Annotated in this window: 52 protein-coding genes, 1 pseudogene and 1 riboswitch (1 of these 54 cut by a window edge); of the genes and pseudogenes, 30 read left to right on the top strand and 23 right to left on the bottom strand. The window is 73.3% G+C overall.

The window, feature by feature from the left end:
• Nucleotides 1-740, top strand: partial view of a flavin monoamine oxidase family protein gene (locus tag BZZ08_RS22070; protein WP_104633977.1) — the end only. It extends 958 nt beyond the left edge of the window; only the last 740 of its 1,698 coding nucleotides appear in the window; the start codon falls outside the window, past its left edge; it ends in the stop codon at nt 738-740.
• A 15-nt stretch (nt 741-755) separates the two neighbouring features.
• On the opposite strand, the gene BZZ08_RS22065 is transcribed toward BZZ08_RS22070, so the two are convergent.
• Both BZZ08_RS22065 and BZZ08_RS22060 read right to left on the bottom strand, forming a co-directional pair.
• A complete protein-coding gene (locus tag BZZ08_RS22065) occupies nt 756-1,688 on the bottom strand; it encodes an LLM class F420-dependent oxidoreductase (protein WP_104633976.1) in 933 nt (310 codons plus the stop codon).
• Between the two features lie 154 nt (nt 1,689-1,842).
• Nucleotides 1,843-2,538, bottom strand: a complete 696-nt coding sequence (locus BZZ08_RS22060; protein WP_104633975.1) for a DUF5995 family protein — start codon at nt 2,536-2,538, stop codon at nt 1,843-1,845.
• A gap of 173 nt (nt 2,539-2,711) precedes the next feature.
• Between BZZ08_RS22060 and BZZ08_RS22055 the strand changes: the two genes are divergently transcribed.
• Nucleotides 2,712-3,845, top strand: a complete 1,134-nt coding sequence (locus BZZ08_RS22055) for a glycoside hydrolase family 6 protein (protein ID WP_104633974.1) — start codon at nt 2,712-2,714, stop codon at nt 3,843-3,845.
• On the opposite strand, the gene BZZ08_RS22050 is transcribed toward BZZ08_RS22055, so the two are convergent.
• The gene (locus BZZ08_RS22050) at nt 3,827-5,263 is read right to left on the bottom strand and encodes a uracil-xanthine permease family protein (protein WP_104633973.1); all 1,437 of its coding nucleotides are present in this window, start codon (nt 5,261-5,263) and stop codon (nt 3,827-3,829) included. The genes BZZ08_RS22055 and BZZ08_RS22050 overlap by 19 nt on opposite strands.
• Nucleotides 5,264-5,430: 167 nt before the next feature.
• Between BZZ08_RS22050 and BZZ08_RS22045 the strand changes: the two genes are divergently transcribed.
• Nucleotides 5,431-5,889, top strand: a complete 459-nt coding sequence (locus BZZ08_RS22045; protein WP_104633972.1) for an acyl-CoA thioesterase — start codon at nt 5,431-5,433, stop codon at nt 5,887-5,889.
• Here the strand turns inward: BZZ08_RS22045 and BZZ08_RS22040 are convergent.
• Nucleotides 5,849-7,060 carry an MFS transporter gene (locus tag BZZ08_RS22040; RefSeq protein ID WP_104633971.1) on the bottom strand — a complete coding sequence of 404 codons (1,212 nt, stop codon included), beginning with the start codon at nt 7,058-7,060 and terminating at the stop codon, nt 5,849-5,851. The genes BZZ08_RS22045 and BZZ08_RS22040 overlap by 41 nt on opposite strands.
• A gap of 113 nt (nt 7,061-7,173) precedes the next feature.
• On the opposite strand from BZZ08_RS22040, the gene BZZ08_RS22035 reads away from it, so the two are divergent.
• Entirely contained in the window at nt 7,174-8,373 is a 1,200-nt protein-coding gene (locus tag BZZ08_RS22035) for an ROK family transcriptional regulator (RefSeq protein WP_104633970.1), read from the top strand.
• A gap of 152 nt (nt 8,374-8,525) precedes the next feature.
• Here BZZ08_RS22035 and BZZ08_RS22030 read toward each other — a convergent pair whose 3' ends face one another.
• From BZZ08_RS22030 to BZZ08_RS22020, 3 genes are all read right to left on the bottom strand, one after another.
• Nucleotides 8,526-8,960 carry a hypothetical protein gene (locus BZZ08_RS22030; protein ID WP_241965533.1) on the bottom strand — a complete coding sequence of 145 codons (435 nt, stop codon included), beginning with the start codon at nt 8,958-8,960 and terminating at the stop codon, nt 8,526-8,528.
• Nucleotides 8,957-9,721, bottom strand: a complete 765-nt coding sequence (locus BZZ08_RS22025) for an SDR family oxidoreductase (protein ID WP_104633969.1) — start codon at nt 9,719-9,721, stop codon at nt 8,957-8,959. The genes BZZ08_RS22030 and BZZ08_RS22025 overlap by 4 nt, the downstream gene beginning before the upstream one ends.
• A gap of 158 nt (nt 9,722-9,879) precedes the next feature.
• Nucleotides 9,880-12,261: a chitinase C-terminal domain-containing protein gene (locus BZZ08_RS22020; RefSeq protein WP_104633968.1), complete on the bottom strand. Its 2,382-nt coding sequence runs from the start codon at nt 12,259-12,261 to the stop codon at nt 9,880-9,882.
• Between the two features lie 216 nt (nt 12,262-12,477).
• Nucleotides 12,478-12,608, top strand: a riboswitch (FMN riboswitch).
• A 148-nt stretch (nt 12,609-12,756) separates the two neighbouring features.
• On the opposite strand from BZZ08_RS22020, the gene BZZ08_RS22015 reads away from it, so the two are divergent.
• The 9 genes from BZZ08_RS22015 (at nt 12,757) to BZZ08_RS21975 (ending at nt 20,093) form a co-directional block, all read left to right on the top strand.
• Nucleotides 12,757-13,368 (top strand): riboflavin synthase, encoded by a 612-nt coding sequence (locus tag BZZ08_RS22015; RefSeq protein ID WP_104633967.1) that lies wholly within the window; start codon nt 12,757-12,759, stop codon nt 13,366-13,368.
• Nucleotides 13,365-14,009, top strand: coding sequence for a nicotinamide mononucleotide transporter family protein (locus BZZ08_RS22010; RefSeq protein ID WP_104633966.1), 645 nt, complete (start codon nt 13,365-13,367; stop codon nt 14,007-14,009). Before BZZ08_RS22015 ends, BZZ08_RS22010 begins: the two co-directional genes overlap by 4 nt.
• On the top strand, nt 14,006-15,295 hold the full coding sequence (locus BZZ08_RS22005; RefSeq protein ID WP_104633965.1) for a bifunctional 3,4-dihydroxy-2-butanone-4-phosphate synthase/GTP cyclohydrolase II: 1,290 nt from the start codon (nt 14,006-14,008) through the stop codon (nt 15,293-15,295). The genes BZZ08_RS22010 and BZZ08_RS22005 overlap by 4 nt, the downstream gene beginning before the upstream one ends.
• Nucleotides 15,296-15,316: 21 nt before the next feature.
• The gene (gene ribH, locus BZZ08_RS22000) at nt 15,317-15,802 is read left to right on the top strand and encodes a 6,7-dimethyl-8-ribityllumazine synthase (RefSeq protein WP_003977385.1); all 486 of its coding nucleotides are present in this window, start codon (nt 15,317-15,319) and stop codon (nt 15,800-15,802) included.
• 34 nt (nt 15,803-15,836) lie between these two features.
• A complete protein-coding gene (locus BZZ08_RS21995) occupies nt 15,837-16,109 on the top strand; it encodes a phosphoribosyl-ATP diphosphatase (RefSeq protein ID WP_011027788.1) in 273 nt (90 codons plus the stop codon).
• Nucleotides 16,110-16,158: 49 nt separating this feature from the next.
• A complete protein-coding gene (hisG, locus tag BZZ08_RS21990) occupies nt 16,159-17,016 on the top strand; it encodes an ATP phosphoribosyltransferase (protein ID WP_052837925.1) in 858 nt (285 codons plus the stop codon).
• A 37-nt stretch (nt 17,017-17,053) separates the two neighbouring features.
• Entirely contained in the window at nt 17,054-17,524 is a 471-nt protein-coding gene (locus BZZ08_RS21985) for a PH domain-containing protein (protein WP_104633964.1), read from the top strand.
• A gap of 203 nt (nt 17,525-17,727) precedes the next feature.
• Complete coding sequence (locus BZZ08_RS21980) at nt 17,728-19,059, top strand: hemolysin family protein (protein WP_104633963.1); 1,332 nt, start codon at nt 17,728-17,730, stop codon at nt 19,057-19,059.
• Nucleotides 19,056-20,093: a hemolysin family protein gene (locus tag BZZ08_RS21975; protein ID WP_104633962.1), complete on the top strand. Its 1,038-nt coding sequence runs from the start codon at nt 19,056-19,058 to the stop codon at nt 20,091-20,093. Before BZZ08_RS21980 ends, BZZ08_RS21975 begins: the two co-directional genes overlap by 4 nt.
• A gap of 32 nt (nt 20,094-20,125) precedes the next feature.
• Here BZZ08_RS21975 and BZZ08_RS21970 read toward each other — a convergent pair whose 3' ends face one another.
• Both BZZ08_RS21970 and BZZ08_RS21965 read right to left on the bottom strand, forming a co-directional pair.
• Entirely contained in the window at nt 20,126-21,982 is a 1,857-nt protein-coding gene (locus BZZ08_RS21970) for an AAA family ATPase (protein WP_104633961.1), read from the bottom strand.
• 429 nt (nt 21,983-22,411) lie between these two features.
• Entirely contained in the window at nt 22,412-22,981 is a 570-nt protein-coding gene (locus tag BZZ08_RS21965; RefSeq protein WP_241965532.1) for a uridine kinase family protein, read from the bottom strand.
• Nucleotides 22,982-23,215: 234 nt separating this feature from the next.
• Between BZZ08_RS21965 and BZZ08_RS21960 the strand changes: the two genes are divergently transcribed.
• The 3 genes from BZZ08_RS21960 to BZZ08_RS21950 all read left to right on the top strand — a co-directional run bounded on the left by BZZ08_RS21960 (nt 23,216) and on the right by BZZ08_RS21950 (nt 25,617).
• Nucleotides 23,216-24,607 (top strand): peptidase C39 family protein, encoded by a 1,392-nt coding sequence (locus BZZ08_RS21960; RefSeq protein WP_198601621.1) that lies wholly within the window; start codon nt 23,216-23,218, stop codon nt 24,605-24,607.
• A 121-nt stretch (nt 24,608-24,728) separates the two neighbouring features.
• A complete protein-coding gene (locus BZZ08_RS21955; protein WP_104633959.1) occupies nt 24,729-24,872 on the top strand; it encodes an SCO1431 family membrane protein in 144 nt (47 codons plus the stop codon).
• A gap of 82 nt (nt 24,873-24,954) precedes the next feature.
• Nucleotides 24,955-25,617 (top strand): TetR/AcrR family transcriptional regulator, encoded by a 663-nt coding sequence (locus BZZ08_RS21950; protein ID WP_104633958.1) that lies wholly within the window; start codon nt 24,955-24,957, stop codon nt 25,615-25,617.
• Nucleotides 25,618-25,696: 79 nt separating this feature from the next.
• On the opposite strand, the gene BZZ08_RS21945 is transcribed toward BZZ08_RS21950, so the two are convergent.
• Nucleotides 25,697-26,950, bottom strand: a complete 1,254-nt coding sequence (locus tag BZZ08_RS21945; RefSeq protein WP_104633957.1) for a glycoside hydrolase family 18 protein — start codon at nt 26,948-26,950, stop codon at nt 25,697-25,699.
• Nucleotides 26,951-27,329: 379 nt separating this feature from the next.
• Between BZZ08_RS21945 and BZZ08_RS21940 the strand changes: the two genes are divergently transcribed.
• Entirely contained in the window at nt 27,330-28,505 is a 1,176-nt protein-coding gene (locus tag BZZ08_RS21940; protein WP_104633956.1) for an acyl-CoA dehydrogenase, read from the top strand.
• Here BZZ08_RS21940 and BZZ08_RS21935 read toward each other — a convergent pair.
• On the bottom strand, nt 28,468-28,785 hold the full coding sequence (locus BZZ08_RS21935) for a hypothetical protein (protein ID WP_104633955.1): 318 nt from the start codon (nt 28,783-28,785) through the stop codon (nt 28,468-28,470). The genes BZZ08_RS21940 and BZZ08_RS21935 overlap by 38 nt on opposite strands.
• 165 nt (nt 28,786-28,950) lie before the next feature.
• Entirely contained in the window at nt 28,951-29,388 is a 438-nt protein-coding gene (locus BZZ08_RS21930; protein WP_104633954.1) for a hypothetical protein, read from the bottom strand.
• A gap of 267 nt (nt 29,389-29,655) precedes the next feature.
• Here BZZ08_RS21930 and BZZ08_RS21925 point away from each other — a divergent pair, with 267 nt between their 5' ends.
• The 4 genes from BZZ08_RS21925 to fxsA all read left to right on the top strand — a co-directional run bounded on the left by BZZ08_RS21925 (nt 29,656) and on the right by fxsA (nt 33,872).
• Nucleotides 29,656-30,096: an Lrp/AsnC family transcriptional regulator gene (locus BZZ08_RS21925; protein WP_104633953.1), complete on the top strand. Its 441-nt coding sequence runs from the start codon at nt 29,656-29,658 to the stop codon at nt 30,094-30,096.
• Nucleotides 30,097-30,184: 88 nt separating this feature from the next.
• Nucleotides 30,185-31,789: an amidohydrolase gene (locus tag BZZ08_RS21920; RefSeq protein WP_104633952.1), complete on the top strand. Its 1,605-nt coding sequence runs from the start codon at nt 30,185-30,187 to the stop codon at nt 31,787-31,789.
• Between the two features lie 525 nt (nt 31,790-32,314).
• Nucleotides 32,315-33,238 carry a polyprenol monophosphomannose synthase gene (locus BZZ08_RS21915; RefSeq protein WP_241965530.1) on the top strand — a complete coding sequence of 308 codons (924 nt, stop codon included), beginning with the start codon at nt 32,315-32,317 and terminating at the stop codon, nt 33,236-33,238.
• Nucleotides 33,239-33,284: 46 nt separating this feature from the next.
• The gene (fxsA, locus tag BZZ08_RS21910; RefSeq protein ID WP_104633951.1) at nt 33,285-33,872 is read left to right on the top strand and encodes an FxsA family membrane protein; all 588 of its coding nucleotides are present in this window, start codon (nt 33,285-33,287) and stop codon (nt 33,870-33,872) included.
• A gap of 82 nt (nt 33,873-33,954) precedes the next feature.
• On the opposite strand, the gene BZZ08_RS21905 is transcribed toward fxsA, so the two are convergent.
• The 4 genes from BZZ08_RS21905 to yczE form a co-directional block, all read right to left on the bottom strand.
• Nucleotides 33,955-34,329 carry an RNA polymerase-binding protein RbpA gene (locus BZZ08_RS21905; protein WP_003977404.1) on the bottom strand — a complete coding sequence of 125 codons (375 nt, stop codon included), beginning with the start codon at nt 34,327-34,329 and terminating at the stop codon, nt 33,955-33,957.
• 277 nt (nt 34,330-34,606) lie between these two features.
• A complete protein-coding gene (locus BZZ08_RS21900) occupies nt 34,607-35,962 on the bottom strand; it encodes an MFS transporter (protein WP_104633950.1) in 1,356 nt (451 codons plus the stop codon).
• A 53-nt stretch (nt 35,963-36,015) separates the two neighbouring features.
• Nucleotides 36,016-36,783, bottom strand: a complete 768-nt coding sequence (locus BZZ08_RS21895; RefSeq protein ID WP_104633949.1) for a glycerophosphodiester phosphodiesterase — start codon at nt 36,781-36,783, stop codon at nt 36,016-36,018.
• On the bottom strand, nt 36,780-37,445 hold the full coding sequence (yczE, locus tag BZZ08_RS21890; protein ID WP_104633948.1) for a membrane protein YczE: 666 nt from the start codon (nt 37,443-37,445) through the stop codon (nt 36,780-36,782). The genes BZZ08_RS21895 and yczE overlap by 4 nt, the downstream gene beginning before the upstream one ends.
• A gap of 102 nt (nt 37,446-37,547) precedes the next feature.
• Between yczE and BZZ08_RS21885 the strand changes: the two genes are divergently transcribed.
• Nucleotides 37,548-39,047 carry an SCO1417 family MocR-like transcription factor gene (locus tag BZZ08_RS21885; RefSeq protein ID WP_104633947.1) on the top strand — a complete coding sequence of 500 codons (1,500 nt, stop codon included), beginning with the start codon at nt 37,548-37,550 and terminating at the stop codon, nt 39,045-39,047.
• Nucleotides 39,048-39,211: 164 nt separating this feature from the next.
• On the opposite strand, the gene BZZ08_RS21880 is transcribed toward BZZ08_RS21885, so the two are convergent.
• Together BZZ08_RS21880 and BZZ08_RS21875 are read right to left on the bottom strand one after the other, a co-directional pair.
• Nucleotides 39,212-40,990, bottom strand: a complete 1,779-nt coding sequence (locus BZZ08_RS21880) for a hypothetical protein (RefSeq protein WP_104633946.1) — start codon at nt 40,988-40,990, stop codon at nt 39,212-39,214.
• A 54-nt stretch (nt 40,991-41,044) separates the two neighbouring features.
• Nucleotides 41,045-41,239 (bottom strand): hypothetical protein, encoded by a 195-nt coding sequence (locus tag BZZ08_RS21875; RefSeq protein WP_003977410.1) that lies wholly within the window; start codon nt 41,237-41,239, stop codon nt 41,045-41,047.
• Between the two features lie 202 nt (nt 41,240-41,441).
• Here BZZ08_RS21875 and BZZ08_RS21870 point away from each other — a divergent pair, with 202 nt between their 5' ends.
• The 4 genes from BZZ08_RS21870 to BZZ08_RS21850 all read left to right on the top strand — a co-directional run bounded on the left by BZZ08_RS21870 (nt 41,442) and on the right by BZZ08_RS21850 (nt 46,002).
• The gene (locus tag BZZ08_RS21870) at nt 41,442-41,834 is read left to right on the top strand and encodes an ankyrin repeat domain-containing protein (protein WP_104633945.1); all 393 of its coding nucleotides are present in this window, start codon (nt 41,442-41,444) and stop codon (nt 41,832-41,834) included.
• A 334-nt stretch (nt 41,835-42,168) separates the two neighbouring features.
• Nucleotides 42,169-43,587: a hypothetical protein gene (locus BZZ08_RS21860; RefSeq protein WP_104633944.1), complete on the top strand. Its 1,419-nt coding sequence runs from the start codon at nt 42,169-42,171 to the stop codon at nt 43,585-43,587.
• A 133-nt stretch (nt 43,588-43,720) separates the two neighbouring features.
• Complete coding sequence (locus BZZ08_RS21855) at nt 43,721-44,848, top strand: glycosyltransferase family 4 protein (RefSeq protein ID WP_104633943.1); 1,128 nt, start codon at nt 43,721-43,723, stop codon at nt 44,846-44,848.
• Entirely contained in the window at nt 44,845-46,002 is a 1,158-nt protein-coding gene (locus tag BZZ08_RS21850; protein ID WP_104633942.1) for a glycosyltransferase, read from the top strand. The genes BZZ08_RS21855 and BZZ08_RS21850 overlap by 4 nt, the downstream gene beginning before the upstream one ends.
• Before the next feature lie 334 nt (nt 46,003-46,336).
• On the opposite strand, the gene BZZ08_RS21845 is transcribed toward BZZ08_RS21850, so the two are convergent.
• The 5 genes from BZZ08_RS21845 to BZZ08_RS21825 form a co-directional block, all read right to left on the bottom strand.
• On the bottom strand, nt 46,337-47,206 hold the full coding sequence (locus BZZ08_RS21845) for a 5-oxoprolinase subunit C family protein (protein WP_104633941.1): 870 nt from the start codon (nt 47,204-47,206) through the stop codon (nt 46,337-46,339).
• Entirely contained in the window at nt 47,203-47,829 is a 627-nt protein-coding gene (locus tag BZZ08_RS21840; RefSeq protein ID WP_104633940.1) for a 5-oxoprolinase subunit B family protein, read from the bottom strand. The genes BZZ08_RS21845 and BZZ08_RS21840 overlap by 4 nt, the downstream gene beginning before the upstream one ends.
• Entirely contained in the window at nt 47,826-48,584 is a 759-nt protein-coding gene (locus BZZ08_RS21835; protein ID WP_104633988.1) for a LamB/YcsF family protein, read from the bottom strand. Before BZZ08_RS21835 ends, BZZ08_RS21840 begins: the two co-directional genes overlap by 4 nt.
• Nucleotides 48,585-48,646: 62 nt before the next feature.
• Nucleotides 48,647-49,480: a putative hydro-lyase gene (locus tag BZZ08_RS21830; protein ID WP_104633939.1), complete on the bottom strand. Its 834-nt coding sequence runs from the start codon at nt 49,478-49,480 to the stop codon at nt 48,647-48,649.
• On the bottom strand, nt 49,477-50,799 hold the full coding sequence (locus BZZ08_RS21825) for an MFS transporter (protein ID WP_104633938.1): 1,323 nt from the start codon (nt 50,797-50,799) through the stop codon (nt 49,477-49,479). The genes BZZ08_RS21830 and BZZ08_RS21825 overlap by 4 nt, the downstream gene beginning before the upstream one ends.
• 129 nt (nt 50,800-50,928) lie before the next feature.
• On the opposite strand from BZZ08_RS21825, the gene BZZ08_RS21820 reads away from it, so the two are divergent.
• From BZZ08_RS21820 to BZZ08_RS21805, 4 genes and pseudogenes are all read left to right on the top strand, one after another.
• On the top strand, nt 50,929-51,624 hold the full coding sequence (locus BZZ08_RS21820; protein WP_104633937.1) for a GntR family transcriptional regulator: 696 nt from the start codon (nt 50,929-50,931) through the stop codon (nt 51,622-51,624).
• Between the two features lie 116 nt (nt 51,625-51,740).
• Nucleotides 51,741-53,267 carry a hypothetical protein gene (locus BZZ08_RS21815; RefSeq protein ID WP_104633936.1) on the top strand — a complete coding sequence of 509 codons (1,527 nt, stop codon included), beginning with the start codon at nt 51,741-51,743 and terminating at the stop codon, nt 53,265-53,267.
• A 91-nt stretch (nt 53,268-53,358) separates the two neighbouring features.
• Complete coding sequence (locus BZZ08_RS21810; RefSeq protein ID WP_104633935.1) at nt 53,359-54,240, top strand: hypothetical protein; 882 nt, start codon at nt 53,359-53,361, stop codon at nt 54,238-54,240.
• A 58-nt stretch (nt 54,241-54,298) separates the two neighbouring features.
• A pseudogene (locus BZZ08_RS21805) lies at nt 54,299-55,999 on the top strand (hypothetical protein); the annotation flags it as partial.

The following is a 55,999-nucleotide window of genomic DNA, read 5'->3' as shown; positions in this document are numbered from 1 at the left end:
ACGCCGACGGCGACATCCGCACCTACCGGGCGGCGATCTTCACCGCCCAGTCCTGGATGCTGCTCTCGAAGATCGCCTGCGACGACTCGCTCTTCCCGATCGACCACTGGACCGCGATCGAGCGCACCCACTACATGGAGTCCAGCAAGCTCTTCGTGCCCGTGGACCGGCCCTTCTGGCTCGACAAGGACGAGGCCACCGGCCGGGATGTCATGTCGATGACGCTCACCGACCGCATGACCCGCGGCACCTACCTGCTCGACGACGGCCCGGACCGGCCCGCCGTCATCTGCCTCTCCTACACCTGGTGCGACGACAGCCTGAAGTGGCTGCCGCTGTCCGCGAACGAGCGGATGGAGGTCATGCTGAAGTCACTCGGCGAGATCTACCCGAAGGTCGACATCAGGAAGCACATCATCGGCAACCCGGTGACGGTCTCCTGGGAGAACGAGCCCTACTTCATGGGCGCGTTCAAGGCCAACCTGCCGGGCCACTACCGCTACCAGCGCCGCCTGTTCACCCACTTCGTGCAGGACCGGCTGCCCGAGGACAAGCGGGGCATCTTCCTCGCCGGCGACGACATCTCCTGGACGGCCGGCTGGGCGGAGGGCGCCGTCCAGACCGCGCTGAACGCGGTCTGGGGCGTCATGCACCACCTCGGCGGCGAGACCGACCCGACCAACCCGGGCCCGGGCGACCTGTACGAGGAGATCGCGCCGGTGGAGCTGCCCGAGGACTAGAGGGCGCTTGGGGCCCTAGACCCCGGCCGCCCTCGCCTTCTCGTAGACCTGGGCGGCGACGTCCTTGAGTTCCCCGGCGTCGCGCGTGGTGCTCTGCACGTCGATGAGGATCTCGTCGAAACCGATCTCGGCGTGCGCGGCCAGGTCCTCGACGATCTGGTCGACGCCGCCCTGGAAGGGGCGGCGGTCGGAGCCCTCGTGGTTCGCGGCGCTGTAGCGGGTGTTGACCCGCAGCACCGTGCGGATGGGCTTCGTGCGGCCCCGCTCGGCGGCCAGTTCCCGCAGTTCCCGCAGCTGCGCGGCGACGGTCTCGGCGCCGATGCCGGTCGGCAGCCAGCCGTCGGCGTGGTCGACCAGGCGGCGCCGGGCCCGCCCGCTGTCGCCCGCCGCCAGCAGGATCGGGATCGGCCGGGCGGGTTTGGGGCCGACCACGGCGGACGCGATCTTCGTGATCTCCCCGTCGTACACCACCGGATCGGGTCCCCATACCGCGCGGCACACCCCGATCAGCTCGTCGAGGGCGGCGCCGCGCTCGGCGAACGGCCGTACGGACGCCGCCGCGTACTCGTCGTGCGACCAGCCGGTGCCGAAGCCCGCCACCACCCGGCCGCCGCTCGCCGCGTCCAGCGTGGCCAGCGACTTGGCCAGCTGGAAGGGGACGTGCAGCGGGGCGACCAGCACGCTCGTGCCCAGCCGGACCCGCTCCGTGACCGCGGCGGCGAGGGCGAGGGTGACCAGCGGTTCCGCCACGCTCCGGTACGTGTCCGGCCAGGGCAGGCCCTCGATGCCGTAGAGCCCCTGGGTCGCGGGCTCCGGGAACAGGGCGCGCTCGAACACCCACAGGCTCTCGTAGCCCATCCGCTCCGCCGCGCGCGCCACGTCGGGGACGTCCTTGCCGATGTCGTACTGCCGCATCTGGGGAAGGCCGAGTCCGAGCCGGGTCGTCATACCGGGGTACTCCTTCGCAGTCGGGGTGCGATGGCGCCCATGGTTTTCACCAGATGGCCCATAGGACCCACCAGGCGGCCCATGGGGCCCACCGGTTTCAACGTACAGCGATCGCACGGGAGTTCCGGGAGCGCGCGCCGTGGCAACCCGCCGGTCAGTCCGGCAGGGGCGTCAGCAGCATGCGGCCCGCGAAGCCCACCGCGGCGTCCAGCCGTACGGTGAACTCCCCGGCGACGTCCGGCAGCCGACGCAGCGCCCACAGCGCGCGGGCCGCCGCCCAGGTGGCCTCGCGGGCGCGCTCCAGGCTCCAGGAGCCGAGCAGATGGGTCAGCGGGTCGGCGATCTGGAGGAGGTCGGGACCCGGCATCAGCTCGTCGCGGATGCGCTCCTCCAGCGAGACGAGGAGATCGCCCACGCGGTCGAACTCGTCCTCCAGCTCGACGGGTTCGCAGCCGAGCGTACGACAGGTGTCCACCACGGCCAGCGCGAGGTCGTGGCCGATGTGCGCGTTGATGCCCGCCAGCGCGAACTGCAGCGGCCGTACCCCGGGATGGCGGCGGAACTGGAACACGGGACGCCAGCACGCGGGCGGACGGCGGCCCTCCTCCGCCGCGTCCACGGCGGCCAGGTAGCGCTCCGCGAACCGCACGTCCAGCGCGGTCGCGGCCGAGGCGTCCGAGAACCGGCCGCCGTCGATGTGCCGGTCGACGGCCTCCGTGACGGCCAGGTAGACGCGGTTGAACACCGCGATCCCGTCCCGGGCCGGCAGCGCCGTGTCGAGGGCGCGCATCCGGGACAGCACGGTGTCCACCGTCAGGGCGGCCGTCGGGACTTGCTCGCAGTGCGCCATGGCGGCAGCGTCGCAGCTTTAGGCTGACGGCTGTGCCGGCGGGCCCGACGCTTCCCCAGAACGGGGGAACGCGCCCGCCGCGCGGGGGAGGGGGATCGTACGTGTCAGGCCGTCGTGCCCGGCGTCGGACCGCCCGCAGGTCCGTGCGCGGGCGTGCCGCCGGCCGCGGTGCGATGGTCGCCGCGGCGTCCGTCGTCGTCGCGGTGGGGACCGTCGCCGGTATGCTCACCGCGCTCGGCGGCGAGGACCACGGCGGTGTCGGCACCGCCCGCCCGCGGGTGACCCACTCGGTGCGGCTGGACGCCCTGCCCGTCTCGCCGTCCCCGTCCCCGTCGGTGTCGCCGTCGCGCACCGCGTCGCCGACTTCGACCGCCGGGAAGCCGACTCCCGGCCCTTCGCCGAAGCGGACCTCCGCGAAGAGGGAACCCCGGAACCCGGGGGCCGCCACCCGGATCTACCGGCACCCCGAGTCGCAGGTCCTCGACTGGGTCCGGGCCCACCCGGGCGACCCGCGCCAGGACGTCATCGCCTCCCGGATAGCCGGGCACCCGGCCGCCGTCTGGTTCACCGATCCCGCACCGGCCACCCTCACCTCCCGGGTCCGCGCCGTCACCTCCGCGGGCGCCGCCCAGGGCCGGGTGCCGGTCCTCGTGCCGTACGCGATACCCGACCGCGACTGCGGCGGTCACTCCGAGGGCGGCGCGCCCGACCTCGACGCCTACGACGCCTGGATCGACCGGTTCGCCGCCGGGCTGGGCTCCGGCGAGGTGATCGTCGTACTGGAACCCGACTCGGTCGCCCAGTCCGCGTGCCTGTCCGCCGCCGAGCGCGCCGACCGCTTCGCCTCCCTGGCCCGGGCGGGCCGGGTGATGAAGGACGCCGATCCCCGCGCCCGGGTCTACTTCGACGCGGGCCACTCCGGCTGGCACGCGCCCGCCGAGCAGGCGGCATGGCTGAAGCAGGCCGGTGCCGCCTCGGCCGCCTCCTCCGACGGCGTCTTCAGCAACGTCTCCAACTTCCACGCCACCGCCGACGAGGTCGCCTACGACCGCGCGGTCCTGGACGCGCTGGGCGGCCCGGCGAGCCTCGGCGCCGTCATCGACACCAGCCGCAACGGCAACGGCGCCCCGCCCGACGGGGAGTGGTGCGACCCGGCCGGCCGCAAGCTCGGCCGCCCGCCGACCCTCACCACCGGCATGGGGCGCATCGACGCCTACCTCTGGGTCAAGCTGCCGGGGGAGTCGGACGGCTGCCGGGGCGAGCCGGGGACGTTCACGCCCTCGTACGCCTACGACCTGGCGCGCTGAGCCCCGCCGTCACCGTCGTCGTCGCCGCCGGCGCTCCCGTCCTCGGACTTCGCGTCGTACGACGACGTGCCCTCGTCGAGCAGCGGCTGCTGCGTCTTGAGGTGGGCCGGGGCGAAGGCGCGCAGCGCGTGGTAGCCGGTGATGACGACCAGGGTGCCGAGCGCGATGCCGCTCAGGGAGAAGGTGTCGGTGAACTCCATGCTGACGTTGCCGACGCCGATGATGATGCCCGCGGCGGCCGGTACCAGGTTCAGCGGGTTGCGCAGGTCCACCCCGGCGTTGATCCAGATCTGGGCGCCGAGCAGGCCGATCATGCCGTAGAGGATGACGGTGATGCCGCCGAGCACGCCGCCGGGGATCGCGGCGACGACCGCGCCGAACTTCGGGCAGAGGCCGAAGAGCAGGGCGAAGCCCGCCGCGGCCCAGTAGGCGGCCGTCGAGTAGACCCGGGTCGCGGCCATCACGCCGATGTTCTCGGAGTACGTGGTGTTGGGCGGACCGCCGACGGCGGTGGAGAGCACCGAGCCGATGCCGTCGGCGGAGATCGCCGTGCCGAGCCTGTCGTCCAGGTTGTCGCCGGTCATCTCGCCGACCGCCTTGACGTGCCCGGCGTTCTCCGCGATCAGGGCGATGACGACCGGCAGGGCGACCAGGATCGCCGACCACTCGAAGCTCGGCCCGTGGAAGGTCGGCAGTCCGATCCAGTCGGCCCGGCCCACGGCGGAGAGGTCCAGCCGCCAGTGGTCGGTGAGCTTGCCGCCGCCGTCCACCGAGTGGATCTTCCCGAAGATCCGGTCCAGCGCCCAGGACAGGGCGTACCCGAAGACCAGCCCCAGGAAGATCGCGATCCGGGACCAGAAGCCGCGCAGGCACACCACGGCCAGACCGGTGAAGAGCATCACCAGGAGCGCCGTCCACTGGTCCTGTGGCCAGTAGGTGGACGCGGTCACGGGGGCCAGGTTGAAGCCGATCAGCATCACCACGGCGCCGGTGACCACCGGCGGCATCGCGGCGTGGATGATCCGCGCCCCGAACCGCTGCACGGCGAGTCCCACCAGGAACAGCGCGACTCCGACGACGAGGACCGCGCCGGTGACCGTGGCACTGGTGCCGCCCTGTGCCCGGATCACCGCGGCGACGCCGACGAAGGAGAGCGAGCAGCCGAGGTAGCTGGGCACCCGGCCGCGGGTGGCGAGCAGGAAGATGACGGTCGCCACGCCCGACATCATGATGGCGAGGTTGGGGTCCAGGCCCATCAGGACCGGAGCCACGAACGACGCCCCGAACATGGCCACCACGTGCTGGGCGCCCAGGCCGGCCGTGCGGGGCCACGAGAGTCGTTCGTCGGGGCGGACCACCGCTCCGGGGGCGGGCACCTTGCCGTCCCCGTGCAGCTTCCAACGCACGCCGAGGTCCATGGTGAGGTTTCGCTTTCTCTGTACCGAGGTCTGACCTGACCATTGTCAGGGGTGCCCGGCCATGCGGTTGACCTGCACCCTTCCCCGACGGGTCTGCTGAGCGTCCGCTTAGGATGAGGGGGAACCGCCGTACCGAGCACACCCGAGCACGACCAGGAGCCCCGCCCGTGACCGCCGAAGCCCCCACCGCCCCCGCCCTGTCCCACGGCCGGCTCGTCCCCGTCACCGTCCACTTCGACGACCTGGACGCGCTCGGACTGCTGCACAACGCCCGCTACCCGGTGCTGGTCGAGCGGGCCTGGACGGAGCTGTGGGCCGGGTACGGCGTCCGGTTCGAGGGTGACTGGGCGGCGGCCGGCGACGCCTGCAACGCGGTCAGGGAACTGACGATCGGCTACGAGGCGCCGGTCACCCGGCCCGGCACGTACGCCGTCCACCTGTGGCTGGACCGGCTCGGCACCACCGGGCTGACCTACGGCTTCCGGTTCTGCTCGGCGGACGGCGCCACCACCTACGCCCGCGGCACCCGGGTGCTGGTCCGGCTGGACTCCCGGACGCTGCGCCCGGCGCCGTGGAGCGAGGCGTTCAGGACTGCCGGTCGGGCACTTCTGCGACCGGCGGACTGATCTTCGGGCGGTTCCGGTCCCCGGACCGCAGCACCCGCGCGAACACCACCAGGCAGCAGGCCAGCAGGGTCACCAGACCGAACGACACCACCAGGCTGGTCGCCTGGGCCAGACCGCCGATCGCGCTCGGCGCGACCAGGCCCGAGGTGTACGTGATGGTGGCGACGCCCGCGATGGCCAGACTCGGGTTGGAGCCGGCCCGGCCGGCCGCGGCGAAGCACAGCGGGACGACCACGGCGATGCCGAGGCCCATCAGCGCGAAGCCGGACATCGCCACCGCCGGATGGCCGCCGACCACGACGAGCAGACCGCCGAGGGTGGCCAGCACGCCGCTCACCCGGACGGTGCGCACCGCGCCGAACCGGTCCACCACCTTGTCGCCGGCGAGCCGGGCCAGCGCCATCGTCAGCGTGAAGCCCGTCGTGCAGGCCGCCGCCAGTCCGGCCGAGGTCTCCAGCTCGCCCCGCAGGTAGACCGCGGACCAGTCCAGGCTGGCGCCCTCCGCGAACACCGCGCAGAACCCGACCGCGCCGATCAGCAGCGCCGACCTGGGCGGCAGCGCGAAGCGCGGCGGCGGGTCCTCGTCCTCGGCGGGCTGGAGGTCCAGCACCCAGGTGCAGGCGACCAGGCCCGCCACGGTCAGCACCGCGGCGGCCAGGATGTGGTGCGTCCGGGCGTCCGTGCCCAGGTGGGCGGCGAGCGTGCCGGCCGCCGAACCGATCAGCGCGCCCGTGCTCCACATGCCGTGCAACCCGGACATGATCGACTTGTCGAGACGGTTCTCGATCTCGACGCCCAGGGCGTTCATCGCCACGTCCGACATGCCCGCCGTGGCGCCGTAGACGAACAGCGCGAGGCAGAGGGTGAGCAGGTTCGGGGCGAGGGAGGGCAGGACCAGCGCCAGTGTCCACAGGGCCAGCAGACCGCGCAGGGCGGTACGGGCGCCGAAGCGGTGGCTGACGCTCCCGGCCAGCGGCATGGCGAGGGACGCGCCGAGTGCCGGGAAGGCGAGCGCCAGCCCCAACTGGCCCGCGCTCACGCCGGCGTGGTCCTGGATCCACGGCACACGGGTCGCGAAAGAGCCGGTGACGGAGCCGTGCACGGCGAAGACGGCCGCGACGGCGTACCGGGCGTGCTTCACCTCGCGTCGCCCGTAGGTCGCTGTGCTCATGGTCCACCCCTTCGTGTGCTTCAGTCCGCGGCGTAAACTATCAGGGAGCCTGCCTGATAGATAGTGGATTACCGGCGTGGGCCCCCGCGCCGCCGATCTGGAAGGATCCCGGCATGCCCGCATCCCCGAGCACCGCCCGGGCCATCAACGACCGGCTCGCCCTGCACCTGCTCCAGCGGGAAGGACCGTTGACGGCAGGGCAGTTGAAGCAGCTGACCGGCCTGTCCCGGCCCACCGTCGCCGACCTCGTCGAACGCCTCACCGCCTCCGGACTGATCGAGGTGGCGGGGGAGTCCGGCGAGCAGCGCCGCGGCCCCAACGCCAAGCTGTACGGGATCGTCGCCGAGCGCGCGTACCTCGCCGCCCTCGACGTACGCACCGGGGGCGTCGCCGTACTCGTCTCCGACCTGCTCGGCCGGGTCCTCGCCGAGGGCTCCGTGCCGATCGACGACCACTCCGGCACCGGTCCCGCGGTGGAGCAGGCGGTGAGCCTGGTCGAGCGCGCGGTGAAGGAGGCCGGCGCCGACCGGCTGCACACCGTCGGGATCGGCGCGCCCGGCCTGATCGACCCGGTCGGCGGCGAACTCCGGGATTCCAGCGGGCTGCCCGAGTGGCACCGCCGGCTGATGGCCGCGCTCCAGGAGAAGTTCCCCGAGGCGCGGGTCGGCGTCGAGAACGAGACCAACCTCGCCGCCCTGGCCGAACAGCGCGACGGTGCCGCCCGGGACCGCGAGACCTTCGTCCTGCTCTGGCTGGGCCTCGGCATCGGCGCCGCCGTCGTCCTGGACGGCACCCTGCGCCGGGGCGTCTCCGGAGGCGCGGGCGAGATCGGCTTCATGCCGGTGCCGGGCACCGCGGGCCTGCCCTCCGCCACCGACTGCGACGGCGGCTTCCACTCCGTGGCGGGCTCGGCGGCGGTCACCGCCCTCGCGGCGGAGCACGGCGTGACGGCACCGCCCACCGGGCCCGGGCCGCACGCCGCCGCGCTGGTCCGGGAGGCGGTCCGCCGCTCGGCGTCCGGTGACGACCCGGGCGCCGAGCGGTTCCTCGACGCGCTCGCCGACCGGGTCGTCCTCGGCGCCGCCGCCGTCGTCTCCGTCCTCGACCCCGGCTGCCTGGTCCTCGCCGGTGAGATCGGCCAGGCCGGCGCCGCCGCCCTCGCCGACCGCGTCCAGCACCGCCTCACCCGGATGTCCCCGCTGGCCACGGAGGTACGGCCGAGCGCCCTGGGCGGCGGCGCGGTACTGCGCGGCGCCCTGCTGACCGCCCGCGACCGCGCCCAGGACGAACTCTTCGCACCGCCGGAACGCTAGGTTCTGCCGTTTGGATCTTGCCGGAGTCGCGGGAAGGAACCTTGGCGGGCGACCGGCTGCCCGGGGCGCGACGGCGCTCGTCTCGGCGGAGCGGCGTGCAGGGGTGTGACACCGGGGCGGTCACCGCCGTCGACGGCCGGGCAGGGGTGTGCTCAGGAAGCCGGCCGTCGTCCTGCGGGGGCCGGCTCGTGGAACGCCGAGCGGTCCGCCGCCAGCCACACCAGTGCCGCCGGGAGCAGCACCGCCGTCCCCAGCAGGGCCGTGAAGCCCGCGGCGCTCGCCGCCGACAGGGGCGCCAGGTGCCGGGCGTGGAACAGGAGATGGGCGACGGAGGAGACCAGGTAGGCCACCAGGGCCGTCAGTACCAGGCGGCGCTCCATCGTCGCCACCGCCGCGCACAGCACCACGGCGAGCGCGAGGCTCGCCCCGCCGAAGTCCCGGAGCAGGTGTGCGTTGTAGGGCGGCAGGTGCGACACCCACGGCCACTTCCAGAACAGCTCGGGCAGCAGCAGGACCCACAGCCCCAGCACCACCTGGCCGCCCGCGAGCACGGCCGGCCCCGCCCGCAGCCCCGTCCGTCTGCTCATCCGCGCCGCCCGCCCTCCCCGCCGCCGAACCGCACCGCCAGGTACTCCTCGAACGTGCCCTCGCCGACCGCGTGCTCGGGTGCGAGGTGGCCGCCCGCGCGGAACGCGCGGTAAGTCTTCCCCGCGAGCGGCACGTTCACCACGGCCCGTCGCTGTCCCGTCGCGCGCAGACAGGCACGGGCCAACGACTCGAAGGTGCGCACCTCGGGACCGCCCAGATCCGGCACCCGCCCGGCGGGCGCGCCCACGGCCAGTGCGGCGAGCCGGTCCGCGACCTCCGCCACCTCCACCGGCTGGTCCGGGACACGGGCCGGCAGCACCACGACCGGGGCCTTGGCCAGGGCCTGGAGCACCTGCACCACCAGGTCGTGGAACTGGGTGGCCCGCAGCACCGTCCACCCGAGCCCCGACTCCTCCACCAGCTTCTCGACGGCGAGCTTGGTCCGGTAGTAGCCGAGCGGCACCCGGTCGACACCGACGATCGAGATGTAGACCAGGTGCGCGACCCCGGCCCGCCGCGCCGCCACGATCAGGTTCGCGGCCGACCGCTCGTCCCCGCCGCGCTGCGTGGTCGCACAGTGCACGACCGTGTCGACACCGGCGAGCGCCGTGTCCAGGCCGCTGCCGTCTTCGCGCAGGTCGACGGCGTACGGCTCGCTGTGCCGGCTGAGCACCCGCACCTCGTGCCCGCCGGCCCGCAGCCGTTCGGTGACGAGCCGGCCGAGCGTGCCGGTGCCGCCGGTCACCAGGATCGTGGTCATGCTGTCGGCCCCCTGCCGGACGTGGCGTGCGGTTCGCCCCTCACACCGTCGCGCAGCCCCGACGACCGCGCACCCTGCCGGAGCCCGGCAGGGTGCGTCGGGGGACCCGGCGGCGGGCAAGGGCCTTCGTCACCGCCGCCGGGCCCGTTCGGGTGGGGTCAGCAGGCGCCGAGGTCCTGCCAGACACCCCATTCGCCGGTGGTTCCGGGCTCCTCGCCCTTCGTCCACCACTTGGACTTCCACGTGTGCCCCCGGTGGGACACCGCGATGCCACCGCCGTACGACGCGGCCGCGTCCCAGGCCGGGGCGGCGCACTGCCCGGTGCCGTCCGTCGGGCTGGGGCTCGGCCCCGGGGACTGGGTGCCCGTCGGCGTCGGCGTCGGTGTGGGGGTCGGCGTCTGCGTCCCCGGGTCCACCACGGTCGTGCCCCGGGCGAGGTCGCCGGCCAGGGCGTACGCCGTGCCGCCGATCGTCACCGTCCAGTTCGACGGGGTCGACACGGGCAGGTAGTAGTTGAACGACAGGTCGACGGTCGCGCCCGGCGCCAGCGACTGCCACGCCGGCAGCTTCAGCGACACCCGGTGGAAGTCACCCTTCAGCCCGCCCACGTTGCCGCCCGTGTGGTCGCTCCTGATGACCTTGGTGCCGAAACCGGACTGGTCGGAGGCGTTCCCCGGGGCGGAGGTCCCGTAGTCGAACTGGAACTCCGTGCCGCCCGGCAGCGCGGTCTTCGTGTGGTTCGTGATCCGCAGCTTGGGCGTGATCGGGTAGTTGGAGTCGCCCAGCTTGAAGTCCGTGAACTCCACGTCCACGTTCACGGCCTGCGCCGGCAGGTCCGCGTTCGACTTCTTCGCCCCGTACGGCGCGGCCGACTTGAACGTGTCGTACATCAGAGAGGTGAGGGTGTCGCCCGGCTCGTACTGGCCCTTGGCGGCGTTCCAGCCGTAGTCACCGGCCAGCTCCCAGATCATCGTGCCGCCGATGCCGCGGTCCGCCACGTAGTCGGCCTTGGCCCCGACCGACTGCTCGTCCTCGGTGGAGAGGAAGACCTTCTTCTCGGCGTTCCACAGCCAGGGGGCGACCAGCGTCGCGTCGTACTTGCGGGCGTAGGTGCCCGTCAGCTTCGTGTCCGCCGGGAAGCCGTAGTCGGTGACGTAGTCGCCGACGATGCCCTTCTCCAGGTTCTTGGCGTGCCACATCGGGTTGGAGCCCGCCGGGGACTCCTTGCCGTTGGTGTCGAGGTCGTGCCAGAGGTTGTCGATGCCGACGGCGCCGTCCCCGCACTTGGCCAGGCCGGAGCCCGCCGGACAGGAGGAGGCGGACGCCCTGCCCCACAGGCCGTCGGTCCCGCCCTGGACGTTCTTGTGGCCGCGGGTGTAGTACGGCAGGCCGATGTTGATGCGGCCGGCCGGCAGGGAGCCGCGGAAGTAGTGGTAGGCCCAGTCGGTGTTGAGGTAGCCGACGCCGCCGTACTGGGCGCTGCCGTAGACGCCCGCGGCGGCCAGCTCGGCGTCCCTGCCGTCGTCGAAGAGCGAGGCGTTCGGGCCGACGTACTCGTTCCAGGCGCCGTGCAGGTCGTACGACATGATGTTGACGTAGTCCAGGTACTTCTGGACCTGGAAGGTCTCCATGCCGCGCAGCAGGTACCCGGAGGACGGCGCGGCGACGGAGAGGAGGTAGTGCCTGCCGTCCGCGGCGCCCGCGCGGTCGAGCTTCTCGCGCAGCGTCTTCATCAGCGCCGCGTAGCCCTTGACCAGACCGGCCCGGCGGCCGTTCGCGAAGGACCAGTCGAGCGGGTTGCCCGCGTCCTTCATCGTCGTCGGGTACTCGTAGTCGATGTCGACGCCGTTGAAGCCGTACTTCCTGACGAAGTCGACCGCCGAGTCCGCGAAGGTGTCGATGCCGGCCTGGTTGACGGAGCCGTCCGCCTTGGTGGCCATCGAGTAGAAGCCGCCCGAGTCCACGCGCGAGCCGTCGTCCGCGAAGTAGCCGCCCGTCTCGGCCCAGCCGCCCACCGAGATCATCGTCTTGACGTCCGGGTGCTGCTTCTTGAACTTGTTGAGCAGGTTGAAGTGGCCCTTGTAGGGGAGGCCCGGGTCCATCTCGGCGCCCGCGACCCCGGGCCAGGTCATGCCGGTCGCCGCGTTCTTCTCGCCGTCCGGGCCGACGGAGAGCCTGTTGCCGCCGTCGACGTGCGCGAAGGCGTAGTTGATGTGGGTGATCTTGTCCCACGGGATGTCCGAGGCGAGGTACGCCGGCTTGCCGTCCTTGCCCGTGCGCCAGCCGGTGAAGTACCCGATCACCCGGCGCGGGTGGTCGGCGCCCATCCTCTCCCGGCCCGCGGAGTCGTAGACCGAGCAGTAGGGGACGTCGGCACCGGGAGTCTGGTAGAGACCGTCGGGGCGGCAGGACTCCTGGTCGGCGGCCTGCGAGGCGGTCGCCGGGAGGCCGGCGAGCAGCAGGCCGGCGACGGCGGCGACGGCGGCGAACAGGGCCGGCCCCGCTCTGTGGCGGGATCTGGAGCGTGACGGGGAAGGCACAGTCGGTTCCTCTCCACGGAAGTTGCGCAGACCCTAGAGAGGACTAGACCAGTGAGTCGATAGGTATGGACCAATCTCAATGCGGGGGGATGGCGGCCCAGTTGGGGCGGTCCTGGGCGGGGGTCCCGGTCCGGACGGAGCGTTCTGTGAGCCACTCCACACACTCCGTCCGCATGGACGGGGATCAGTCGTGGCACACTGGCCGTGTACCAGAAGCAGCGCACTCCGGGGTCGGTGAAAGTCCGAACCGGCGGTTACAGTCCGCGACCCGGTCGCCTCCAGCGACCGGTTGACCAGGTGAAATTCCTGGACCGACGGTTAAAGTCCGGATGGGAGGCAGTGCGCGGCGGGCGAGCATACGTGCGCGCCGCCGATTTCTGGGCGTACCCGTCAGGGGTGCGTCCGGTCCGGCGTCGCTCCCGGTGTCCTCGTTCGTGACTCTGTCGTTCCGACAGCCCCGGAGTCCGTGCCCGAAGAGGCAGGAGGACCCGGGAAGTGTTCACCGGAATCGTCGAAGAGCTGGGCGAGATCACCGCCGTCGAGACCCTCGACGACGCCTGTCGCTTCCGCCTGCGCGGCCCCGCGGTCACCGAAGGGGCCCGGCACGGCGACTCCATCGCCGTCAACGGCGTCTGCCTCACGGTCGTCGACCACGAGGGCGACGAGTTCACCGCCGACGTGATGGCCGAGACCCTGAACCGCTCCAGCCTCGGCGCCCTCGCCGTCGGCTCCCGGGTCAACCTGGAGCGCCCCACCGCCGTCGGCGCCCGGCTCGGCGGCCACATCGTGCAGGGCCACGTCGACGGCACCGGCGAGATCCTGGAGCGCAAGCCCTCCGAGCACTGGGAGATCGTCAAGATCTCGCTGCCCGCCGATCTCGCCCGCTACGTCGTGGAGAAGGGCTCCATCACCGTCGACGGCATCAGCCTCACCGTCGTCGACGCGGGACCCGACTTCTTCACCGTCAGCCTCATCCCCACCACCCTCGCCCTGACCACGCTGGGCATCAAGCAGCCCGGCGACCCGGTCAACCTCGAGGTCGACGTCATCGCGAAGTACGTCGAGCGGCTGCTCGGCGGGCACGTCGAACGGGGAGACGCCCGGTGAACTGGCTCAACTCCGAGGCGTTCACGCTCTTCGACCAGCACATCAAGTGGTCCGACATGATCGGCAACGTGATCGGTCTGCTCGGCCTCGCCCTCGGCTGGCGGTGCTCCATCTGGACCTGGCCCGTGCAGTTCGTCTCCGGGCTCGTCCTCTTCGCGGCCTTCGCCACCGCCCACCTCTCGGGCAGTGCGGGCAAGCAGATCGTCGTCATGGTCGTCGCCGCCTGGGGCTTCTGGCAGTGGAACCGCGGCCGGCAACAGACCCAGGACGGCTCCGTCGCCGTACGGTTCGCCACCTGGCGCGAGCGCGGCGCACTGGTCGCCGCGGCCGCCGTCGGCACCGTCGCGGTGGGCGCCCTGTTCACCGCCTACCCCACCCTGTCGTGGGACCCCTGGCCGGACGCGTACATCTTCGTGGGCACCGTCGTCGCCATGTACGCCCAGGCCCGCGGCATGGTCGAGTTCTGGTTCGCCTGGTTGCTGGTCGACCTCGTCGGCGTCCCGCTGAACTTCGCCAACGGCTTCGCCTTCTCCGGCTTCGTCTACGTCCTCTACGGCGCGCTCGTCCTGTGGGGCCTGCGCGACTGGTGGCTGCGCTCGCGCAACGCGGCCCGCCCCCTTCCCGAAGGAGCGCCCGCATGACTTCGGCACCCATCCTCTACAGCCCCGACGACATCGACGACCTCTCCCTCGACCCGGTCGAGCGGGCCGTCGCGGACATCGCCGCGGGCCGCCCCGTCGTGGTCGTCGACGACGAGAACCGCGAGAACGAGGGCGACCTCGTCATCGCCGCCGAGAAGGCGACCGAGGAGATCGTCGCCTTCATGATGACCGAGTGCCGCGGCCTGATCTGCGCGCCCATGGAGGGCGGGGAACTGGACCGGCTCCGCCTCCCGCAGATGGTCGACGACAACACCGAGTCGATGAAGACCGCCTTCACCGTCTCCGTGGACGCCACCGCCGCCCACGGCGTCAGCACCGGCATCTCCGCCTCGGACCGCGCCACCACCCTCCAACTCCTGGCGAGCGGCACCGCCGAACCCGCCGACCTGGTCCGCCCCGGGCACATCTTCCCGCTGCGCGCCCGCCCCGGCGGCGTGCTCGTCCGAGGCGGCCACACCGAGGCCGCCGTCGACCTCGCCCGCCTCGCCGGACTGCGCCCGGCCGGCGCCATCGTGGAGATCGCCGGCGAGGACGGGCGCATGCTGCGGCTGCCCGAGCTGATCCCGTTCGCCCGCAAGCACGGCCTGACGATCATCTCCATCGAGGACCTCGTCGCCTACCGGCGCAGCGAGGAGCCCACCGTCCGCCGCGAGGCCGAGGTCCGACTGCCCACCCGGCACGGCGAGTTCACGGCGTACGGCTACCGCTCCACGGTCGACGGCGTCGAGCACATCGCCCTGGTGCACGGCGACCTCGGCGACGGCGAGGACGTCCTGGTCCGCGTCCACTCCGAGTGCCTCACCGGAGACGTCTTCGGCTCCCAGCGCTGCGACTGCGGACCCCAGCTCGACGCCTCCCTGGACCGCATCCAGGCCGAGGGCCGGGGCGTGGTCGTCTATCTGCGCGGCCACGAGGGACGCGGCATCGGCCTGATGTCCAAGCTGCGCGCCTACGAACTCCAGGAACGCGGCCGGGACACCCTCGACGCCAACCTGGAACTCGGCCTGCCCGCCGACGCCCGCGACTACGGCGCCGGCGCCCAGATCCTCCGGGACCTCGGGGTACGCGCCGTCCGCCTGATGACCAACAACCCGGACAAGAGCGAGGCCCTGGAACGGCACGGCGTCACGGTCAGCGGCCGCGAACCCATGCCCGTCCAGGCCGGCGAGCACAACCTCCGCTACCTGCGCACCAAGCGGGACCGGATGGGACACGACCTGCCCTGGCTGGACACGACCCCCGTGTCCACCTGCGGCAACCAGTAAGCAAGCACGACGAGGAGACACGTGAGCGGCAAGGGTGCACCGGAACTGTCCGTACGCAACGTCGGGGACCTCAGGGTCGCCGTGATCGCGTCGCAGTGGCACGACAAGGTGATGGACGGACTGGTGGACGGCGCCCTGCGCGCCCTGCACGAGCTGGGGATCGACGAGCCGACCCTGCTCAGGGTCCCCGGCAGCTTCGAGCTGCCGGTGGTCGCCAAGGTCCTCGCGGGCCGCGGCTACGACGCGATCGTCGCCCTCGGCGTCGTCATCCGCGGCGGCACTCCGCACTTCGACTACGTGTGCCAGGGCGTCACCCAGGGCCTGGTCCAGGTGTCCGTCGAGACCGGAGTCCCCGTCGGCTTCGGCGTCCTCACCTGCGACACCGAGGAGCAGGCCCTGGACCGGGCCGGCATCGAGGGCTCCAGCGAGGACAAGGGACACGAGGCGGTGACCGCGGCCGTCGCCACGGCGGCCACGCTCCGCTCGGTATCCGAACCGTGGCGTTAGGCCGGTCGGCACTACGCGTAAAGTGGGCGCCACCATGTCCAAGAAGACTTTCGAGGAGCTCTTCACCGAGCTCCAGCACAAGGCCGCCAACGGCGACCCCGCCACCTCCCGCACCGCCGAACTGGTGGACAAGGGGGTCCATGCCATCGGCAAGAAGGTCGTCGAGGAGGCCGCCGAGGTCTGGATGGCCGCCGAGTACGAGGGCAAGGACGCCGCCGCGGAGGAGATCTCCCAGCTGCTGTACCACGTCCAGGTGATGATGGTCGCCCGCGGCATCTCCCTGGACGACGTCTACGCCCACCTGTAAGCCACCGCACCCCCTTTCCCCACCCCTTCACGCAAAGGAAGCCGACCTCATGCTGCGCATCGCCGTCCCCAACAAGGGTTCCCTGTCAGGCCCCGCGGGGGAGATGCTGCATGAGGCCGGCTACCAGCAGCGCCGCGAGGCCAAGGAACTGCGGATCGTCGACCCGACCAACGAGGTCGAGTTCTTCTACCTCCGCCCCCGCGACATCGCGATCTACGTCTCCTCCGGCAAGCTCGACATCGGCATCACCGGCCGCGACCTGCTGATCGACTCCGGCGCCGACGCCGAGGAGATCCTCCCGCTCGGCTTCGCCCGCTCCACCTTCCGCTTCGCCGGCAAGCCGGGCACCGCCAACGGCGTCACGGACCTCAAGGGCCGCACCGTCGCCACCTCCTACGAGGGCATCGTCGCCGCCCACCTCGCCGAGCAGGGCGTCGACGCCTCCGTCGTCCACCTGGACGGCGCCGTCGAGACCGCCATCGAACTCGGCGTCGCCGAGGTCATCGCGGACGTCGTCGAGACTGGCACCTCCCTGCGCAACGCGGGCCTGGAGGTCTTCGGCGAGCCCATCATGAAGTCCGAGGCCATCGTCATCCGCCGCTCGAACGCGGAGCCCGACGACACCACCGAGCCCAAGGTCCAGCAGTTCCTGCGCCGACTCCAGGGCGTCCTGGTGGCCCGGACGTACGTGATGATGGACTACGACTGCCGGGTGGAGCAGCTGGAGAAGGCCGTCGCCCTCACCCCCGGCCTGGAGTCGCCGACCGTGTCCCCGCTGCACAACGAGGGCTGGGTCGCCGTCCGCGCGATGGTCCCGGCCAAGGAGGCCCAGCGGATCATGGACGACCTGTACGAGATCGGCGCCCGGGCCATCCTGACCACGGCCATCCACGCCTGCCGGCTCTGACCCCCTCGCCCCCCGGAGCACGACCCGGAGCCACACCATGCCCGACACCACGCCGGACGACCTGCCGGCCCTGCCCGTCACCTTCCGTCCGGGCCGCACCCGTGCCGTCCTGATCGTCCTCGCGGTCCTCGCCTTCGCGACCATCACGGCGGTCGGGATGGTGCTGGACGGCCTCGGCCCCGGCGAGCGCCTCAGCTTCGTGTTCACCGCCCTCGTCCTGGCCGCCGTGCTGCTCCTGCTGGCCCGGCCCCGGGTCGTCGCCGACGAGACGGGCGTGACCGTGGTCAACCTGACCGCCAGGCGTCACCTCGCCTGGCCCGAGATCCTCCGGGTCAACCTCCGCCAGGGCGACCCCTGGGTCTTCCTCGACCTCAGCGACGGCACCAGCCTGCCCGCGCTCGGCATCCAGCCGGGTATCGCCAGGCAGCGCGCCCTCGCCGACGCACGCGCCCTGCGCGACCTCGTGGAGGCCCGTTCCGTCGCCCTCCCCGAGGCTCCACGTGACTGACGCGGCGCCGCCGACCCTGCCGCGGGCACCCTTTTCGTGATTAATCTGGGAACGCGGACGCGGCCGTCGCGTCCCCGCCCCCGTAGCTCCGCCCGGTGCGCGGGGTTCCTGCTACCCGAGGAGTGACTCCCTCCGGCGATGGACGGATCGTCCTGCAGTACTTGCGCCGCCCCCTGCTGTGACACCCCACAGGCGGCGGCATCATGACCACCCCCCTGCTGCTCCTGGCAGCCGCGTTCCTGCTGATCCTCGCCAACGGCTTCTTCGTCGCGGCCGAGTTCGGCCTGGTGACCGTCGAACGGCCCGACGCCGAGCAGGCCGCCGCGGCCGGCGACCGGCGCGCCCACCGGGTCGTCGAGTCCCTCAAGGAGCTGTCCTTCCAGCTCTCCGGCACCCAGCTCGGGATCACCATCACCTCCCTCGTCGTCGGCATGCTCGCCGAACCGGCGCTCGCCCGGCTGCTCGACGGCCCGTTCACGGCGATCGGCGTCCCCGACGGGGCCGTGTCCGGTGTGTCGGTCGTCGTCGGCATGCTGCTGGCCTCCGCGGTCCAGATGGTCATCGGCGAGCTGGTGCCCAAGAACTGGGCGGTGTCCAAGCCGCTCCAGGTCGCGCGCTTCGTCGCCGGCCCCCAGCACGCCTTCGCCCGGCTCTTCCACCCGGTGATCGCCGCGCTCAACACCGTGGCCAACCGCCTGGTCCGCGCCCTGGGCGTCGAACCCGCCGAGGAACTGGCCTCCGCCCGCACCCCCGGCGAACTGGTCTCCCTGGCCCGGCACTCTGCCCGGGCCGGCGCCCTGGAACAGGACACCGCCGACCTCTTCGTACGGACCCTCTCCCTCGGCGAACTGACCGCCCAGCACGTCATGACCCCCCGGGTGAAGGTCAGCGCCCTGCACTCCTCCGCCACCGCCGAGGACGTCGTCAACCTGACCCGCGCCACCGGTCTGTCCCGCTTCCCCGTCTACCGGGAGAAGATCGACGAGATCGTCGGCATGGTGCACCTCAAGGACGCCCTCGCGGTTCCCGTGCACGACCGGCTGCGCACCCCGGCCGGCCGGATCGCCCGCCCCGCTCTGCTCGTCCCCGAGTCCCTGCCCGTACGGCCACTGCTCACCCGCCTGCGCAGCGAGCAGCCCATCGCGGTCGTGGTCGACGAGTACGGCGGCACGGCCGGCGTCGTCACCCTGGAGGACATCGTCGAGGAGATCGTCGGCGAGGTCCGCGACGAGCACGACGGCCTCGACGTGCCCGAACTCGCCCCCGCTCCGCCCGAGGAGGGACGCCCCGCCTGGGACGTCGACGGCAGCTGCCGGGTGGACGCCCTGCGCCGCGTCGGCCTGGAGGCGCCCGAGGGCCCGTACGAGACGGTGGCCGGGCTCGTCGCCGACCTGCTCGGCCGCATCCCGGCCGTCGGGGACCGCGCGGAGCTGCCCGGCTGGCGGCTCTCCGTCCGCCAGGTCGGCCACTACCGCGCCGAGCGGATACGACTGGTGCGCACCGCCGCGGTCTCCGCCCTGGAGGCCGTCCGATGAGCGTCCTGCAACTCCTCTTCGCCGCGCTGCTCGTGCTCGCCAACGGCTTCTTCGTCGGCGCCGAGTTCGCCCTCGTCTCCGTGCGCCGCAGCCAGATCGAACCCCTCGGCACCACCCGCGCCCGACAAGTGCTGTACGGCCTGGAACGGCTGCCGCAGATGATGGCCGCCGCCCAGTTCGGCATCACCGTCTGCTCGCTGACCCTCGGCGCCGTCGCCGAACCGACCGTCGCCCACCTGCTGGAGCCGGTCTTCGAGTGGATCCACCTGCCGCACGGCATGATCCACCCGCTCGGCTACGTCATCGCGCTGGCCGTCGTGGTCTTCTGCCACCTCGTCATCGGCGAGATGGTCCCGAAGAACCTCGCGATGGCCGCCCCCGAGAAGGCCGCGCTGTGGCTCAGCCCCGGCCTCGTCGCCTTCGCCCGCGTGTGCAGGCCCCTCACCGTGGCGCTCGGCGCCTGCGCCCAGGGCATCCTGCGGCTCTTCCACGTCGAGCCCAAGGACGAGGTCGAGGCCGTCTTCACCAGCGAGCAGCTCAACCGCCTGGTGGAGGACGCCGGCCAGGCGGGACTCCTCGACCCGGAGGAACAGGAACGCCTGGAGGACGCCCTGGAACTGGGCTCCCGCCCGGTCACCGACGTCCTCCTCCCACGCGAGTCCCTGGTGACGGTCAGCCCGTCGGTCACGCCCGGGGAGATCGTCGCGCTCACCGCCCGCACCGGGTACTCGCGCTTCCCGATAGCGGCGGACCAGGGCGCCTTCATGGGCTACCTGCACGTCAAGGACGTCCTCGACCTGGAGGAGTCCGACCGCGCCGTCCCCCAGCACCTGTGGCGCCCGATGACCACGCTGCGCCCCGAACTCCCCCTGGACGACGCCCTCACGGTGATGCGCCGCGCGGCGACCCACCTGGCCCAGGTGACGGACGCGTCCGGGAAGGTGCTCGGCCTGGTCGCGCTGGAGGACGTCCTGGAACTCCTGGTCGGCGAGGTCAGGGACCCGGCCCACCGAGAGGTGACGCTGGCGACCTAGCCATGGCTGCGGGCAGTCGTGCGGCCGGGGGACTACATGGCGGACGGTTCCCCCGGCCCCCGCCCCGACAGGACTTCCCCGTACGCCTGCATCAGATCCGGCAGCCGCAACGTCGCCAGGTCGTCCCGGGTCAGCGCCCCGGGATACCCGGACAGCCGCAGATCCCGGTACGCACAGCTCTTCTCGTACAGCGTCCGAAGGAACCGCCCGTTCCCCAGCTCGTCGATCCATCCCTGGTCCACCACGTGCCCGGCGATCGACCGCAGCTCGTCCAGCGCCTCCTCGTCCCACCCGTCCCCGTTCTCCGCCGCGAGCACCTCACCGATCGAGGTCAGCTCCAGCGGCCGGTACGACGGGAAGTCGACCCGGGTGGTGAAGCGGGAGGACAGCCCCGGGTTGGCGCTCAGCAGCCGGTCCATGCCCTCCGGATAGCCGGCCAGGATCACCACCAGGTGGTCCCGGTTGTCCTCGGCCCGCTTCAGCAGCACCTGGAGCGCCTCGTCGCCGTACGCGTCGCCCTTGCCGTACCCGGAGTTGGACAGGGAGTACGCCTCGTCGACGAAGAGGACACCGCCGAGCGCGGAGTCGATCAGCTCGTTCGCCTTCACGGCGGTCTGGCCCAGGTACTCGCCGACCAGATCGGCCCGCTGCGCCTCCACCAGGTGGTCGCCGCCGAGCAGTCCGAGGGCGTAGAAGACCCGGCCCAGGATGCGGGCCACGGTGGTCTTGCCGGTGCCGGAGGGGCCGGAGAAGACGAAGTGACGTTTGGGCGGCTGCACGGGCAGCCCCTGCCCGGCCCGCAGCCGCGCCATGTTCAGCTGCGCGGACAGCGCCTTGACCTGCCGCTTCACCGGTTCGAGGCCCACCATCCGCTCCAGCTCGGCGAGCGCCTCCTCCAGCAGGGCGGGATCGGTGGGCCCACTGGGCAGGGAGGGGTCGGGCCCGCCCGCCTTCTCGCGCACCGACGGTCCACCGAGCGGGGGCAGCGGGGCGGACAGCGGGGGCTCGGGCACGGAGAGCTTGACGTCGCGCTCCTCGGTGCCGAAGAGGGGGCCGAGCCCGTCCAGGCCCTCCGTCCCCGCTCCCGCCTGCGCGAGTCCCGCGAAGTCGGTCGCGTCGTCGTAACCGTCGCCCTCGGCGATCGCGGCCAGCCGGGCCGAGGTGTCCATGAACGCGGGATCGACGCGGTGCACCGCCCGGTACAGCGGGAGCGCGGCGGCGCTGCGCCCGGTGCCCTCGTGGGCCCGCGCCAGCCAGTAGCGCAGTTCCTTGCGCTGCGGCTGCTCGCTGCGGCACCGCATCAGGGCCGCCGACAGGAGCGGCTCGGCCTGCCCGTACATCTCCAGGCGGACCCGGGCCATGCCGCTGAACAGGCCGGCCTCGATGCCCAGTAAGGGGTCGCCGAGCAGGGGGTCGGTGTGCCGGACCAGTTGCTCCCAGTCCTTGACGAGGTAGGCGCGGCACGCGTGCAGGAAACGGACCTGCGGGTCGGAGTCCACCGGAGGCAGCCCGGCCAGGGCCCGGTCCAGCTCCGGGACGTGCCGGCCGTCCAGCCAGTGCGAGGCGTGCGCCAGCAGCAGATCACGCGGGTTCTCCAGCACCGGCTGCACCCACCAGCCGAGCCAGTACCAGGAGTTGAGCGTCCGGCGATGGCGGGCCCGCTGCTCGCCGAAGCGGTCGCGGTTGCGGAACATTCGCAGGAGCGCGTTCGTGGTGTCGACGCGCAACGCGTGCAGTCCCAGCCAGCCGTCGGCCATCGTGGGATCGATGCGCACCGCCGCCCGGAACTCCTCCTCCGCCTGCGGGTAGGCACCCATGGTGTAGGCGTCCACGCCGCGCAGCCAGGCGAGTTCGGCCGGGGCCTGTGGGCCCTGCGTGCCGAAGTCCATCACGTCCCCCACCTACGTGCCCCCGTCGGTATGCCGCCGAGCCGTCGCTCGTCGGCCGCCTCGGCCAACGGCTGTACCGCGGGCCGGAGTTGCAGGTGCGTGCGGCAATCTCCCGTAGGTCGCACCGAGGGCATCGTACCCGCGGCGGTCTTTCCTCCGAAGGGTGCGGTAGGGGTTGTTCCACGAGGTGGGAGCGGGTGGGGCGCGCGGCCGCGAAGGTGACTGAGGGTGAGCGTGCGGCGTCGCGGAGCAGCCGGAAAACGGGCTCAGGGCAGAACGAAGCCCCCGATCACGGGGGAACAACCGGGGGCTTCGCGTCTGTCGGCGGCTTCGAACTGCCGCACATTCAGAACGTAAGACCTGTACGGCCCCCGGGTCAAGCGAAGTTGGGGCACCTCGGCGGGTCGTCGGTGCGCGATCTTCACGAGTTCAACATATTGCGGAAGGCCCGTCACCCTGTGTGAGGAAGTGGGCTCCGGAGTCGGTTCCCGCGGGCCCCGGCAGCACCTCGTACCCCTGTTCGCACTGCCGCACCAGAAGGTGCGCGAAGGGGCGCGAGGGATCATCGGCGAAGTGCCGGCGCTCGGCCGGGATCCACCCGTCCCAGAACGTCCGCTGCTCCGCTCCGTCGCGCGCCCGTCCGCGGGCCCACGCCCGCTCCCGGGGCAGGTCCATCCAGAGCAGCCCGGCCAGGTGGGGCCGCAGCGCCTCGCGGCCGGCGCCGACGCCCTCGACCAGGATCACGGGAGCGGGCGGCAGTGGACGCGGTGCGCCGAAACGCCGGGCCCGCCAGTCGTAGGGGGCGTAGTGGGCCGTGTCACCGCGCCGCAGGGGCTCGATCACCTGGTCGAGCAGTCGTGCGGTCCAGTCGAACAGCTCCTCGTGACTGGCGATGTCGTCGAGGTGCAGCACCGGCGCACCGCCCAGCTCGGCCGCCAGGTGTCCGGCGAACGTGGACTTCCCGGACCCGGCGTACCCGTCGACACCGATCAGACGCACGGGGCCGCAGGAGGGGGGAAGCCGGCGGAGCCGGGCTGCTAGGTCGAGGATGGCGGATCCTGTGGGCGGGAGGGGCGGACGCGTTCACCCGCACTCTAACCAGTGGTCGACACCAATATTGGTGGCGTGGCGTGCGTGGAAGTGCTGGCAGGAGCGGGCGGCTGCGGCCATAGTTGGCGCACGACCGTGCAACGACGGACCCGCCCGACCCGGACACCTGGGGGTCTCCCGCCCATGAGCAGAGTCGAACAGCCGTCCCGCAGAGCCCTCCTGGCCGCGGCCGTCGCGGCGGCCGCCGTGGCGGGCGGCGCGATCCCGGCCGCAGCCCAGTCCGCGCCCGGCGCGGGTACCGGCGCCGGCGGCGGGGCGGACCCCGACCGTGCCGGTGCCCGGCCGGTGGAGTACCACGCCTGGACCACGTACGCCGACTGGCGGCGCGGGACCGTGCGCGGGGCCCGTCCCGTCGCGGGCGCCCGCCCCGGCGTGGTGATCGGCGCCCCGGCCGGCACCACCGACTACACCGACCCGCACACCGGCACCACCGCCGCCTGGGAGTACGCGACCTGGACCTCCCCCGTCCACCGGCTCACCATGCCCGCGACGGAGGTCATCGCCTCCTGGAACGCGCACACGCCGGCCGGCACCTGGATCCAGGTCGAGCTGAAGGGCACCTACTCCGACGGCACGGACACGCCCTGGTACGTGATGGGCCGCTGGGCGGCGGGCGACGGCGAGCGCGACATCCGGCGGACCTCGGTCGACGACCAGAGCGACGGCAAGAGCAGCATCTGGACCGACACCTTCTCCGTCGACGACGCCTCCACCGGCCTGCGCCTGGTCTCCTACCGGCTCAGGCTCACCCTCCACCGCCGCCCGGGCACCCGCACCACGCCCACCGTCTGGCGGCTCGGCGCGATGGGCTCCGACGTCCCCGACCGCTTCACCGTGCCGGTCTCCGCCCCGGGCCACGCCGGGGAACTGCGCGTCCCGCGCTACTCGCAGGAGATCCACAAGGGCCAGTACCCCGAGTACGACAACGGCGGCGAGGCCTGGTGCAGCCCCACCTCCTCGCAGATGATCGTCGAGTACTGGGGCGGGCGCCTCACCGAGGAGCAGCTCGCCTGGGTCGACCCCTCCTACGCCGACCCGCAGGTCTGCCACGCCGCCCGGTACACGTACGACCACCAGTACGCCGGCTGCGGCAACTGGCCCTTCAACGCCGCCTACGCCGCCACCTTCGAGGGCCTCCAGGGCGTGGTCACCCGCCTCGGCTCCCTCACCGACCTGGAGACGCTGATCGCGGCCGGCATCCCGGCCATAACGTCCCAGTCGTTCCTGGCGGAGGAGCTGACCGGGGCGGGCTACGGCACCTCGGGTCACCTGATGACCGTGATCGGCTTCACCGCCGACGGCGACGTGATCGCCAACGACCCGGCCTCGGACGACAACGACGCCGTGCGCCGCGTCTACCGGCGGCGCGAGTGGGAGAACATCTGGCTCAGGACGAAGCGGTACAACGCCAGTGGCAAGGTCGTCTCCGGCACCGGCGGCGTCTGCTACCTGTACTTCCCGGCCCACCCCAGCCCGCGTCAGCGCAAGGCCCTCGCGGCGGTGGGCGTGCGCTGAGCGGACGCCCCCCCCACCGCTGTGACCAAGCTCTCGGCCGCAAAAGCCGCTCACGGTGGCAAGGTGGACACCGTGAGCGGGGGGAATCCGCCGAAGCCGCACCCGAGATCAGCGAGACGCCATGACCGCACACACCGCAGCCGCCACCCGTGTCCGCACCGGCGGCCCCAAGGACGACGACGGCCCCAAGACCCTGGAACACGTCATGGGCTGGACGCTCGTCGTGGTGGTCGCGATGCTCGTGGTTCAGCTGGGCCTTCTGTGACGTGACCCGGGTGTGACCTGCCCCACGACCCGACCTGCCATACTGCGGAGGTCCCGCCGCCCGTAGGAGACCAGGGTCGAAATTGAATATCAGTCAACAAGGTGCCGACGTCCGTCCCCGGGCGCGCGGCACCGAGCGTTCGATGGCACGCCGCGCCGAACTCATCGCCATCGGGCGGAGGTTGTTCGCCGACACGTCGTACGACGCGCTCTCGATGGACGACATCGCCCGCCAGGCGCATGTCGCCAAAGGGCTGATCTACTACTACTTCCAGTCCAAGCGGGGCTACTACCTGGCGATCATCCAGGACTCCGTCGCCGACCTGGTCACCACCGCGGCGCGCGGCACCGAACTGCCGCAGGTGGACCGCGTCCACCGCACCATCGACGGCTACCTGCGCTACGCCGAGCACAACCAGGCCGCCTACCGCACCATCGTCAGCGGCGGAGTCGGCTTCGACGCCGAGGTGCACGCCATCCGGGACGGGGTGCGCGAGGCGATCGTCGTCACCATCGCCGAAGGGGCGTACGGGCGCTCGGACATCGGGCCGCTGGCCCGCATGGGCCTGCTCGCCTGGGTGTGCGGCGTCGAGGGCGCCACCCTGGACTGGATCGGCCGCCCGGAACTGCCCCGCGAGAGCATGCGCGAGCTGCTGGTGAGGTCGCTCGGCGGCACACTGCGCGCGATCGAGGAGCTGGACCCCGCCTGCCCGGCCCCCGCCCCGGCCCGCCGGGACAACGCCTGAGGACGCCCGGCGAAGCGTGACGAAGGGGCGGAGACCCGAGCCGGTCTCCGCCCCTCCGCCCCCGTGGGCGCCGGGTGGTTCAGTCGATCGCCTTGATCAGCTCACCGTTCGCGGTGTCGCCGCTCAGCTCCCAGAAGAAGGTGCCGCCGAGACCCTGCTCGTTCTTGTACGACATCTTGGTGGCGATGGTCTGCGGAGTGTCGTAACTCCACCAGTCGTCGCCGCACTTGGCGTACGCGGTGCCGCCCACGGTGCCGGTCGCCGGGCAACTGGTCTTCAGCACCTTGTAGTCCTCGATGCCGTTCTCGTACGTGCCCTTCGCCGGGCCGGTCGCGGTGCCGCCCGGTTCCGACTGGGTGACACCGGTCCAGCCCCGGCCGTAGAAGCCGAGCCCGAGCAGGAGCTTCGAGGACGGAATGCCGAGCCCCTTGAGCTTCGCGATCGTCGCCGAGGTGTGGAAGTCCTCCTTCGGGATGCCCGGGTAGGAGGTCAGCGGCGAGTGCGGAGCGGTCGGCCCGGTGGCGTCCCAGGCGCCGAAGAAGTCGTACGTCATCGGGTTGTACCAGTCGACGTACTGCGCGGCGCCCGCGTAGTCCGCCGCGTCGATCTTGCCGCCGGCCGTGGCGTCGGCCGTGATCGCCGCGGTGACCAGGTAGTCCTGGCCGAACTTGGCGCGCAGGGCGCTCATCAGCTTCGGGAAGGCCTCACGGCCGCTGGTGTCGCAGCTCAGGCCACAGGCGTTCGGGTACTCCCAGTCGATGTCGATGCCGTCGAAGACGTCGGCCCACTTGGAGTTCTCGACCAGGTCGTAGCAGGACTGGGCGAACGCCTCCGGGTTCTGCGCGGCCTGCGCGAAGCCGCCGGACCAGGTCCAGCCGCCGAACGACCAGAGGATCTTCAGGTCGGGGTGCTTCTTCTTCAGCTTGAGCAGCTGGTTGAAGTTGCCGCGCAGCGGCTGGTCCCAGGTGTCGGCGACGCCGTCCACGGAGTCGGCGGCGGTGTAGGCCCGGTCGGTCGCCGCGTAGGCGTCGCCCATGGCGCACTTGCCGCCGGTGACGTTGCCGAACGAGTAGTTGATGTGGGTGAGTTGGCCGGCGGAGCCCGACGACTCGATGTTCTTGACGTGGTAGTTGCGGTCGTAGACGCCCCATTCGGTGAAGTAGCCGACGACCTTGGATCCGGCCGCGGCCTGCGTGGCGGGTGCCTCGGCCTGCGCGGCGGTGGCCGTGGCGGGGCCGGCCCCGGCCAGCAGGCCGGCGCCGAGGGCGACGGTGCACAGGGCGGAGAACAGCGTCCGGATGGGGCGGACGCGGGGGAGGTGCGGGACGTGCATCGGGTGTCTCCTCGTGGGGGGATGAGGGAAACGCGCGCCGATTGGCATGAACGCGGAAATGCGCTCGGTCCGTCACCGTAGGAGGACTAGACCAGTGTGGTCAATGGTTCGGACCATCCTTGATTTCCGAAGCCGGAATCCAGCCGGAATCCCGTCCCCCGCCGGCCCGGCCGGGATCATTCCCGGAATTCTTTGAGTAAGCGGTCGTTAACTGGTGACTCCGTGCGTCCGATCGGGCATACTCACAGCGCACAGCCGCTGGTCAGCCGCTTCCGCGACCCGGGAGTGCGAGCATCGGCCAGGCCCGAACCCCCGGCGGAGCCGCCTCCACCCAAGGCGCACGTCCGCCGATGTGCCCGACAGGGAGGAGAGCGTCGCCATGCCCGACCGCGCCCCGCAGCCGGTGGACCGGCAACTGCCCACGGACGAGGCACGGGACCTGATCTCGCTCGTCCGCGACATCGCGCAGCGTGAGATCGCCCCGAGCGCGGCCGAGGAGGAGGACGCCGGACGCTTCCCGCGCGAGGTCTTCACCCTCCTGTCCGACTCCGGCCTGCTCGGACTGCCCTACGACGCCGAGTTCGGCGGCGGCGAGCAGCCCTACGAGGTCTACCTCCAGGTCCTCGAGGAACTGGCCGCGGCCCGGCTCACCGTCGGCCTCGGTGTCAGCGTGCACACGCTCGCCTCCTACGCGCTGGCCGCGCACGGCACCAAGGAGCAGCAGGCCGAACACCTGCCCGCGATGCTCGGCGGCGGCCTGCTCGGCGCCTACTGCCTCTCCGAACCGACCTCCGGCTCCGACGCCGCCTCGCTGCGCACCAAGGCCGTGCGCGAGAACGGCGGAGACTGGGTGATCACCGGCACCAAGGCGTGGATCACGCACGGCGGCATCGCCGACTTCTACACCGTCATGGCCCGTACCGGAGAGGACGGACCGCGCGGCATCACCGCCTTCCTGGTGCCCGGCGACGCCGAGGGGCTGAGCCCCGCGGTGCCGGAGAAGAAGATGGGGCTCAAGGGCTCGCCCACCGCGCAGCTCCACCTCGACGGCGTACGGGTCCCCGACACCCGCCGCCTCGGCGACGAGGGACAGGGCTTCGCGATCGCCCTGTCCGCGCTCGACTCCGGCCGGCTCGGCATCGCCGCCTGCGCGATCGGCGTGGCCCAGGCGGCACTGGATGCGGCGGTGTCCTACGCGACCGAGCGGCGGCAGTTCGGCAAGCCGATCGCCGACTTCCAGGGGCTGCGCTTCATGCTCGCCGACATGGCGACGCAGATCGAGGCCGGCCGCGCCCTGTACCTGACGGCGGCACGGCTGCGCGACGCCGGACTGCCGTTCGCCAAGCAGGCGGCCATGGCCAAGCTGCACTGCACCGACACGGCGATGCGGGTCACCACCGACGCCGTGCAGATCCTCGGCGGGTACGGCTACACCGCCGACTTCCCGGCCGAGCGGTACATGCGCGAGGCCAAGGTGCTCCAGATCGTCGAGGGCACCAATCAGATCCAGCGGATGGTCATCGCCCGTCACCTCGCGGGTCCCGAGGAGCGCTGAAGTCGGCGGTGACGGTGAAGTCGCCGCTGACGCGGAAGTCGCCGGTGGTGAAGAAGTCACCCGTGGCGAAGAAGTCGCCGAGCCCGCGCGGGGGTTCCGCCAGCCGGACCCACTCCGGGTCGTGCCGCCCCGGCAGGGTGCGGCCGCCGTCGGCCCAGGTCCGCATCAGCTCACGGTAGATCGGCGGGTCGGGGATCTGCGGGGCCGGGGGAACCGGTCCCGCGGACACCGGTACGAACACGCGGCGCCGACTCCCGGTCGACGAGTACGTGGGGGTCATACCCGGGCAACGCGACGACGTGCGGACAGGTCACCGGCGGACGCAATCGAGAGTGAGTTCGTGCGCGTCCGCCACCGACCCGCGCCACGGCGTCCTGCGAGCCGTGGCGCGGATCGGGGTGACGGGACGAGTGGGCGAGCCCCGTGAGCCGGGCGCTCGCGCTCCTCAGGCCGCTTCGCGCCGCATCGTCGGCACCCGCATCGGGCGCGAGCCCGGGCCGCCGACGTGGGAGAAGGGCTGGGTCCGCCAGTCTAGGCCCCGGGGGAGCGTCAACAGCAGGGCGGTGTCCTGCTCGTGGGGCTGGAACGACTCGTCGGCGGGGCGGGCCTCGGTGGCCCGGCGGCCGGTGCCGGCGCAGACCGTGAGCCCGAACGGGTTCCACGGCGAGGCGCACAGCGCGTGCTCCGGCAGCGTCTCCTCGTCCGCCAGCAGGGCGATGGGCTGCGCGCAGTCCGGGCAGAACACCCGGTACATCTCGAAGGTGTCGTAGGCGTCGAGTTCCTCTTCGTCGAAGGCGTCGGGTTCGACGCCCTCCGATACGGGCTCGACGACCGGCTGCTGCCGCTTGGGCGCGGTGCGACCAGGGCGCTTAAGACTCTGCATGGGATTCTCCCCCTCGGGCTGGGTCGTGACGGCACTGCGGCCTCGACCACAGCAAGCACTTCCCGTCCCCCCTCCGGGGTAATCACGGGAACATCACGGAGAACGTTCAACCAGTGTGGTGTTCGTCACATGCCGCTCGCAGATGCCCCGTGCGGCCCGTTTGTCCCCGCCCGGTCGTCGTCCGACACCCCGTCACATCACGAACGGGGCATGACCCGGACTGCTCAGGTATCCGAGGAGATCAACCGCACTGTAGGTTCTTGCGCCATGGAGGAGCTGGACCGACAGATCGTGCAGCTGCTCGTCAAGGACGGGCGGATGAGCTACACCGACCTGGGCAAGGCCACGGGCCTGTCCACGTCGGCCGTGCACCAGCGGGTGCGGCGGCTGGAACAGCGCGGCGTCGTCCGCGGTTACGCCGCGGTCGTCGACCCGGAGGCCGTCGGGCTGCCGATGACCGCGTTCATCTCGGTGAAACCGTTCGACCCCAGCGCCCCCGACGACATCGCGGACCGCCTCGCCGGGGTCCCCGAGATCGAGGCCTGCCACAGCGTCGCGGGCGACGAGAACTACATCCTCAAGGTCCGGGTGGCCACCCCGCACGAGCTGGAGGAACTGCTCGCGCGGGTCCGCTCGCTGGCGGGTGTGTCGACCCGTACCACCGTCGTCCTCTCGACCCCCTACGAGTCCCGGCCGCCGCGGATCTGACGGCGCCCGCGCGGGAGCGGGAGCCACGGGCGGCTGCCGGGCCGCCCCGGCTGCCGGACGGCGCCCGCGAGGGGCGAGACTGGTGTCCATGAGTGAGTCCACCACCCCGTCCTCGACCGTCCTGCTGCGCCGCGGCGAGGTCCACAGTCCCGCCGACCCCTTCGCGACGGCCATGGTCGTCGAACGCGGCCAAGTCGCCTGGGTCGGCTCGGAGGGCGCCGCGGACGCCTTCGCGGACGGGGTCGACGAGGTGATCGACCTCGACGGCGCGCTCGTCACCCCGGCGTTCACCGACGCACACGTGCACACCACCGCCACGGGCCTCGCCCTCACCGGACTCGATCTCTCCGGCGCCCCGAGCCGTGAGGCGGCCCTCGCCCTCGTACGGGACTTCGCCGCCGCCCGTCCGGACGACCGGGTGCTCCTGGGGCACGGCTGGGACGCCGCCCGCTGGCCGGACGGACAGCCCCCGACGCGCGCCGAACTGGACGCGGCGACCGGCGGTCGTCCGCTCTATCTCAGTCGTATCGACGTCCACTCGGCCGTCGTCAGCACCGCCCTGCTCGACCTGGCACCCGGTGGCCCCGCACGCGGGGACGGCCCGCTCACCGGCGACGCCCACCACGCCGTGCGCGCCGCGGCGCTCGGGGCGGTCACCCCCGCCCAGCGCGCCGGGGCCCAGCGCGCCGCCCTCGCGCACGCCGCCTCCCTCGGGATCGGAACCGTTCACGAATGCGCAGGCCCGGAGATCTCCTCCGAGGACGACCTCACCGGCCTGCTGCGCCTGTCCGCCGCGGAGCCCGGACCGCGGGTGATCGGCTACTGGGCCGAGCAGGACGTCGACAAGGCGCGGGAGCTGGGCGCCGTCGGGGCCGCCGGTGACCTCTTCGTCGACGGCTCCCTCGGCTCGCACACCGCCTGCCTGCACCAGCCCTACGCCGACGCCGGGCACACCGGCACCGCCCACCTGGACGCCGCCGCCATCGCCGCGCACGTGGTCGCCTGCACCGAGGCCGGTCTCCAGGCGGGCTTCCACGCCATCGGCGACGCCGCCGTGAGCGCCGTGGTGGAGGGGGTGCGCGCCGCCGCCGACAAGACCGGCCTCGCCCGCGTGCGCGCCGCCCGCCACCGGATCGAGCACGCCGAGATGCTCACGCCCGAGACGGTCGCGGCCTTGGCCGAGCTGGGTCTGACCGCCTCCGTACAGCCCGCCTTCGACGCGCTCTGGGGCGGCGGGGACGGCATGTACGCGGGGCGGCTGGGCGCCGAGCGGGCCCGCACGCTCAACCCCTTCGCGGCCCTGCTGCGCGCCGGCGTGCCGCTCGCCTTCGGCTCCGACAGTCCGGTCACACCCCTCGACCCGTGGGGCACCGTCCGGGCCGCCGCCTTCCACCGCACTCCGGAGCACCGGGTCTCCGTCCGCGCCGCGTTCACGGCGCACACGCGCGGCGGCTGGCGGGCGATCGGCCGCGACGACGCGGGTGTCCTGGTGCCGGGCGTGCCCGCGGACTACGCCGTGTGGCGCACCGGCGAACTGGTGGTCCAGACCCCGGACGACCGGGTGGCGCGCTGGTCGACCGACCCGCGCTCCGGCACCCCCGGGCTGCCCGACCTCACCCCCGGCCGGGACCTGCCCGTCTGCCTGCGTACCGTGGTGGGCGGCCGGACCGTCTTCGTACGGCCGGGCGAGTGATCTCCACCGCCGACGGGGCGATGATCTTCGCGCGGCCGCGACCTGCTCCTCCTCCGCGCTGACCTGCGCGTTGACATCAAAGGTGCAGGTGGCACGACTGTTGACAGGCGACGGCGGGGGGCCGGTAGGTTCGGCCGAGTCCACCACCGGACGCCCGACCGGCGAACCTTCCGCACACGCGTCGCGGCGCCGCTGAGTCAGGGACGGTGTGCCGCACCGGGGCACCGCCACTGGGAGCCAGGCTCAGTGCCCGCACCGCGACGAGGGAACGTTCCGGCCGGTCGGGAGGTGTGACCCGGGTGGGGCCCGGGCGCTCAGTAGACAACGGCCTGGGTCGACCCGCAGCCGGCGGGTCCCGGGCCGGCCCGAAGGGCGCCGGGCCCCCATCCGTCGCACAAACGGCCCGAATCGGCCATCCCTACCCCGGTTTCGGGGAAACGACACCACCGTACGACCGTCCTGGCACGTCTGCGCAGGCCGTGGCGATTATGGTGGTCCTTTGTGTACGGACACGAAGGGGCAGTGGTGAACGACGGCGACGGGACGCCCGCGGCTGCGGGGCGGGAGAGGCGGTTCGGCCCGCTGGGCACGGCCCTGGTGATCATCCCGACCTACAACGAGGCGGAGAACATCAAGGCGATCGTCACGCGCGTGCGCGAGGCCGTCCCCGAGGCGCACGTTCTCGTGGCCGACGACAACAGCCCCGACGGCACCGGCGGGATCGCCGACGAACTGGCGGCCGGGGACGACCACGTCCAGGTCATGCACCGCAAGGGCAAGGAAGGGCTGGGTGCCGCCTACCTCGCCGGCTTCCGCTGGGGCCTGGAGCACGGCTACGGCGTGCTGATCGAGATGGACGCCGACGGCTCCCACCAGCCCGAGGAACTGCCCCGGCTGCTGACCGCCCTCAAGGGCGCCGACCTCGTGCTCGGCTCCCGCTGGGTGCCCGGCGGCCGGGTGGTGAACTGGCCCAAGTCCCGCGAGATCATCTCGCGCGGCGGCAGCATGTACTCGCGGATCGCGCTCGATCTGCCGCTGCGCGACATCACCGGCGGCTACCGCGCCTTCCGCCGCGAGACCCTGGAGGGGCTCGGCCTCGAAGAGGTCGCCTCCCAGGGGTACTGCTTCCAGGTCGACCTCGCCCGCCGCGCGATCAAGGCCGGCTACCACGTCGTGGAGGTGCCGATCACGTTCGTCGAGCGCGAACTCGGCGACTCCAAGATGAGCCGCGACATCCTGGTGGAGGCCCTGTGGCGGGTCACCACGTGGGGCGTGGGGGAGAGGGTCGGCAAGGTCCTGGGCCGCGACCGGCGGCCCGGCACGGCGGCCGACGCGCAGGCGGCTTCCAGCGGCGAGTCCGCGCGGGCCGGTGACGGGTCGGAGAGGTCCGGTGACGCGTCCGCGAGGTCCGGTGACGCGTCGGCGAAGGCGTCCGACACCAAGGCCTGACCGCCCTCTTATGCCGCACTGAGCCGGGGCCAGGCACACTGGGAGTATGACGACTGGCGCCCAGACCCCCAGGTCCCCCGCCCGGCCCCCGCGCTCCCGCCTGCGCACGTTCCTGCCGCTGGGCCTCGCCGCGTGGCTGGTGCTGGAGATCTGGCTGCTGACCGTGGTCGCGGGGGCGTCCAGCGGCTTCGCGGTCTTCCTGCTGCTGGTCGCCGGCGTGGTCCTCGGCTCCGTGGTCATCAAGGCGGCGGGCCGCCGCGCCTTCCGCAACCTCACGGAGACGCTCAACCAGCAGCAGTCGGCCATGCGGTCGGGCATACCGCCCGAGGCCGTCCGCCCGAACAGCGAGGGCAACGGCCTGATGATGCTGGGCGGTCTGCTCCTGATCCTGCCCGGCCTGATCTCGGACGCGCTCGGCCTGCTCATGCTGCTGCCCCCGGTGCAGAAGGCCGTCAGCCGGTACGCCCAGCGGACGGTCGAGCGCAAGCTCCGGGACGCCGGTCCCGGCACCCTGGGCGACGCCTTCCGCCAGGCCCGGATGCACCGCCCCGACGGCAACGTCGTCCAGGGCGAGGTCATACGGGACGACCCGGACGACGCCCCGCAGGGCCCCCGCCCCCCGCTGACGCGCTGAGCACGACAAAACCGCGGGTGCCGTACATGAAGCTCATGTACGGCACCCGCGGTTGTTCGGTTGTATCGCCTAGGGTTTCCCGCTACGCACTCTTGCGGCTGTCTCGCGGATGGACCGCGATGTTCATCGCGCCGGAGCGCAGAACGGCCAGCCGCTCCTCGAGGACCTCTTCGAGTTCCTCGCGGGTGCGTCGCTCCATCAGCATGTCCCAGTGCGTACGCGCGGGCTTGGCCTTCTTCTCCTCAGGGCCGTCGCCGTCAACCAGGAGTGCCTGGGCCCCGCAGACCTTGCACTCCCACTCCGGCGGGATCTCCGCCTCGACCGAGAAGGGCATCTCGAATCGATGCCCCTTCTCGCATGCGTACTCCACGGCCTGGCGCGGGGCCAGGTCGATGCCGCGGTCCGTCTCGTAGCTGGTCACCACGAGGCGCGTGCCGCGAAGAGCTCGCTCACTCATGAATCGTGCCTCCCGGGCTTGTCGCCCACAGGACAGGTGTCGCTGTCGTCGTCATCCGGTCAACGTCCGGGCGGCGGTAAAGATTCCCGTCCCGACTCCCGATCCGGGCCCTGCGTCGCCGTCGCAGCCGCAGCCTTGCAACCAGTGCAGTACCCGCCGACGTCCGGTTTGTCACCTCTGCTGACAGACGTGACATAGCGATTCGGCACCTTTGACGCGCAGTAACGGTACGCCTGGCAGGCCAAACGCGTACACTACAGCGCTTTCGCGCTGAGTGCTAAATCCTTTCGGGTACCGGATTGCCCGCGTCGCCGATCGCCCGCCGCACCGGGACCCGCGCGAGCAGCACGAACCCGATGACGAAGAACGCCACCAGCGAGATGATCGCGTCCCGGTAGCTCCCGGTCAGCTGGTAGGTCAGCCCGAAGAGCAAGGGCCCCAGCCAGCTCATCCCGCGGTCGCTCAGCTCGTACGCCGAGAAGTACTCCGCCTCCTTGCCCGGCGGGACCAGGTGGGAGAACAGGGAGCGGGAGAGCGCCTGGCTGCCGCCCAGGACGAGCCCGATCCCGGCGGCCAGCACGAAGAACCACACCGGTGCCCCGGCCGGCAGGAAGTACCCGGCCGCGAGGGTCACCGTCCAGGCGACCAGCGAGCCGAGGATCGTGCGCTTGGCCCCGTACCTGCGGGCCAGCCGGCCCAGGCCCAGCGCGCCCGCCACCGCCAGCACCTGGACCAGCAGGACCGCCACGATCAGCGTCGACTGCCCGAGGTCCAGCTCCTCGGAGCCGTAGACCGAGGCCTGGGAGATCACCGTCTGGATGCCGTCGTTGTAGACCAGGTAGGCCAGCAGGAAGGCCAGGGTCAGCGGGCGGCGCCGCATGTCCCGGACGGTCGCCGCGAGCTGCCGGAACCCGGGCAGCGCCGCCTCCCGGGCCACCGCACGCCGATCACGCAGCCGCCGCAGCGGAATGAGCGCGAAGGCGCCCCACCACAGCCCCGCCGACGCCAGGCAGACGCGGACCGCCGCGCTCTCGCTCAGCCCGAAGGAGTCGTGGCCGGTGTAGAGGACCAGGTTGACGATCAGGACCAGGGAGCCGGCCGCGTAGCCGAAGGCCCAGCCCCGGGAGGAGACCGCGTCGCGCTCCTCGGGCGGGGCGATCTGGGGCAGGTAGGAGTTGTAGAGCATCATCGCGACCGACTGCGCCGCGTTGGCGACGACCAGGAGCAGGCCGCCCAGCAGATAGCGGTCGCCGTCCAGGAAGAACATGCCGGTCGTGGCCGCGGCACCGGTGTACGCGGCGGCGGCCAGCAGCGGCTTCTTGCGGCCCGAGCGGTCGGCCGCCGCGCCCACCAGCGGCATCACCAGCACCGCCACGATCACCGACAGCGACACCGAGTACGCGAAGAACGACCCGGCGCGCACCGGTATGCCCAGCGGGTGGACGTAGCCGTCCGCGTCCGCCGCCGACTCGGCGACCGAGGTGAGATACGGCCCCAGGAACACGGTGAGCACGCTCGTCGAGTAGACGGAGCACGCCCAGTCGTAGAAGTACCAGCCGCGCTGCTCACGCCGCCGTTCGGCCGCTGGGTCCGCCCCGTCTGCCGCGTCCGTCCGCAGGGTGTCGGTGCCCACCGTGCCCTCGCCTTCCCCGTGAACGCGCACCGTCCCCGGGGCGCGGCCGGGGCTCAGCCCCAGACGCCGCGGTCCTCCATGACCTTGCGCAGTGTGTCGATGTGATCGGTCATGATGCCATCCACGCCCAGGTCCAGGAGCCGGTGCATACGGTCGGCATCGTTCACCGTCCAGACGTGCACCTGCAGCCCGCGCGCGTGGGCGGCGCGTACGAAGCGGTGGTCCACCACCCGGACGCCCGACTGGGCCTCGGGCACCTGTGCGGCCACCGCCGGGCGGCGCGGCGCGGCCGGTACGCCCCAGGAGCGCAGCCGCAGCCCGAGAACGCCCCGGATGCCGTACGAGGTGGCCAGGCGGGGGCCCGCCAGTCGCTGGGCGCGGACCACGCGTGCCTCGGAGAACGAACCGACGCAGATCCGGTCCCAGGCGTCGGTCCGCCCGATCAGCTCCAGGAGGGGCCGCAGCGCGGGCTCCGCCTTCACGTCGATGTTCCAGCGCACCTCGGGGAAGGTCTCCAGGAGCTCCTCGAAGAGCGGCACCGGTTCCTCGCCCGCCACGCGCGCGTGGCGCACGTCCTGCCACGGCAGGTCGGCGATCCGCCCGGCCCCGTCCGTGACCCGGTCCAGGGTCGCGTCGTGGAAGGCGACGAGCTTCCCGTCCCGCGTGGCGTGCACATCGGTCTCGATGTACCGGTAGCCCGCCTCGACCGCGCGGCGGAACTGCCGCAGGGTGTTCTCCAGACCGTCCGCCGCCCCACCCCGGTGGGCGAAGGCGATCGGGCCGGGATGATCGAGGTACGGGTGGCGTATCGGCGTGGTCACCGACGCAGTATCGCGCGCCGTGGCCGACCGGCGGCAACCACCGTGCTGCCCCGCGGTGACGGCGGCACGGCGAACACGCGCAGGAACACCTGGGCGAGCGGGCCGATCGACGCGGCGTAGAGCAGGGTGCCGAGGCCCACCGTGCCGCCGAGGGCGAAGCCCGTCACCACGACGGTGATCTCGACGACGGTCCGCACCAGGCGCACCGAGAGCCCCGTGCGGCGGTTCAGCCCCGTCATCAGCCCGTCACGCGGGCCCGGACCGAAGCGCGCGGCGATGTACAGCCCGGTCGCCGCGCCGTTCAGGGCGATGCCCGCCACCATCGCGGCGATCCGCAGCGTCCAGCCGTGGGCGTCCGGCACCACTCCCAGCGTGGCGTCCATCGCCGCGCCGATCACGAGCACGTTGGAGACGGTGCCGAGGCCCGGCCGCTGGCGCAGCGGGATCCACAGCAGCAGGACCGCCGCACCCAGGATGGTCAGCACCACGCCCATCGACAGCCCGGTGTGCTCCGCGAGGCCCTGGTGCAGCACGTTCCACGGCTCGAGACCGAGCCCGGACCTGACCAGCAGCGCCGAACTCGCGCCATAGAGCGCCAGACCGCCGTAGAGCTGGGTCAGCCGCCGCGTGAGCCGCCTGGACTGCCTGGACTGCCTGGACAAGAGGTCCCCCCCTGGGTGGTGGTAGTGGCCTGCCACATGACACCCTGTGGCTTGAGAAGAAGAGTCAACCATGGCCAATTCGGGGAAGGTGGACTGATTTCCGTGGCGCAGTGGACCTCGGCTGTAGGGGCGGGGCAGCTCGCCCGGCTGCTCGGCTCCCAGCAGGACCGCCCGGCCGGGCCCGGCACGCGCCGCCCGCCGGCCTACCGCGCGCTCGCCGACGGCATCCGGCTGCTCGTGCTGGAGGGCCGCGTCCCGGTCGCCGCCCGGCTGCCCGCCGAACGGGAACTGGCCCTCGCCCTGACCGTCAGCCGCACCACCGTCGCCGCCGCCTACGAGGCGCTGCGTGCCGAGGGCTTCCTGGAGTCCCGGCGCGGTGCGGGCAGCTGGACCGCGGTGCCGGCCGGGAACCCGCTGCCGGCTCGCGGGCTCGAACCGCTGCCGCCGGAGGCCCTCGGCTCGGTGATCGACCTGGGCTGCGCGGCGCTGCCCGCACCCGAGCCCTGGCTCACCCGCGCGGTGCAGGGCGCCCTCGATGAGCTGCCGCCGTACGCGCACACCCACGGCGACTATCCGGCCGGACTGCCCGCGCTGCGCGCGATGATCGCCGAGCGGTACACCGCGCGGGGCATCCCCACCATGCCCGAGCAGATCATGGTGACCACAGGGGCGATGGGCGCGATCGACGCCATCTGCCATCTCTTCGGAGGCCGCGGCGAGCGCATCGCCGTGGAGTCGCCCAGTTACGCCAACATCCTCCAGCTGATGCGCGAGGCCGGGGCCCGGCTGGTGCCGGTCGCGATGGCCGAGGGGCTCACCGGCTGGGACGTGGACCGCTGGCGCCAGGTGCTGCGCGACGCCGCGCCCCGCATCGCCTACGTCGTCGCCGACTTCCACAACCCCACCGGCGCGCTCGCCGACGACGACCAGCGCCGGCGGCTGGTGGACGCGGCCCGGTCCGCGGGGACGGTGCTCGTGGCCGACGAGACGATGAGCGAGCTGTGGCTGGACGACGACGTCGAGATGCCGCGTCCCGTGTGCGCGTTCGACCCGGCCGGGTCCACCGTGATCACCGTCGGCTCGGCGAGCAAGGCCTTCTGGGCCGGGATGCGCATCGGCTGGGTCCGTGCCGCGCCCGACGTGATCCGCAGCCTGGTCGCCGCGCGGGCGTACGCCGACCTGGGCACCCCGGTGCTGGAGCAGCTCGCCGTGAACTGGCTGTTCAGCACCGGCGGCTGGGCGCAGGCCGTGACGGTGCGCCGCGAACAGGCCCGGCAGAACCGGGACGAGCTGGTGGCGGCGGTCCGGCGGGAGCTGCCGGACTGGGAGTTCGAGGTGCCGCGGGGCGGGCTCACCCTGTGGGTGCGGACCGGGGGCCTGTCGGGGTCCCGGCTCGCCGAGGCGGGGGAGCGGGTGGGCGTCCGCGTCCCGTCCGGGCCGCGCTTCGGGGTCGACGGTGCCTTCGAGGGGTACGTCCGACTGCCGTTCACGGTCGGCGGAGCGGTGGCCGAGGAGGCGGCGGCACGCCTGGCCGCCGCGGCCCGGCTGGTGGAGAACGGCGGCGTCGGCGGCGGCGAGGCGCCGCGGACGTTCGTGGCCTAGGACCGGCCGGTCCGGCGGTGCCGGTCGCGGGGGAGCCACCGCGCCTGTGAGGGCCTGTGGGCGAGTCCGGTGCGGTCGGTCGCCGGGGCCCGTGGAAGCGGGCGCGGACCGGCGGCGGACGCGGGACGGACCGGGGCGGTGGTCGCGCCGCCCCGGCCACGGCGTCAGGAGGTCTCCGCCGCGACGGCCTCGGCGGGGACCGGCTCAGCGGGAGCCGGCTCGGTCGGCGTCCCGGCCGTCGCCTTCTCCACCGTCACCGGGGTCGGCTCCGCGTCCGCCGCGGTCTTCTCCGGCCCGCTCGCGGCCGCGCCGTCCGGGGCGTCCTCCTTCTCCACGGAGGCGCCCTTCTCCACGGAGACGGCCTTCGCCTTCGCTTCCGCCTCCGCCTCGGCCTCGGCCTCCGGGGGAAGGGGCGCCTGCTCCCCGTCCGCCGGTGTCGTGCGCGGGGGGAGCAGGTCGAGCACCGCCTGCCGGTGAGCCTCGCTCGTCGCGTCGTCGTAGGGGTCGGGAGTGGCCGGGACCTGGAGGCGGTGCACCGGGCCGGTGCCCAGGCGGGCGTATCCGCGTCCGGGCGGGACCTGGTCGAGGGGCGTGGTGTGCGGGGGAGCGCCCAGCGCCTTCGCCAGCTCGTCCGCGGTGGCCGGACCGAGCACGACACGCGCGCGCGTGTGCTGCCGTACGGCGTCGGTGAGGCTGTCCAGGGCGTCCAGCTGGTCGGCGACGACCACGGTCACGTTCGCGGCCCGGCCGTGCCGCAGCGGGATCTGGAGCAGGGTCTGCGGGTCCCGGCGGCCGCCCGTGGTGGCGAGGTGCGTGAACGCGGTCGGACGGTCCAGGAAGACCCACAGGGGCCGCCGGGTGTCGTCCGGCGCCGCCAGGCCCTGCTGACGGGCCTGGTTCACGGAGATCAGCCGACGTTCCGTCTCGGCGGCGGCCCACTCCAGGCTGGTCAGCGCGCCGGTGAGGCCGCACTCCACGGCCAGGACGCCGTCCCGGCCGACCAGGCAGGCGTACTCCCCGGTGCCGCCGCCGTCGACGATCAGCAGGTCGCCCTGGTGCAGCGCCTGGAGGGCGACCGAGCGCAGCAGGGTGGACGTGCCGGTGCCGGGCTGCCCGAGGACCAGCAGGTGGGGCTCGGTCGAGCGGATGCCGGTGCGCCAGACGACCGGCGGTACGTCCCGCTGCTCCGCGCCGTGGGTGAGCGGGAGCGTGCGCTGGACCCGGGTCGGGTCGGTGAAGCCGAGAACGGTCTCGCCGGGCGCCGTCACGAAGCGCTGGGCGGCGATGTCGGTGGGCAGCGCCGCGAGCACGTCGACGCAGAGGTGGTTGGCCTCCTCGTCCCACGTGAAGTGGTACTCGCGGCCCCGGCCGGACTTCGCGGTGAGCAGGTGCTCGATCCGGGCCCGGGACTCGGCCTCCCCGTCGGTGAAGTAGGCGGGGTAGCGGATCACCAGGTGGGCGACGCGGCCGTCGTCGTCGAACTCGTACGCCGGGAACGCCTTCTCCCAGCCGCCGCCGTGGGCGTACAGGGGGTCGGGGTCCTCCGGGAGGGAGAAGTACGGGACCAGTGCCTCGTAGAGCGACTGCAGGCGCCGGGTCTGGGAGTCGTCGGGGCCCTCGGGCACCGCCGGGGAGCGCTCCCTGCCCTGCCAGGCTGCCGCCGCCATCAGGGCGATGACGGCGAGCAGCGGACCGTACGGCACGAGCGCCACCACCAGGACCACCGAGGCCACCAGGAACAGCAGCGCGCCGCGCCGGTCCTTGGGGGTCTCGGTCCATCTGCGCCGCGCGGCCGCGGCCAGTCGGCGCAGACCGCGGCCGATCGTGATCAGCGGCTGGAGGACGTCGGTGGCGCTGTCGGCCGCCGTCCGGGCCAGCTCCCGGCTCCGGGCGAGCTGTGCGCCGCCGTTGCTCAGAATGCGGGGGAGGGGCCGCCGGGCCACTGCTGCCTCCTGGAGGTGCGTTCGTGCGGATGTCGGACGAGGGGGGGCGGGCCGTCAGAACTTGATGCCGCCGAGAAGGCCCGCCAGGCTCTCGCCGCCCGCCTTGATGCTCGGGGCGATGGCCGTACTCGCGAGATAGAACCCGAACAGGACGGCGACCAGCGCGTGCGAGGCCTTGAGGCCGTCCTTGCGGAAGAAGATGAAGACGACGATGCCGAGCAGGACCACGCCTGAGATCGAGAGGATCATGTGAGTTCTCCTGGTTCACGGGGACAGTCACCATGAGTACTTCCAGGCTCACAGCATGTATCCATACGATAAAAGGTGCAAATGGGGGAAATTTGCCCGAATTACCTCAGGTGGCGGAGCGGTCCTTGGTCCGCTCGGGTGCCCCGCGAGCCAGTACCCTGGCGATTTGCCGAATGTTCGCAGTGAGAGGCAGGTCCGGCCGATGAGTGAAGCCCCCGACCCCGAGGTCGTGGAGCTGGCGACCAAGATCTTCGATCTGGCCCGGCAGGGGCGGACCGATGAGCTGGTGGCGTACGTGGACGCCGGTGTACCGGCCGACCTCACCAACGACCGCGGCGACTCCCTCGTCATGCTCGCCGCCTACCACGGGCACGCCGACGCGGTGCGTGCGCTGCTGGCCCGTGGCGCCGACGCCGACCGCGTCAACGACCGGGGGCAGACGCCGCTCGCCGGAGCCGCCTTCAAGGGGGAGACGGAAGTGACCAAGGCGTTGCTCGAGGCCGGCGCGGACCCGGCGGCGGGCACTCCGTCCGCCGTCGACACGGCGCGGATGTTCGCCCGGACGGACCTGCTGGAGCTGTTCGGCGCCCGGTGACGGGACGGCGGAGAGGGTCCGGTCCGGGCCTCTCCACATTTTTCTGACCAGGGAAAACGCTGGAAACGGGGGAGGCGGTACAGGGCCGCCGAAATTTCGGTCGCGGCAGCTGTGACCGCCGGGCCATCATGACGACGTGGTTCACGGACGTGATGGCTGGGCAGGTGTTGCCGCACCGCGCGGGCCGTGACACGGCTCGCAAGGGCCACCGACGAGAGGCAGAGGAACATGGTCTTCAGCAAGCAAGAGACGGCGGGCGCTCCGACGTGTTGGCGCACGGCCAGGTAACGCGTGCTCCCCGGTTGCGTCGACGCTTGATGTGAGGCTGTTTCCCATGTTCGATCCGGTCATAGCGCCCAGCGGTACGCTGCTCGGCCTGCTTCAGCGGGGTCGCGGCGACGGCACGCTGCACGCGCTCACCGCTCCGCGCGCCGAAGCGCTCGCGGCGCTGAACCACTGTGTGCTCCACGACCCCCGCCACGACTGGCAGGTCGAGAACCGCTCCCTCTACTACGCCCGCCTCTACCTCGACCTGAACGGCGAGCTGGACGCGATCGAGGCCCACCTCTTCGACCCCGAGGACGTCCTGGACGCCGACGAGTCGCGCACCGGGCTGGCCCTCGCGGTCCTCGGCCACCTCGCCTCCTACGGCAGGCTGGACGCGCTCCAGCTGCTGCGCCGGTACGCCGCGCACGGCGTCAACTGGGCGTGGGCCCTGGACGAGCTGGCGCTGCGCGACGACGACGCGGGGCTGCGCTCCCTCGCCGCACCCATCCTGGCCCGCTTCCCGCGCGACGCCGAGGGCGAGGCCGAGCTGGCCGCCGCGGTGCGGGACGCCTTCGAACCCCGGCCCTGGCGCCTGTGGGCCGACGACCCCCGCGAATCGATCGCCACGCGCGTGCGGGCCGCCCAGGAGGCGGGCTGCTTCGACCGCTGGCAGCGCCAGATGAACTCCACCGGACCGCGTCCCGGCTGGAGCGTGCGAGCCGTGTTCGAGTGGGCCGAGCAGGGCGTCGAGCGCGGCACCCCGCTCCACGCGCCGGCCGCGCGCTGCCTGACGGCCGTCGCCGGGCCCGAGGACCGGCCCGAGATCGTCGAGGCCGCGCGGTCGGGCACCGAGGGCGCCCGCTGCACCGCCCTGCGCTATCTCGCCGACAGCAATGATCCGGACGTCCTCGACCTGGTCGAGGGCGCCGTGGCCACCGGCTCGACACCGGTCGTGGAGGCCGCCGTCGCCGCGTACGAGCGCATGCGCAGCCTCGCCGCCGTCGACCGGGCCCGCGGCTGGGTGCACCGGCCCGACGCGCTGGGGGCCGCCGCCGGACGGGTGCTCGCCTGCCGGGGCGCCGCCCAGGACCGCGATCTCGTCCTCGCGGCGCTGCGGGAGGCGGTACGCGGCGACGGCCCCGACGCGCCGACCCTGTGGACCCTCGTCGACGGCACCGGACGGCTCGGCATCACCTGCGCCGCGCCCGTACTGCGCCACATCTACCGCGAAACCGCCTCCTCCCACCTGCGTGGCCGGGCCGCCCGCGCGCTGGCCGGCACCGACCCGTCCTTCGCGGCGGGCTTCGCCATCGAGTGCCTGTGGGACTGCGAGGAGACCACCCGCGAACTCGCCGCACGCCATGCCGAGACCGGCGACAACCGTGTCGTCGAACGGCTGCGCAGGCTCGCCGCCGACCCGGCCGAGGAGGACGAGGTCCAGACGGCGGTACGCAGCCGCTTCGGACCGGACGCGCCCGCCGTGTGAGCGCCAGGGGGTGCCGGCGCGGCCGTGTGCCGCACCGGCACCCGGCCGCGCGGGGGGCAACGCTCACGGGACGTTCCTCGGCCGGAAAGATCGACGTTGACGCGAGCACGTCCAGTCCGGCGACAACACCGGTATGCGTGTCGTCATCGTGACCGAATCCTTTCCCCCCGATGTCAACGGCGTCGCCCACTGCGCGCTCCAGACCGTCCGGCACCTCGTGGGCCGCGGTCACGACTGCGTCGTCGTCGCGCCGGCCGCTTCCGCCGCCGACGAGGCGGACGCGTACGCTCCGTGCCGCGTCGTCCGGACCCCCTCCCTCCCGCTCCCCGGCTACCCACAGGTCCGCGTCGCCCTGCCCAGCCGGCGCGTCGCCGCCGCGATCGCCGAGCACCGCGCCGACCTCGTCCACCTGGCGGGACCCTTCGTCCTCGGCGTCCGGGGCATGGCCGCCGCCGCCCGGCTCGGCGTCCCCGCCGTGGCCGTCTACCAGACCGACCTCGCCGGCTACGCCCGTACGTACATGGGGGCGGGCGAGGCGGCCGCCTGGCGGCGCATCCGCTCCGTGCACGCGGCCGCCGACCTCACCCTCGCCCCGTCCAGCGCGGCACTGCGCGACCTGGAGGCGCACGGTGTGCCCCGGGTCGGGCTGTGGCCGCGCGGAGTGGACACCGTGCGCTTCCGGCCCGGCCGGCGGGACGAGACGCTGCGCCGCGCACTCGCCCCCAACGGCGAGCTGATCGTCGGCTACGTCGGCCGCCTCGCCCCCGAGAAGCAGGTCGAGCTGCTGTCCGGCACCTGCGCCCTGGACGGCGTGCGCGTCGTGGTCGTCGGCGACGGACCCAGCCGCCCCGGTCTGGAGCGGGCGCTGCCGGGCGCCGTCTTCCTCGGCCGCCGCACCGGTGACGAACTCGCCCGGGCCTTCGCCTCACTGGACGTCTTCGTGCACACCGGCCCCTTCGAGACGTTCTGCCAGACCGTGCAGGAGGCCATGGCGAGCGGTGTGCCCGTCGTCGCGCCCGCGGCGGGCGGACCGCTGGACCTCGTGGCCCACGGGCGCACCGGGCTGCTCGTGCCGCCCCGCGACGCCGCCGCCGTACGGGACGCCGTGTGGTCCCTGTCCGCGGACCCCCGGCTGCGGGGCGCCTACGGCGCGGCCGGGAGGGCCGACGTGGAGGGGCGCACCTGGGAGGCCGTCGGCGATCGGCTGATCGGGCACTACATGGACGTGCTCGCCTCCCGGAAGGCGGTGCTGGCGGCATGAGCGCGCTGCGGATCGTCCGGCTCGCCAACTTCGTCGCCCCGGCGTCCGGCGGACTGCGCACCGCGCTGCGCGAACTGGGCCGCGGATACCGCGCCGCGGGGCACGACCCCGTACTCGTCGTCCCCGGCCGGCACGCCGACGACCGGGAGACCGGACAGGGCCGGGTGATCACGCTCCCGGGGCCCCTGCTGCCGGGTACCGGCGGCTACCGCGTCCTGACCGACCGGCGGCGCGTGGCCGCCCTGCTGGAGGAGCTGGCTCCCGACCGCCTGGAGGTGTCCGACCGCACCACCCTGCGGTGGACCGGCAGGTGGGCCCGGCGGGCCAGGGTCCCCGCCGTGATGGTCTCCCACGAGACCACCGACGGTGTGCTGCGCACCTGGGGCCTGCCCGAAGGCGCTGCCCGGCGCACCGCCGACGCCCTCAACGTCCGTACCGCGCACGCCTACGCGCGCGTGGTGTGCACCACGGAGTTCGCCGAGCGGGAGTTCGTCCGCATCGGGGCCCGCAACGTCGTCCGGGCCCCGCTCGGAGTCGACCTCACCGGACGGCACCCCGGGCTGGGCGCCCCGGGGCTGCGGGCCCGGTACGCGCGCGGGGACGAGACGCTGCTGGTGATGTGCTCGCGGCTGTCCGTGGAGAAGCGGCCCGGCACCGCGCTCGACGCGCTGGCGGAGCTGCGGCGGCGCGGTGGGCGGGCGGTGCTGGTGGTGGCCGGGGACGGGCCGCTGCGCCCGCGGCTCGAACAGCGGGCGCGGGCCCGGGGGCTGCCGGTGACCTTCCTCGGCCACGTCGCCGACTCCCGGCTGCTCGGCGCCCTCCAGGCGTCCGCCGACGTGTGTCTGGCGCCCGGACCGGCCGAGACCTTCGGGCTCGCCGCGCTGGAGGCGATGGCGTGCGGCACGCCCGTGGTGGCGAGCGCGTCCTCGGCGCTGCCCGAGGTGATCGGTGCGGCCGGAGCCGTCGCCGCCGATCACGGGGACGCCTTCGCGGACGCCGTGGAACTGCTCCTGGCACGCCGCGAGACGGACCGGCGGGCGGCGGCACGCGCGCGTGCGGAGCGCTTCGGCTGGAACACGGCCGTCGAGGCGTTCCTGGCCGCACACGACGCGACCCACCCGGCGCGCCCCGCGCTGCCGGAGGCCGTGCCGTGAACCGCCTCCGCTCCACGGCCCGGCAACCCCGGTGGGACACAGTCGCCGAGCCCGGATCCGCTGCGCGCCCCGCCGTCGGCCCCGCGCACGGTGCTGCCTGCTGCCGGGCCCTGCGCGGGGCGCTGGACCCGACCCGCTGCCCCGCCACCCGCCGAACGAAATGCCGCGCTCCCCGCGCCGCGTGCGGCGGTGGGCCCGCCGGCGGCGGCCCGCCTGCGACGCACTCGTGCTCACTGCGCGGCCGGATCCGCTGCGCCGCCGACGGCGTGCGGGCGAGGAGGTTCATGCGCCCGCGCCCAGGACGGCCCCGGCCGTGTCCCCCCGACGGGCGGGGTCAGTGTCCGTGCAGCGTCGGGAAACGCACCGGTGTGCCCGGGACCGCCTGGGCCGCCGCCGGGAGGTCGGCGGTGCGCACGACGCCGATCACCGGGTAGCCGCCGGTCGTCGGGTGGTCGGCGAGGAACACCACCGGCCGGCCGTCGGGCGGCACCTGCACCGCGCCCAGCACCGTGCCCTCGCTGGGGAGTTCGCCCGGACGGGCGCGTTCCAGCGCGGGTCCGTCCACGCGCAGCCCGATGCGGTTGCTCGCGGACGACACCCGGTACGGCTGCGAGGTGAACGCCCGTACCGCCTCCGGCGTGAACCAGTCGGCGCGCGGACCCGGCCTCACCCGCAGGACCAGCTCCGCCGGGGGCGCCGGCTGCGGAGCGACGTCCACGCGCGCGTACGGCCCGCCCGGCCGGCCCAGGGCAAGCACCGTGCCGTCCGCGAGGGGCGGCGGGCCGAGGCCGGACAGCAGGTCGGTGGAGCGGCTGCCGAGGACCGGCTCGACGAGGACGCCGCCGGAGACGGCCACGTACGAGCGCACCCCGGAGTCCGCCGCCCCGATGTCCAGCAGCGCTCCGGCCGGCACCGCGACCGGAGCGCCCCAGGACACCGGCCGCCCGTCCGCCGTCACCGGGCAGGGGGCGCCGCCGACCGCCACCGTGACCGCGCACCGCGGGCGCAGGGCACAGCCGGTGAGCGTGGTCTCCAGGACCGCGGCCCCGGGCGGATTGCCCACCAGCCGGTTGACCAGCGCCGCCGCGGGAGCGTCGAGCGCCCCGGAACGCGGGACGCCGAGGTGGGCGTGGCCCGGCCGGCCCCGGTCCTGCACGGTGGTCAGGGCCCCGGCGCGGACGACCGCGAGCGCACGGTCCGTCATACGTCCCCCTGATGTCGGCGGAGGACGAACCGCACGCGCGTGCCGGGCGACAGCAGTGCCGCCGGCGCGCGCCTGTGGTCCCACAGCACGGCGTCCGTGGAGCCGATCAACTGCCAGCCGCCCGGCGACGAGCGCGGGTACACGCCCGTGTACGGCCCCGCCAGCGCCACCGAACCGGCCGGGACGGCGGTGCGCGGGGTGTCCCGGCGCGGCACGTCGTAGCGTGCCGGGAGGCCGGTCAGGTAGCCGAAGCCCGGCGCGAACCCGCAGAAGGCGACCCGGAACTCGGTGCCCGCGTGGATGCGCGCCGCCTCCTGCGCCGCGACGCCCCAGTGCGCGGCCACGTCGGCCAGGTCCGGGCCGTCGTAGCGGACCGGGATCTCGACGACGTGCCCCGCGCGCGGGGGAGCCGGCGGCACCTGGGCGGCCGTCAGTTCGGACGCGAGCCCGACCGGGTCGGCGAGGCCGTCGAGGAGGACGGTGCGCGCCGCCGGGACGATCTCCCGGGCCGCGAGCGTGCCCTCCGCGCGGCGCCGCGACAGCTCCGCGTGCCACGCCTCGGCCTCCTCGCCCGAGGACACCTCGACGAGCAGGGCGTGGTCGCCGACCGGCAGGACGTTCACGAGAAGGGCTCCATCCGGACACCGGACGCCGCCAGCCGCTCCCGGATCCGGCGCGCCAGTTCCACCGCCCCGGGCGTGTCGCCGTGCACGCACAGGGAACGCGCCCGGACCTCGACCGTCGCCCCCGAGCGGGCGGTGACCGTGCCGGCGCGGGCCAGCCGCACCGCGCGTTCCACGACGGCGTCCGGGTCGGTGATCACGGCGCCCTCCTGTCCGCGCGGCACGAGCGTGCCCCCGTCCGTGTAGGCCCGGTCCGCGAACGCCTCCGGGACGACCGGCAGCCCCGCCCGCCCGGCCCGCTCCAGCACCCGCGAGCCGGGCAGCCCGAGGACGGGCAGGGCGCCGCCCGCCAGGAGCACCCCGTCGACGACCGCGGCGGCCTGCTCCTCGTCCCCGACCACCCGGTTGTAGAGGGCGCCGTGCGGTTTGACGTACGCCACGCGCGTGCCCGCCGCCCGGGCGAAGACCTCCAGGGCGCCGATCTGGTAGGCCACCTCGGCCGCCAGTTCGGCGGACGGCACGTCCATCGCGCGCCGCCCGAAACCCGCCAGGTCCCGGTAGGAGACCTGGGCGCCGATCGCCACGCCCCGCTCCGCCGCCAGCTCGCAGACCCGGCGCATGGTGGCCGGGTCCCCGGCGTGGAAGCCGCAGGCGACGTTGGCGCTGGTGACGACGGACAGCAAACCCTCGTCGTCGGTCAGCGCCCAACGGCCGAAGCCCTCGCCGAGGTCCGCGTTCAGGTCCATCGAGGTCATCTCTCCAGTGTCCCCGGTGCCGTGGCCGCGGGCGGCCCAGGAGTCCTGTCGCGGCATCCGGATCACGCCACGCGGTACTGCTCGTCACGGGCGTCGGTGAGGAACATCTGCCCCGGCGCGTGGGTGAGCGCGAAGGGCGGCCGTGAGGCCATGACCGCCGCCTGCGGGGTCACGCCGCAGGCCCAGAACACCGGGATGTCGTCCGGTTCGCGGTCCACCGCGTCGCCGAAGTCGGGCCGGTCCAGATCGTCGATGCCCAGCGCCGACGGGTCGCCGCAGTGCACCGGGCTGCCGTGCACCGCCGGGAGCAGACTGCTCTCGTGGATCGCCGCCGACAGGTGCGCGGGCGGCACCGGGCGCATCGACACCACCATCGGCCCGCGCAGCCGCCCGGCCGGACGGCACCGGCGGGAGGTGACGTACATGGGGACGTTGCGGCCCTGCTCGACGTGGCGGATCGGGACGCCCGCCGAGGCCAGCGCCCACTCGAAGGTGAAGCTGCATCCGATCAGGAACGTCACCAGGTCGTCCCGCCACTGCTCCAGCACGTCCGTCGGCTCCTCCACCAGCTCGCCGTCCCGCCACACCCGGTAGCGCGGCAGATCGGTGCGCAGGTCCGCGCCGTCGGCGAGCACGGTCGTCCAGGACCCGGCGTCCGTCACGTCCAGCACCGGGCACGGCTGCGGGTTGCGGGTGCAGAACAGCAGCATGTCGTACGCCCAGTCGGCGGGCACCGAGACCAGGTTGGCCTGGGTGTGGCCGGCGGCGACCCCGGCCGTGGGGCCGGTCAGCCCCGTCCGGAAGCGGGCGCGGGCCGTTTTCGGGCTCCACGCGTGCGCGTGCTCGTCGACCAGGGCGAGCGGGCGGTCCCCGGTCGCGGGGTGCGGGTGGTTCATGCCAGTTCCTTTCCGCGGGTCTCCGGCAGCCCCAGCAGGGCCAGCGCCGCGATGCCGTAGCCGATGGCGCCGAAGACCAGCGCGCCGCCCACGCCCCAGCTGTCGGCGAGGAAGCCGACCGTGGTGGGGAAGACGGCGCCCACGGCGCGTCCGGTGTTGTACGTGAAGCCCTGGCCCGCGCCCCGCACCGCCGTCGGGTACAGCTCGCTCAGGTACGAACCGAAGCCGCTGAAGATGGCCGACATGCAGAAGCCGAGCGGGAAGCCCAGCACCAGGAGCAGGGTGTCGGCGCCGCTGGGGATGTTCGCGTACGCCAGGATGCAGAGCGCCGACAGCAGCGCGAAGAGCCAGATGTTGCGCCTGCGGCCCAGCACGTCGGTGAGCACGCCGCCGGTCAGGTAGCCCAGGAAGGCGCCCGAGATGAGGAAGGTCAGGTATCCGCCGGTGCCGACGACCGACAGGCCGCGCTCGTCCTTCAGATACGTCGGCACCCAGGTGGCGAGGGTGTAGTAGCCGCCCTGGACCCCGGTGGAGAGCAGGCTCGCGAAGAGCGTGACGCGCAGCAGCCCCGGTGAGTCCGCCGTGCCCGGCCTGAAGATCGCCGCGAACGAACCCTTGCCGGCGCCCTTCTCCCGGACCTCGGCGGCTTGTGGCGCGTCGTGGACGCTGCGCCGCACCCACACCACGAGCAGCGCCGGGAGTGCGCCCGTCCAGAACATGACACGCCAGGCCAGGTCGTCACCGGCCAGCGAGAACACCAGCGTGTACACGATCACCGCGAGGGCCCAGCCCACGGCCCACGAGCTCTGGATCGCGCCGAGCGTGCGCCCGCGGTGCCGGGGGCTCGCGTACTCGGCGACCAGGATCGCGCCGACCGCCCACTCGCCGCCGAAGCCGAGCCCCTGGAGGGCGCGGAAGACGAGCAGCGTCTCGTAGTCGGGCGCGAAGCCGCAGGCCACCGTGAAGACGGCGTAGGTGATCACGGTGAGCAGCAGTGCCCTGACCCGGCCGACGCGGTCCGCCAGCACACCCGCGAGCGCGCCGCCGATCGCGGAGACGACCAGGGTGACCGTCGTGAGCAGGCCGGTCTGACCGCTGTCCAGCCCGAAGTACGCGGCCAGCGCGACCATGGTCAGCGGCAGCGTGAAGTAGTCGTACGAGTCGAGGGCGTAGCCGCCGAACGCGCCGCCGAAGGCGCGGCGGCCCCGCGGGCCGAGGGCGCGCAGCCAGCCGAACGGGCCGTCTTCCGAGGCGTGTTCGGCCGCACCGGACGGACGGGTGTCGGCGGGGAGGGCCGGTGGGGGAGGGGGTGTGCTCATGGTGCACCTCGCAGGGGGAGGACGGAGAGTGCGGATCGAGCGGGAACGTGAGGGCACCGTAGGGGATCGTTCAACGATCCCTCAATACCCCTGTTGTTTCGTTCTGGTATCTGCGATTGAATTCCGGGCATGGCAGAGCAGTTGACGGGACTGGCCGACGATCGCGCCCTCCTCGGGCGGACCAGCACCGCCGAGCGGGTCTCGGACATCCTCAGGAGCCGGATCGCCGAGGGCTACTTCCCACCCGGGACCCGGTTGTCCGAGGACAGCATCGGCGGCGCCCTCGGGGTCTCCCGCAACACCCTGCGCGAGTCGTTCCGCCTGCTCACGCACGAACGCCTGCTCGTCCACGAACTGAACCGGGGCGTCTTCGTCCGGGTCCTCACCGTCGAGGACGTCGAGGACATCTACCGCACCCGCTCCCTCGTCGAGTGCGCCGTCGTCCGCGGCCTCGGCGAGCCGCCGTACCCGCTGGACGGGCTCGCCGAGGCCGTCGAGGACGGGCGGCGGTCGGCCCGCGAAGGTGACTGGAAAGGGGTGGGTACGGCCAACATCCACTTCCACCGGGAACTGGTGGCCCTCGCCGGCAGCGAACGCACCGACGAACTGATGCGCAGCGTCTTCGCCGAACTGCGCCTGGCCTTCCACGTCGTGGACGACCCGCGGCGCCTGCACGAGCCGTACATCGCCCGGAACGCGGAACTCCTCGCGACCCTGGAGGGCGGCGAGCGGGAGAAGGCCGCGCGGCTGCTCGCGGTGTACCTGGAGGACTCGCTGAAGCGCGTCGTGGAGGTCTACCTGCGGCGGGTCGGGGACGAGGGGTAGGGCCGGACCGCCGGGAAGGCGCCGGGCCTCGGCGGCACGGCGGCCGGCCACCGTGCCCGCGGGGCCCATCTGCGTCGTTTGGGCCGATGTCAGACCGAGGACCTAGTCTGTGCACCGTGACTTCGCCTGCATCGACGGACAGCGTTCCGCCCCAGCTCAGCGCGGGGCCGCGCCCCGCCCCGGGCCCGGCCGCCGACGAGGGGCTGGCGCGGCGGCTGCGCGCGCTCGCCTGCACGGCGCCGTTGCACGACCTCGACGCGCGCAAGGCCAACCTCGCCGGCGAGTACTCGGTGTACGGCATGGCGGAGGTCGCCCTCGCCGCCATCGACCTCGTCACGCTGAACATGGACTTCGACACGGGCGCCGACCACGACCAGATAGTGGCCAGGCTGATCCCGCGCGTCGCCGCCCAGGCCCCGCGCCGCCCCGCCGCCGAGCACGAGCGGGTGGCCCGCTGGGTCCTGGAGAACCTGATCAACGTCGGCAGCGTGGACCGCGGCTTCCGCGCGGTGTACGGCACCTTCGGACCGGACGGCACGTACGTCCGGCGGGACTACGACTTCAAGCTGCTCGAAGAGGTCCCAGGACCCGGCGGCACCGTCTACCTGCGCACCACGGACGAGGCGGTCAACGTCCTCGTCGGCGCCCTGGACACCGACGTCACCAGCGCCCAGATCGCCGCCGAGGTCAAGCTCGAGGTGCTGATCAGCCGCGGCCGCCTCGCCGACGCCCAGCTCGCCGCCGAACAGGCCCGGTACCGCACCGTCCAGTACTCGGAGACCCTGCGCCGCGCCCTGGACGCCACCCGGCGCAACGTCCGCGCGGTGGACTGGCTCAGCGCCGTCCCCGACATGATCGCCGAGGCCCTGGACCACGTCGCCGACCGGTACCGGCACGAGAACGCGATCCTCACCAACATCCGCAAGGCCCGCGACGAGACCGAGGACGCCGAGCACAAGCGCCGCGCCGCCGAGCTGGTCGACATCGTCAAGGACTGCATCCGCCGCCACACCCAGCTCCAGTCCCGCCTCCTGGAGGCCGGCCCGCTCTTCCGCGCCGAACAGGACCGGCAGGCCTTCGCCACCCCCCTGACCACCTCCGGCCTCGACCTGTACGGCCATCTCGTCGCCCCCGTGCTGCCGTTGCCCGTGGAGCGGGCGCTCCGCGTCACCGACGCCTTCTTCGCCCGCGGCACCGGGCTGCGCACCCCCGTCTCCGTCCGGGTCGGCGACCTCGTCGACATACTCCTCACCCCGCCGGTGGAGCGCGAGCACCTGGGCGCCGAGATGCCGGAGCCCGACCTGATCGCCACCCCGGACGACAGCCGGTTCAGCGAGGAGCAGCTCGCCGCCGCCATGGAGCTGCTCGACCTGCCGCACGACGCCCCGCGCCGGCTGTCCGGGCTGTTGGCCGAGGCCCGCGCCCGCGACGCCGAACTGCCGTACCTCGTCGCCCTGCTCGCCGTCCACGCGGCCAGCCCGCCGGTCGGCACCGCCTACCGCCAGGGCGAGCCGAAGCTGCTGTTCGCCGTCGACGACGGCACCGAGCTGGACGACCCCGAGTTCGGCGGCGCCGACCTCATCGTCGGCACGGCGCTGCTGGACGCGGCGGGGATGGCGGCGGACCGGACGGAGGCGGCATGACGACCGGCCCGCGCCACGCCCCCCGCCACCCCACTCACCGCCCCACCCGACACCGCAGCACAGAGCGACAGCACAGCGAGGAGTACCGACCGTGACCGAGCACGCCGACCGGAGCGAGCCGGAGGCGGGAGCCGCGCCGACCACCGCGGCCGTCACGCCCGCCGACGCCGCCGACGCGGCGCGGCTCGTCGCCTTCGGTCTCCAGCCCAAGCTGCTGCCCGCCCGCGACCAGGAGTACGCCGACCTGCTGCGCCGCTACCGCGAGGACCCGCCCTTCGCGCGGCTCGCCGACGCCGTGGCGGCCGGCCTCGGGCTGATCGTCCTGGAGGTGTCCCCGCGCGCGGGGATGGCCGTGACCGCCGCCGAGGACTCCGTGTTCGCCGTCCGCATGGGCGACTACGCGCGTCGTGCCGCCACCGACTCCGGCGACCGCTTCCTGCACGGCCTGGCCCACCTCGCCGTCGCCGCCATGGCCTACCCGCGCCCCGAGGACCTCGCCGACGACGGCTACATCGGCCGCGTCACGGTCAACGGCGTGGACGCGTTCGTCCGCCAGGCCTGCCGCAGACTCGAGGAGCGCGCGGAGCAGCAGGGCGAGAACACCGACCCGGCCACCGACGCGCCGGGCCTGGAGGCCGCCTGGCGGATCTGGGTCAGGCGCAGCGCGACCGGCGCCACCAAGGACGCGCGCAGACTCCCGGGCTCCACCACCGGCATCGTCGGCAAGGCCGCCGCGTTCCTCACCGAGTCCGGCTTCCTCCAGCGCACCGGCGACGACCATGGCGGCACCTACCGCACGACGGCCCGCTACCAGCTCCAGGTGCGCGACATGGCGGGCAGCGCCGCCATGACCGAGCTGCTCGACCTGGGCGTCGTCCCGGTCACCGACGGCACCGCGACGCTGCTGCCCGCCGAGGAGACGGACGACCTGGAGCTGGTCGCCGACGCCGGCCTGCCCTTCCACTCCTCCTGACCCGCCCGACCGCCCCGCCCGACCGTCCCCGACGTCCGAAGACTTACGAGAGTCCGCCATGTACGAGCTGTCCCGGGTCCGCCTCTACTCCATCGGACCCGCCGGTGCGCGCTACGCCGACACCGTGCTTGACCTGCGCGGTGTGGGCGAGCCCGTGCCCGATCCCGCGCCCACGCAGGCGGAGTTCTTCGAGGAGGAGCCCGTCGGCCCGCCGCGCCGGCCCGCGCCGGCAGGCGTGCTCTTCCTGGAGAACGGCGGCGGCAAGTCCGTACTCCTCAAGCTGATCTTCTCGGTGATGCTGCCGGGCCACCGCAACACCCTGGGCGGCGCCAGTTCCGGCGTGCTGCGCAAGTTCCTGCTCGCCGACGACTGCGGACACGTGGCGCTGGAGTGGCAGCACGTCCAGACCGGCGAGTGCGTCGTCGTCGGCAAGGTCAGCGAGTGGCGCGGACGGCAGGTCTCGGGCGACCCGCGGAAGTTCGCCGAGGCCTGGTACTCCTTCCGGCCAGGACCCGGACTGACCCTGGACAACCTGCCGGTCGCCGAGGCCACCGCGGTACGCCCGCCCGCCGAGGGCGCCTCCGGAGCGCAGGGCAGGCGGCGCACCATGAAGGGCTTCCGGGACGCGCTCACCGAGGCGGGCAAGGCCTACCCGCACCTGGAGGTGCACTGGGAGGAGATCCACGACCGCTGGATCGAGCACCTCGGCGACCTCGGGCTCGACCCCGAACTCTTCCGCTACCAGCGCGAGATGAACGCCGACGAGGGCGAGGCCGCCGGCCTCTTCGCCGTCAAGAAGGACTCGGACTTCACCGACCTGCTGCTGCGGGCCGTCACCGACACCCGCGACACCGACGGCCTCGCCGACCTGGTCGGCGGCTTCGGCAACAAGCTGGGCCGGCGCGCCGAGCTGATCGCCGAACGCGACTTCACCGCCGGGTCCGTCGACCTCCTCGGCCGGATCGTCGAGGCCGCCGAGGCACGCACCCGCGCGCGCGACATCCACACCGCGGCCGAACGCCGCACCAGGAACCTGGCCCGCCGGCTCACCGCCCGAGGCGCCCAGGAGCGGGTCCGGGCGGGTGACCTGGCCCAGCGGGTCACGGCCGCCGCGTACGCCGTCACGCACGCCGAGTCCGCCCGGGAGCGCAGCAACCTCATCGCCGCCGAACTCGCCTACCGGCACGCCTCCCTGGCCCTGACCGGAGCCGAGAAGTCCGCCGCCGCGCAGAAGCGCGAACTGGCCGAGGCCCGCACCCTGCACTCCGCCTGGCAGGCCGCCGAGGCCGTCCTGCGCCACCGCGCCGCCGCCGACCGCGTCGCCCGCGTCTCGGCCGCCATCCAGGAGGCCGAACGGGACGCCGCCCCCGCCCTCGCCGCCCGTGCCAAGGCCGCCGTCGACCTCGTCCGCGCCCTGCACGCGGCGGCCGCGAAGGCCGAGGACCACGCCAACGAGGAGGAGGGGCGGTCCGCCGCCCTCCAGGAGGTCAGCGACACCGCCCACCGGGACTCCACCACCGCCGCCACCGAGGCGCAGCGCGCCCGCAGCGAGGCCGGGCACCTGCGCCAGCGCCTCACCGAGGTCGAGCAGGAGACCGCCGAGGCCGTCCGCGCCGGCTGGCTGGACGACAGCGCCCCCGACGCCGACCCGGCCCGCGCCGCCCTCGCGGCCAGCGACGCCGAGAAGACGACCGTCGCCGCCTGGGACACCGCCCGCGAGGCGGCCCACCGGGCCACCGAGCACGCCCGCGAGGCCGCC

This window comes from Streptomyces sp. MH60 (assembly GCF_002939385.1).
Lineage (GTDB): Bacteria > Actinomycetota > Actinomycetes > Streptomycetales > Streptomycetaceae > Streptomyces.
This window is presented reverse-complemented; position numbering and strand designations above follow the sequence as displayed.

Excerpts from the sequence above, each read along its gene's own strand:
- BZZ08_RS22065 (WP_104633976.1), bottom strand. The coding sequence starts at position 1,688 with ATGACGACCCGGCTCGGACTCGGCCTTCCCCAGATGCGGCAGTACGAC.
- BZZ08_RS22060 (WP_104633975.1), bottom strand. The coding sequence starts at position 2,538 with ATGGCGCACTGCGAGCAAGTCCCGACGGCCGCCCTGACGGTGGACACC.
- BZZ08_RS22055 (WP_104633974.1), top strand. The coding sequence starts at position 2,712 with ATGGTCGCCGCGGCGTCCGTCGTCGTCGCGGTGGGGACCGTCGCCGGT.
- BZZ08_RS22050 (WP_104633973.1), bottom strand. The coding sequence starts at position 5,263 with ATGGACCTCGGCGTGCGTTGGAAGCTGCACGGGGACGGCAAGGTGCCC.
- BZZ08_RS22040 (WP_104633971.1), bottom strand. The coding sequence starts at position 7,060 with ATGAGCACAGCGACCTACGGGCGACGCGAGGTGAAGCACGCCCGGTAC.
- BZZ08_RS22035 (WP_104633970.1), top strand. The coding sequence starts at position 7,174 with ATGCCCGCATCCCCGAGCACCGCCCGGGCCATCAACGACCGGCTCGCC.
- BZZ08_RS22030 (WP_241965533.1), bottom strand. The coding sequence starts at position 8,960 with ATGAGCAGACGGACGGGGCTGCGGGCGGGGCCGGCCGTGCTCGCGGGC.
- BZZ08_RS22025 (WP_104633969.1), bottom strand. The coding sequence starts at position 9,721 with ATGACCACGATCCTGGTGACCGGCGGCACCGGCACGCTCGGCCGGCTC.
- BZZ08_RS22005 (WP_104633965.1), top strand. The coding sequence starts at position 14,006 with ATGACTTCGGCACCCATCCTCTACAGCCCCGACGACATCGACGACCTC.
- BZZ08_RS21995 (WP_011027788.1), top strand. The coding sequence starts at position 15,837 with ATGTCCAAGAAGACTTTCGAGGAGCTCTTCACCGAGCTCCAGCACAAG.
- hisG (WP_052837925.1), top strand. The coding sequence starts at position 16,159 with ATGCTGCGCATCGCCGTCCCCAACAAGGGTTCCCTGTCAGGCCCCGCG.
- BZZ08_RS21985 (WP_104633964.1), top strand. The coding sequence starts at position 17,054 with ATGCCCGACACCACGCCGGACGACCTGCCGGCCCTGCCCGTCACCTTC.
- BZZ08_RS21980 (WP_104633963.1), top strand. The coding sequence starts at position 17,728 with ATGACCACCCCCCTGCTGCTCCTGGCAGCCGCGTTCCTGCTGATCCTC.
- BZZ08_RS21975 (WP_104633962.1), top strand. The coding sequence starts at position 19,056 with ATGAGCGTCCTGCAACTCCTCTTCGCCGCGCTGCTCGTGCTCGCCAAC.
- BZZ08_RS21970 (WP_104633961.1), bottom strand. The coding sequence starts at position 21,982 with ATGGACTTCGGCACGCAGGGCCCACAGGCCCCGGCCGAACTCGCCTGG.
- BZZ08_RS21960 (WP_198601621.1), top strand. The coding sequence starts at position 23,216 with ATGAGCAGAGTCGAACAGCCGTCCCGCAGAGCCCTCCTGGCCGCGGCC.
- BZZ08_RS21955 (WP_104633959.1), top strand. The coding sequence starts at position 24,729 with ATGACCGCACACACCGCAGCCGCCACCCGTGTCCGCACCGGCGGCCCC.
- BZZ08_RS21945 (WP_104633957.1), bottom strand. The coding sequence starts at position 26,950 with ATGCACGTCCCGCACCTCCCCCGCGTCCGCCCCATCCGGACGCTGTTC.
- BZZ08_RS21940 (WP_104633956.1), top strand. The coding sequence starts at position 27,330 with ATGCCCGACCGCGCCCCGCAGCCGGTGGACCGGCAACTGCCCACGGAC.
- BZZ08_RS21935 (WP_104633955.1), bottom strand. The coding sequence starts at position 28,785 with ATGACCCCCACGTACTCGTCGACCGGGAGTCGGCGCCGCGTGTTCGTA.
- BZZ08_RS21930 (WP_104633954.1), bottom strand. The coding sequence starts at position 29,388 with ATGCAGAGTCTTAAGCGCCCTGGTCGCACCGCGCCCAAGCGGCAGCAG.
- BZZ08_RS21925 (WP_104633953.1), top strand. The coding sequence starts at position 29,656 with ATGGAGGAGCTGGACCGACAGATCGTGCAGCTGCTCGTCAAGGACGGG.
- BZZ08_RS21920 (WP_104633952.1), top strand. The coding sequence starts at position 30,185 with ATGAGTGAGTCCACCACCCCGTCCTCGACCGTCCTGCTGCGCCGCGGC.
- fxsA (WP_104633951.1), top strand. The coding sequence starts at position 33,285 with ATGACGACTGGCGCCCAGACCCCCAGGTCCCCCGCCCGGCCCCCGCGC.
- BZZ08_RS21905 (WP_003977404.1), bottom strand. The coding sequence starts at position 34,329 with ATGAGTGAGCGAGCTCTTCGCGGCACGCGCCTCGTGGTGACCAGCTAC.
- BZZ08_RS21875 (WP_003977410.1), bottom strand. The coding sequence starts at position 41,239 with ATGATCCTCTCGATCTCAGGCGTGGTCCTGCTCGGCATCGTCGTCTTC.
- BZZ08_RS21870 (WP_104633945.1), top strand. The coding sequence starts at position 41,442 with ATGAGTGAAGCCCCCGACCCCGAGGTCGTGGAGCTGGCGACCAAGATC.
- BZZ08_RS21860 (WP_104633944.1), top strand. The coding sequence starts at position 42,169 with ATGTTCGATCCGGTCATAGCGCCCAGCGGTACGCTGCTCGGCCTGCTT.
- BZZ08_RS21855 (WP_104633943.1), top strand. The coding sequence starts at position 43,721 with ATGCGTGTCGTCATCGTGACCGAATCCTTTCCCCCCGATGTCAACGGC.
- BZZ08_RS21850 (WP_104633942.1), top strand. The coding sequence starts at position 44,845 with ATGAGCGCGCTGCGGATCGTCCGGCTCGCCAACTTCGTCGCCCCGGCG.
- BZZ08_RS21845 (WP_104633941.1), bottom strand. The coding sequence starts at position 47,206 with ATGACGGACCGTGCGCTCGCGGTCGTCCGCGCCGGGGCCCTGACCACC.
- BZZ08_RS21835 (WP_104633988.1), bottom strand. The coding sequence starts at position 48,584 with ATGACCTCGATGGACCTGAACGCGGACCTCGGCGAGGGCTTCGGCCGT.
- BZZ08_RS21830 (WP_104633939.1), bottom strand. The coding sequence starts at position 49,480 with ATGAACCACCCGCACCCCGCGACCGGGGACCGCCCGCTCGCCCTGGTC.
- BZZ08_RS21825 (WP_104633938.1), bottom strand. The coding sequence starts at position 50,799 with ATGAGCACACCCCCTCCCCCACCGGCCCTCCCCGCCGACACCCGTCCG.
- BZZ08_RS21820 (WP_104633937.1), top strand. The coding sequence starts at position 50,929 with ATGGCAGAGCAGTTGACGGGACTGGCCGACGATCGCGCCCTCCTCGGG.